The organism is Mesorhizobium sp. (assembly GCF_041661565.1).
Lineage (GTDB): Bacteria > Pseudomonadota > Alphaproteobacteria > Rhizobiales > Rhizobiaceae > Mesorhizobium.
The window spans coordinates 1-56,908 of the sequence record NZ_JBAZUD010000004.1 but is presented as its reverse complement, the minus strand read 5'-3'; the positions used below and the strand labels follow the sequence as shown (position 1 = coordinate 56,908).

Annotated in this window: 52 protein-coding genes and 1 pseudogene (1 of these 53 cut by a window edge); 25 read left to right on the top strand and 28 right to left on the bottom strand. The window is 62.4% G+C overall.

Annotated elements, in window-relative coordinates; translation table 11 throughout:
* Positions 1–255, bottom strand: partial view of a branched-chain amino acid ABC transporter permease gene (locus WC739_RS01635; RefSeq protein WP_372951261.1) — the beginning only. It extends 645 nt beyond the left edge of the window; 255 of the gene's 900 nt are visible here — the first part of the coding sequence; its start codon is at positions 253–255; the stop codon falls past the left edge of the window.
* A gap of 588 nt (positions 256–843) precedes the next feature.
* On the opposite strand from WC739_RS01635, the gene WC739_RS01630 reads away from it, so the two are divergent.
* Positions 844–2,010 carry an ABC transporter substrate-binding protein gene (locus tag WC739_RS01630; protein ID WP_372951260.1) on the top strand — a complete coding sequence of 389 codons (1,167 nt, stop codon included), beginning with the start codon at positions 844–846 and terminating at the stop codon, positions 2,008–2,010.
* A gap of 80 nt (positions 2,011–2,090) precedes the next feature.
* Here WC739_RS01630 and WC739_RS01625 read toward each other — a convergent pair whose 3' ends face one another.
* Positions 2,091–2,963: an MBL fold metallo-hydrolase gene (locus WC739_RS01625; RefSeq protein WP_372951259.1), complete on the bottom strand. Its 873-nt coding sequence runs from the start codon at positions 2,961–2,963 to the stop codon at positions 2,091–2,093.
* A 169-nt stretch (positions 2,964–3,132) separates the two neighbouring features.
* Positions 3,133–4,059 carry a LysR substrate-binding domain-containing protein gene (locus WC739_RS01620; protein WP_372951258.1) on the bottom strand — a complete coding sequence of 309 codons (927 nt, stop codon included), beginning with the start codon at positions 4,057–4,059 and terminating at the stop codon, positions 3,133–3,135.
* 149 nt (positions 4,060–4,208) lie between these two features.
* Here WC739_RS01620 and WC739_RS01615 point away from each other — a divergent pair, with 149 nt between their 5' ends.
* The 4 genes from WC739_RS01615 to WC739_RS01600 all read left to right on the top strand — a co-directional run bounded on the left by WC739_RS01615 (position 4,209) and on the right by WC739_RS01600 (position 7,870).
* Positions 4,209–5,168, top strand: a complete 960-nt coding sequence (locus tag WC739_RS01615; RefSeq protein ID WP_372951257.1) for an NAD(P)-dependent oxidoreductase — start codon at positions 4,209–4,211, stop codon at positions 5,166–5,168.
* 24 nt (positions 5,169–5,192) lie between these two features.
* Entirely contained in the window at positions 5,193–6,614 is a 1,422-nt protein-coding gene (locus WC739_RS01610; RefSeq protein WP_372951256.1) for an MmgE/PrpD family protein, read from the top strand.
* Between the two features lie 25 nt (positions 6,615–6,639).
* Complete coding sequence (locus tag WC739_RS01605; protein ID WP_224661569.1) at positions 6,640–7,026, top strand: carboxymuconolactone decarboxylase family protein; 387 nt, start codon at positions 6,640–6,642, stop codon at positions 7,024–7,026.
* A 106-nt stretch (positions 7,027–7,132) separates the two neighbouring features.
* The gene (locus WC739_RS01600) at positions 7,133–7,870 is read left to right on the top strand and encodes an SDR family oxidoreductase (RefSeq protein ID WP_372951255.1); all 738 of its coding nucleotides are present in this window, start codon (positions 7,133–7,135) and stop codon (positions 7,868–7,870) included.
* Between the two features lie 60 nt (positions 7,871–7,930).
* Here WC739_RS01600 and WC739_RS01595 read toward each other — a convergent pair whose 3' ends face one another.
* The 6 genes from WC739_RS01595 to WC739_RS01570 form a co-directional block, all read right to left on the bottom strand.
* Positions 7,931–9,424, bottom strand: coding sequence for a sugar ABC transporter ATP-binding protein (locus WC739_RS01595; RefSeq protein WP_372951254.1), 1,494 nt, complete (start codon positions 9,422–9,424; stop codon positions 7,931–7,933).
* On the bottom strand, positions 9,421–10,533 hold the full coding sequence (locus WC739_RS01590; RefSeq protein ID WP_372951253.1) for a strictosidine synthase: 1,113 nt from the start codon (positions 10,531–10,533) through the stop codon (positions 9,421–9,423). The genes WC739_RS01595 and WC739_RS01590 overlap by 4 nt, the downstream gene beginning before the upstream one ends.
* Positions 10,530–12,650 (bottom strand): ABC transporter permease, encoded by a 2,121-nt coding sequence (locus WC739_RS01585; protein WP_372951252.1) that lies wholly within the window; start codon positions 12,648–12,650, stop codon positions 10,530–10,532. Before WC739_RS01585 ends, WC739_RS01590 begins: the two co-directional genes overlap by 4 nt.
* A 27-nt stretch (positions 12,651–12,677) precedes the next feature.
* Entirely contained in the window at positions 12,678–13,682 is a 1,005-nt protein-coding gene (locus WC739_RS01580; protein ID WP_372951251.1) for a sugar ABC transporter substrate-binding protein, read from the bottom strand.
* 33 nt (positions 13,683–13,715) lie between these two features.
* Positions 13,716–14,693: an ABC transporter permease gene (locus WC739_RS01575; protein ID WP_372951250.1), complete on the bottom strand. Its 978-nt coding sequence runs from the start codon at positions 14,691–14,693 to the stop codon at positions 13,716–13,718.
* Between the two features lie 817 nt (positions 14,694–15,510).
* Positions 15,511–16,302, bottom strand: coding sequence for a LuxR C-terminal-related transcriptional regulator (locus WC739_RS01570; RefSeq protein ID WP_372951249.1), 792 nt, complete (start codon positions 16,300–16,302; stop codon positions 15,511–15,513).
* Positions 16,303–16,914: 612 nt separating this feature from the next.
* Here WC739_RS01570 and WC739_RS01565 point away from each other — a divergent pair.
* Together WC739_RS01565 and WC739_RS01560 are read left to right on the top strand one after the other, a co-directional pair.
* Positions 16,915–18,228, top strand: coding sequence for a polysaccharide biosynthesis/export family protein (locus WC739_RS01565; RefSeq protein WP_372951248.1), 1,314 nt, complete (start codon positions 16,915–16,917; stop codon positions 18,226–18,228).
* A 186-nt stretch (positions 18,229–18,414) separates the two neighbouring features.
* Positions 18,415–19,941: an O-antigen translocase gene (locus WC739_RS01560; RefSeq protein WP_372951247.1), complete on the top strand. Its 1,527-nt coding sequence runs from the start codon at positions 18,415–18,417 to the stop codon at positions 19,939–19,941.
* Here the strand turns inward: WC739_RS01560 and WC739_RS01555 are convergent.
* From WC739_RS01555 to WC739_RS01525, 7 genes are all read right to left on the bottom strand, one after another.
* Positions 19,910–21,124: a DegT/DnrJ/EryC1/StrS family aminotransferase gene (locus WC739_RS01555; protein ID WP_372951246.1), complete on the bottom strand. Its 1,215-nt coding sequence runs from the start codon at positions 21,122–21,124 to the stop codon at positions 19,910–19,912. The genes WC739_RS01560 and WC739_RS01555 overlap by 32 nt on opposite strands.
* On the bottom strand, positions 21,121–22,095 hold the full coding sequence (locus tag WC739_RS01550) for an NAD-dependent epimerase/dehydratase family protein (protein WP_372951245.1): 975 nt from the start codon (positions 22,093–22,095) through the stop codon (positions 21,121–21,123). The genes WC739_RS01555 and WC739_RS01550 overlap by 4 nt, the downstream gene beginning before the upstream one ends.
* Entirely contained in the window at positions 22,092–22,808 is a 717-nt protein-coding gene (locus tag WC739_RS01545) for a DapH/DapD/GlmU-related protein (protein WP_372951244.1), read from the bottom strand. The genes WC739_RS01550 and WC739_RS01545 overlap by 4 nt, the downstream gene beginning before the upstream one ends.
* The gene (locus tag WC739_RS01540) at positions 22,798–23,931 is read right to left on the bottom strand and encodes a DegT/DnrJ/EryC1/StrS family aminotransferase (RefSeq protein ID WP_372951243.1); all 1,134 of its coding nucleotides are present in this window, start codon (positions 23,929–23,931) and stop codon (positions 22,798–22,800) included. The genes WC739_RS01545 and WC739_RS01540 overlap by 11 nt, the downstream gene beginning before the upstream one ends.
* On the bottom strand, positions 23,928–24,965 hold the full coding sequence (locus WC739_RS01535) for a Gfo/Idh/MocA family protein (RefSeq protein WP_372951242.1): 1,038 nt from the start codon (positions 24,963–24,965) through the stop codon (positions 23,928–23,930). Before WC739_RS01535 ends, WC739_RS01540 begins: the two co-directional genes overlap by 4 nt.
* Positions 24,962–25,468, bottom strand: a complete 507-nt coding sequence (locus tag WC739_RS01530; RefSeq protein ID WP_372951241.1) for an acyltransferase — start codon at positions 25,466–25,468, stop codon at positions 24,962–24,964. The genes WC739_RS01535 and WC739_RS01530 overlap by 4 nt, the downstream gene beginning before the upstream one ends.
* Positions 25,469–25,720: 252 nt before the next feature.
* A complete protein-coding gene (locus tag WC739_RS01525; RefSeq protein WP_372951240.1) occupies positions 25,721–26,728 on the bottom strand; it encodes a glycosyltransferase in 1,008 nt (335 codons plus the stop codon).
* A 166-nt stretch (positions 26,729–26,894) separates the two neighbouring features.
* Here WC739_RS01525 and WC739_RS01520 point away from each other — a divergent pair, with 166 nt between their 5' ends.
* Positions 26,895–27,692 carry a glycosyltransferase family A protein gene (locus WC739_RS01520; RefSeq protein ID WP_372951239.1) on the top strand — a complete coding sequence of 266 codons (798 nt, stop codon included), beginning with the start codon at positions 26,895–26,897 and terminating at the stop codon, positions 27,690–27,692.
* Here the strand turns inward: WC739_RS01520 and WC739_RS01515 are convergent.
* Complete coding sequence (locus tag WC739_RS01515) at positions 27,643–28,752, bottom strand: glycosyltransferase (protein WP_372951238.1); 1,110 nt, start codon at positions 28,750–28,752, stop codon at positions 27,643–27,645. The genes WC739_RS01520 and WC739_RS01515 overlap by 50 nt on opposite strands.
* A 175-nt stretch (positions 28,753–28,927) precedes the next feature.
* Between WC739_RS01515 and WC739_RS01510 the strand changes: the two genes are divergently transcribed.
* The 3 genes from WC739_RS01510 (at position 28,928) to WC739_RS01500 (ending at position 33,001) form a co-directional block, all read left to right on the top strand.
* A complete protein-coding gene (locus tag WC739_RS01510; RefSeq protein WP_372951237.1) occupies positions 28,928–30,442 on the top strand; it encodes an O-antigen ligase family protein in 1,515 nt (504 codons plus the stop codon).
* Between the two features lie 110 nt (positions 30,443–30,552).
* Positions 30,553–31,761, top strand: a complete 1,209-nt coding sequence (locus WC739_RS01505) for a GNAT family N-acetyltransferase (protein WP_372951236.1) — start codon at positions 30,553–30,555, stop codon at positions 31,759–31,761.
* Position 31,762: 1 nt separating this feature from the next.
* Entirely contained in the window at positions 31,763–33,001 is a 1,239-nt protein-coding gene (locus WC739_RS01500) for a glycosyltransferase family 4 protein (RefSeq protein ID WP_372951235.1), read from the top strand.
* Here the strand turns inward: WC739_RS01500 and WC739_RS01495 are convergent.
* Positions 32,979–33,893 carry a glycosyltransferase gene (locus WC739_RS01495; RefSeq protein ID WP_372951234.1) on the bottom strand — a complete coding sequence of 305 codons (915 nt, stop codon included), beginning with the start codon at positions 33,891–33,893 and terminating at the stop codon, positions 32,979–32,981. The genes WC739_RS01500 and WC739_RS01495 overlap by 23 nt on opposite strands.
* Before the next feature lie 443 nt (positions 33,894–34,336).
* On the opposite strand from WC739_RS01495, the gene WC739_RS01490 reads away from it, so the two are divergent.
* The 3 genes from WC739_RS01490 to wecC all read left to right on the top strand — a co-directional run bounded on the left by WC739_RS01490 (position 34,337) and on the right by wecC (position 37,619).
* Positions 34,337–35,434: a hypothetical protein gene (locus WC739_RS01490; protein ID WP_372951233.1), complete on the top strand. Its 1,098-nt coding sequence runs from the start codon at positions 34,337–34,339 to the stop codon at positions 35,432–35,434.
* Positions 35,431–36,234 (top strand): WecB/TagA/CpsF family glycosyltransferase, encoded by an 804-nt coding sequence (locus WC739_RS01485; RefSeq protein WP_372951232.1) that lies wholly within the window; start codon positions 35,431–35,433, stop codon positions 36,232–36,234. The genes WC739_RS01490 and WC739_RS01485 overlap by 4 nt, the downstream gene beginning before the upstream one ends.
* A gap of 128 nt (positions 36,235–36,362) precedes the next feature.
* Positions 36,363–37,619 carry a UDP-N-acetyl-D-mannosamine dehydrogenase gene (gene wecC, locus WC739_RS01480; RefSeq protein WP_372951231.1) on the top strand — a complete coding sequence of 419 codons (1,257 nt, stop codon included), beginning with the start codon at positions 36,363–36,365 and terminating at the stop codon, positions 37,617–37,619.
* On the opposite strand, the gene wecB is transcribed toward wecC, so the two are convergent.
* The 7 genes and pseudogenes from wecB to WC739_RS01445 form a co-directional block, all read right to left on the bottom strand.
* Positions 37,575–38,777, bottom strand: coding sequence for a non-hydrolyzing UDP-N-acetylglucosamine 2-epimerase (gene wecB, locus WC739_RS01475; RefSeq protein WP_372951230.1), 1,203 nt, complete (start codon positions 38,775–38,777; stop codon positions 37,575–37,577). The genes wecC and wecB overlap by 45 nt on opposite strands.
* Positions 38,778–38,829: 52 nt before the next feature.
* Entirely contained in the window at positions 38,830–39,681 is an 852-nt protein-coding gene (locus WC739_RS01470) for an ExeA family protein (RefSeq protein WP_372951229.1), read from the bottom strand.
* A 101-nt stretch (positions 39,682–39,782) separates the two neighbouring features.
* Complete coding sequence (locus WC739_RS01465; protein WP_372951228.1) at positions 39,783–40,646, bottom strand: CpsD/CapB family tyrosine-protein kinase; 864 nt, start codon at positions 40,644–40,646, stop codon at positions 39,783–39,785.
* Between the two features lies 1 nt (position 40,647).
* A complete protein-coding gene (locus tag WC739_RS01460; RefSeq protein ID WP_372951227.1) occupies positions 40,648–42,129 on the bottom strand; it encodes a GumC family protein in 1,482 nt (493 codons plus the stop codon).
* Positions 42,130–42,267: 138 nt separating this feature from the next.
* The gene (locus WC739_RS01455; RefSeq protein WP_372951226.1) at positions 42,268–42,669 is read right to left on the bottom strand and encodes a hypothetical protein; all 402 of its coding nucleotides are present in this window, start codon (positions 42,667–42,669) and stop codon (positions 42,268–42,270) included.
* Positions 42,670–42,728: 59 nt separating this feature from the next.
* Positions 42,729–44,189: a GMC oxidoreductase gene (locus tag WC739_RS01450; RefSeq protein WP_372951281.1), complete on the bottom strand. Its 1,461-nt coding sequence runs from the start codon at positions 44,187–44,189 to the stop codon at positions 42,729–42,731.
* Between the two features lie 33 nt (positions 44,190–44,222).
* A pseudogene (locus tag WC739_RS01445) lies at positions 44,223–44,366 on the bottom strand (NAD(P)-binding protein); the annotation flags it as partial.
* A 124-nt stretch (positions 44,367–44,490) separates the two neighbouring features.
* On the opposite strand from WC739_RS01445, the gene WC739_RS01440 reads away from it, so the two are divergent.
* Positions 44,491–45,426, top strand: a complete 936-nt coding sequence (locus tag WC739_RS01440; protein WP_372951225.1) for a glycosyltransferase family 2 protein — start codon at positions 44,491–44,493, stop codon at positions 45,424–45,426.
* 434 nt (positions 45,427–45,860) lie between these two features.
* Positions 45,861–46,544, top strand: coding sequence for a sugar transferase (locus tag WC739_RS01435; RefSeq protein ID WP_372951224.1), 684 nt, complete (start codon positions 45,861–45,863; stop codon positions 46,542–46,544).
* Positions 46,545–46,809: 265 nt separating this feature from the next.
* Here the strand turns inward: WC739_RS01435 and WC739_RS01430 are convergent, their stop codons facing one another.
* On the bottom strand, positions 46,810–47,586 hold the full coding sequence (locus WC739_RS01430; RefSeq protein ID WP_372951223.1) for a LuxR C-terminal-related transcriptional regulator: 777 nt from the start codon (positions 47,584–47,586) through the stop codon (positions 46,810–46,812).
* An 865-nt stretch (positions 47,587–48,451) separates the two neighbouring features.
* On the opposite strand from WC739_RS01430, the gene WC739_RS01425 reads away from it, so the two are divergent.
* The 6 genes from WC739_RS01425 to WC739_RS01400 all read left to right on the top strand — a co-directional run bounded on the left by WC739_RS01425 (position 48,452) and on the right by WC739_RS01400 (position 52,816).
* Positions 48,452–49,201 (top strand): Crp/Fnr family transcriptional regulator, encoded by a 750-nt coding sequence (locus tag WC739_RS01425; protein ID WP_372951222.1) that lies wholly within the window; start codon positions 48,452–48,454, stop codon positions 49,199–49,201.
* 213 nt (positions 49,202–49,414) lie between these two features.
* On the top strand, positions 49,415–49,705 hold the full coding sequence (locus WC739_RS01420; protein ID WP_372951221.1) for a DUF982 domain-containing protein: 291 nt from the start codon (positions 49,415–49,417) through the stop codon (positions 49,703–49,705).
* A gap of 285 nt (positions 49,706–49,990) precedes the next feature.
* Positions 49,991–50,518 (top strand): DUF982 domain-containing protein, encoded by a 528-nt coding sequence (locus WC739_RS01415; protein WP_372951220.1) that lies wholly within the window; start codon positions 49,991–49,993, stop codon positions 50,516–50,518.
* Between the two features lie 10 nt (positions 50,519–50,528).
* Positions 50,529–51,599 carry a YihY/virulence factor BrkB family protein gene (locus WC739_RS01410; protein WP_372951219.1) on the top strand — a complete coding sequence of 357 codons (1,071 nt, stop codon included), beginning with the start codon at positions 50,529–50,531 and terminating at the stop codon, positions 51,597–51,599.
* Between the two features lie 92 nt (positions 51,600–51,691).
* On the top strand, positions 51,692–52,528 hold the full coding sequence (locus WC739_RS01405) for a Ku protein (RefSeq protein WP_372951218.1): 837 nt from the start codon (positions 51,692–51,694) through the stop codon (positions 52,526–52,528).
* 51 nt (positions 52,529–52,579) lie between these two features.
* Positions 52,580–52,816 (top strand): multiprotein-bridging factor 1 family protein, encoded by a 237-nt coding sequence (locus tag WC739_RS01400; RefSeq protein WP_372951217.1) that lies wholly within the window; start codon positions 52,580–52,582, stop codon positions 52,814–52,816.
* A gap of 27 nt (positions 52,817–52,843) precedes the next feature.
* Here the strand turns inward: WC739_RS01400 and WC739_RS01395 are convergent, their stop codons facing one another.
* On the bottom strand, positions 52,844–53,152 hold the full coding sequence (locus tag WC739_RS01395; RefSeq protein WP_372951216.1) for a hypothetical protein: 309 nt from the start codon (positions 53,150–53,152) through the stop codon (positions 52,844–52,846).
* 244 nt (positions 53,153–53,396) lie between these two features.
* Here WC739_RS01395 and WC739_RS01390 point away from each other — a divergent pair, with 244 nt between their 5' ends.
* Positions 53,397–53,735: a hypothetical protein gene (locus tag WC739_RS01390; RefSeq protein ID WP_372951215.1), complete on the top strand. Its 339-nt coding sequence runs from the start codon at positions 53,397–53,399 to the stop codon at positions 53,733–53,735.
* A 321-nt stretch (positions 53,736–54,056) separates the two neighbouring features.
* Here WC739_RS01390 and WC739_RS01385 read toward each other — a convergent pair whose 3' ends face one another.
* Entirely contained in the window at positions 54,057–54,647 is a 591-nt protein-coding gene (locus WC739_RS01385) for a hypothetical protein (RefSeq protein WP_372951214.1), read from the bottom strand.
* Positions 54,648–54,700: 53 nt separating this feature from the next.
* On the opposite strand from WC739_RS01385, the gene WC739_RS01380 reads away from it, so the two are divergent.
* The gene (locus WC739_RS01380) at positions 54,701–54,979 is read left to right on the top strand and encodes a CGNR zinc finger domain-containing protein (RefSeq protein ID WP_372951213.1); all 279 of its coding nucleotides are present in this window, start codon (positions 54,701–54,703) and stop codon (positions 54,977–54,979) included.
* A 291-nt stretch (positions 54,980–55,270) separates the two neighbouring features.
* A partial coding sequence (locus tag WC739_RS01375) for a beta strand repeat-containing protein (RefSeq protein ID WP_372951212.1) occupies positions 55,271–56,908 on the top strand: 1,638 nt, incomplete at its 3' end.

The window sequence follows — 56,908 nt, the reverse complement described above, 5'->3', positions numbered from 1 at the left end:
CAACAGGATCGGCCGCACGGCGATCAGATAGGACAGAACGCCGATGATGCAGGACGAGGCCAGGCCAGCGGCTGCCGCCAGCCAGACCGGATAGCCGGATGACGCCAGTTCGGCGGTGATCATCACCGTCACCATCATCAGTTGGCCCTGCGCGAAATTTATGATGCGGGTGACATAGAACGAAATCGCCAACGCCATGCCGATGAGGCCGTAGATCGATCCTATGGCAACGCCGCTCAGCAAGAACTGCAGCACTGGTGGCTCCCCCATCCTCCGGCCGTCGCCGCTTTTTCCGCCGGCTTGAAATGACCGGCGGAACTCGCATCCGCCCTATCGATCCTAGCACGTTTCACAACACCAGTCGGACCAGGCATTCCTGTCGCGACATCGAGATCGGGCACGTCCCGGCGATACTGAAGCCGTAGTCGAAAATGCGCGCGCTGAAATAGCTTATGCGGGCGACATAACAGCTATGAAGAACGCGATGGGCGATGGCCCGGGGCGATCCGAAACGGAGGCATAGCGAACCGACGTGAGCCAAGTGCCCGGATGTCACGCAGAACCGAATGGCGATATAAAATGGTTCTATAACAAGGGATTATCGCCGACATCCGGTCGTTTTGGCGTAGACTTCGCTCGTCACAATCGGGCCCTCGATTGCAATCCGCGGCCTCATTCCAAAGACCTTCCGTCCTGATCCGGGCGGCTGGCCTCGCGTTGACAAGATGGGGGTCATGGGTGGCAAAATTCCGGGCGAAGACACGCGCGTCCCGATGGGGCGCAGGGCCAGAAAAGCGATCGGATTGTCGGAGGCAGGCCCCCGATCGCAGGGAGGGAAGCAATATGAGAAAGCTCGCAACGACGTCCACCTTGCTGCTGGCCGCGACGGCCTTGTGCGGCGCGACCATCCAGACGAATGCGGCGGACGACTACCTTGTCGGCCTGATCGCCGGTACCACCGGTGCCTATGGTTCGACAGGCGTCGCCACCGTCAACGGCTCGCAGATGGCGGTTGACGAGGTCAACGCCGCCGGCGGCGTCGATGGCCACATGTTCAAGCTCGACCCGCATAACGACAATGCGTCGGCGACGCTTTCCGGTCAGCTCTACCAAAAGCTGATGTCGGCCGGCGCCATCGTCATCGCGGGTTCGCCCGACACCGGTCCGGTGACCGCCCAGCTTGCGGAGCGTCACAAATTCCCGACCATCGGCGTCGTCGACGATGGCGGGCTCACGGTCAACCCGAACGGCCCGACCAGCCCGCCCAATCCGTGGGTGTTCGATTTCGGTCTCAACACCTTCGCCTGGGGCGAGAAGATCGGCGAGCATGCCCTGAAGCATTGTCCCGATGGGCTGGCCGTGCTGCACGACCCCTCGACCTACGGACAGGGCGGACTCTTCGGCATCCAGCTGGCCTATGACAAGGCCGGCAAGAAGATCGCGATGGATCACGCCATCACGGAAAACTGGTCGACAGGCGCCACCGCCGGCCTGATGCCGGAAGTGAACGCCATCAAGGCGGCAGGCATCAAATGCGTTGATGTGTGGCTCACGCCGCAGGACCAGGCCGCCTTCATGCAGGACCTTCACTCGATAGGCTATGAAGCGATCGTGTACGGAAATGACGAGACGAATGCCGACGACACGTTTGCGAAGCTTGCAGGCGACCTGTCCGACGGCATGATCACGGCCATGCTGACCACGGAACTTCATCCGAGCCCGGAACTCCTGGCATTCCGCGACGCCTACAAGAAGAAATTCGGGGTGGATGCCACGCCGTTCTCGGCGGGCGCCTATGACAGCATCAAGATGCTGGCGCAGGTGATCAAGGACGTGAAGTCGACGAAGCCGGAAGACCTGCAGAAAGGCTTCAACGCCGTCAAGGACTTCAAGGGCATGACGGGCAACATCGGCTTCTCGGAGTCGAGCCACATCACCATTACGGCGGCGCAGGTCACGCTCGTCAAGCACGACGCCAAGAGCAAGAGCTGGGTCGAAGTCACCGACTGATCGTCTGTCGCACCTCCCAAGCGCGCACAGAAAAGGGCCGGCCCCCTGGGGCCGGCCCATGGAGCCAAACAGCCGGCCTGTTAGAGTTCGACCCGCCAGGCCTCCGGCACGAGCCGGAAGCCTTCGCCCTCCTTCACCAGATGGGCAAAACCCGGCAGGTGCAGGTGGCCGCCGGTGACGAGCAGGCGTTCGCTGGCGACATGGTTGAAGATCTTGCGGCGGTTTTCAGCCGCCAGGTTCTCATCGACGTCGAACTCGCTGGTGATCCCGGGCACAGGAATCTGCAGTTCCGGCACGTGCACCGTGTCGCCCCACATCACCAATGTCTGGCCGGCGGAATCGAGCTGATAACCGCTATGGCCCGGCGTGTGGCCCGGAAGCGGCAGTTGGGTGATGCCCGGCGCTACCTCGCCTCCCTCCACGACACGAAAGCGGCCGCGATGGCTCGACAGCAAGGCATCGGCGGATCCCGTGTAGGGAACCGCGGCCGCCGAGCGCCCGCGCCGCTCTTCATCGGACCAGAAGTCGAAATCGTCCTTGTGGATGATGATCTCGGCACGCGGGAAGAGCGGCTGGCCGGATTCGTCCATCAATCCGCTCGAGTGGTCAGGGTGGATGTGGGTCAGGAGAACAGTGTCGAAGTCCGAAGGATCGAAGCCCGCGGCGGACAGGTTGGCCGGCAGTCGCCCCATCGAATACACCGTCGTCGACCCGCCGCCGGCGTCGACGAGTATCTTGTTGGTCTCGGTCTCAATGACGAATGCATTGACGGTGAGGCGAGGCCCGCCTTCATGGAAATGCTCCCGCATCAACGCCTCCATGTCGCCATGCGTGGTTCCACGCAGAATGGCCATCGGAATGTCGAGAAAGCCATCATTGATCACAGTGACCATGGCGTCGCCGACCTTGCGTCTGTAGACTCCAGGCGTCTGCTTTCGCGACTCTGTGGTCATGTAGTCTCCTCCACCAAACGACGTTCGAACGCGGGTTCCTCCCACGCGTTTGGTCACAATGTGACGTTCGGTGGCGGCCAAGTGAAGCGAACTCGATGCTCAGTTTTGAGATAACAGATATATCGCTTCCGGCATGGGGCGCCCGATGGCCCGGGAAATCTCCGTCCGTCTAGGTCTTCGGCTCCCAGATCCCCATCTTGCGCAGCGCCCGGACCTCGTCGCGGATCATGCCTGTCAGCGCCCGGATAACGGTCGTCGTCGGCCGCTGGCTCGACGTCGCCAGCAGCAATTCCCTTTCGATCGACGGATTCTGGATGCGCCAGTAGCTGATCCTGCCTTGCGCGACGAGGTCGTGGCAGCTGGAATAGGACAGGATCGTGTAGCCCATTCCCGCCTCCACGAGGCGAAGCGTCGAAGGCATCGCCTCGACCTCGACCTCGATCCTGGGCTCGATGCCGACCGAGCCGAAGATCTGGTCCAGCAACACCCGCAGACCGTGCGGCCGGGCCGGCAGGATCATGGGGATCTTCGAGACGACCGCGGCGTCGACCGGCGAGGATCCCAGCTTGGAGGGATCGTTCTTGGCGCCAAGCAGGAACAATTCGTCACGCAGGATCGGTTCCGCCAGGAGGTTGTTCATGCGCGGCGCGTTGTAGAGCACCGCCACGTCGATCTTTCCCATGACGAGCCATTCGAGAAGGTGGCCGCTGAAGCCCTCGACCACCCGCATGCTGACCTGCGGAAACTGTTCGCGAAAGTGCTGCACAAGCGGAGCGGTCAGCACCACTCCAACGGATGGAGGCATTCCCAGCACGATCGCCCCGCGCGGGTTCGATCGCAGCGCGCCGAGTTCGGTCGCGGCGCGCGACGCCTGCTCGAGGATGGCTGATGCATAGTTCTGCAGAAGCTTGCCCGCCTCGGTCAGGACAATGCCACGACCATTGCGGTAAAGCAGCGCGATCCCGACACTCTCCTCCAGAGACTTGATCTGCCGGCTGAGAACCGGCTGGCTGACCGACAACGCAACGGCGGCCCGGGAGAAGCTCCCGAACTCCGCCACCGCCGTGAACAGTTGGAGCTGTCTTAGGTCGAACATGGGCTTTGCCTCGTCGCAGAACGCGGAAGTGAGAATTTCCGTTGGCATGCAACGAATTCGGGAGTTTGGGACACATCGACGTCGTTGACAAGCGATTGGCCGGCCCATGGCAAAGCTGTTATGCGCCCGGCGAGCATTACCGCACCGGCATGAATTGGCCTAATCTGACGCAATTCGAAGCTGGTAAATCCATCATAGAGTCGAGAGGAAAAGTCGTGCAGCGTCAAACGCTTGGGTTCATCGGCCTCGGCCGCATGGGTGCGCCGATGGTGCGCCGACTGACCGAGGCTGGCCACCATGTGTTCGTCCACGACACGCGACCGGACGCTGCGAAGGACCTGCCCGCCGAACAGACGACATTCGCCGCATCGCCCAAGGCGGTCGGGGATGCAGCCGACATCGTGTTTTGCAGCCTGCCGACCCCCCCCATCGTCCGCGAGGTGGTGTTGGGAGCGGACGGTATCGCCGCCGGTTCGAAGGTCAAGACGGTGATCGACGTGTCCACCACCGGACCGAGCATGGCAAAGATCATCTCGGCGGGCCTGGCGAGCAAGAACATCGCATGGGTGGACGCACCGATATCGGGAGGGATCGCGGGCGCGCGCAACGGCACGCTCGCCGTCATGATCTCCTGCCCCAAGCAGACCTATGAGGAAATCGAACCAGTCCTGGCCAATTTCGGCCGCCGGTTCTATTGCGGAGAGACGCCCGGAAGCGCCCAGGTCGCCAAGCTTGGCAACAACATGATCGCCGCCGGCGTCATCCTTCTGTCGGCGGAGGCTCTCGCGATGGGCGTCAAGGCGGGTCTGGATCCCACCGTGATGTGCGACATCATCAATGCCTCGAGCGGGCGAAACAGCGCGACGCAGGACAAGTTTCCGCGCGCCGTCCTGCCGGGAACCTTCGATTTCGGTTTCTCGACCGCGCTGTCCTACAAGGACGTGCGCATGTGCGTCGATGAGAGCGAGAATCTGGGTGTTCCCATGGTGGGCGGATCCCTGGTGCGCCAGATGCTCGCCGCCACCAACGCCCGCTTCGGGCCGGACTCGGATTTCACGTCGATGGTGCGCATCATTGAGGAATGGGCCGGCGTGGAGATTCGCGCCTAGGACCAGCGTTGTGGAGAGCGGCACATGACTACGCGCGCGATGGAACTGGCAGCCGCATTGGCCAACCTTGCCGCGCCGGTTTTCAGTCCGGCAACCTTCGGCAAAGCCAAGCTATGCCTGCTCGATTTTCTCGGCTGCGCGTTCGAGGCTTCGGAGCTGGAGCCCAGCCAACAGGCGGTCGCCGCGGTGTCGGCGGCGCCTGGCGGCCACATGATCGGCGAAAGCGCGACGGCGACACCGGCCGACGCGGCTTTCGTGAACGCCGTCAAGGGCCACGGCCTTGTCAGGGAAGACATGCACGCCGCGTCGGTTTGTCACCATGGCGTGGTCGTCTGGCCACTGCTGCTGGCCTTGGCGGAGACCAACACTGTTCACGGCATGGATTTGATCAAGTCGGCGGTGGTCGCCTACGAGGTCGGCGGACGTCTCGGACGGATGCTGATCGATCCCACGGTGTCGGCACTTTTCCGCCCGACGGGATTGGTCGCCCCCATCGGGTCGGCGTGCGGCGGCGCCTGGATGCTGAAACTCGACCAACAGCAGATGGCCGCGACGATTGCCCTGGCCGCGAACACCGCGTCCGGACTGAATCAATGGCCGCAAAGCGGCGGCTCGGACATGTTCTTCCATCCCGGCTTTGCCGCCCGCAACGCCTGGATGGCCGTTCGGCTGGCACAGTCCGGAGCCTTTGGAAGCCCCGACATACTGGAAGGCCGGTCGGGGTATTTTGCCGCGCTTGCGCGTCGGCCGATGCCTGGCCGGGTCGAACTCTTCCCCAATGGAGAGGCCGATATCCTGAACGTCTACCACAAGGCCGCGCCGGCCTGTAATTTCGCCCAGACCGCCTGCCAGACGGCCTTGAAGGTTGTGGAGATGATCGGCTCCGATGCCGCGCCGGTAGAGCGCATCCGCATCAGCGTGCCGGCTGCCGCGGCATCCTATCCGGGGTGCGACCGGACAGGACCTTTCGACCGGACGCTCCAGGCAAAGATGAGTATCCCTTTCGGCGTGGCGGCCGTGTTCGCGCATGGTCGGCTGTCCGAAGATATCTATAGGAATCTGGCCGATCCCGAGACGCAGCGCCTGATCGGTGTCAGCGAGCTTGTTGCCAGCCCGGATCTGACGGCACTGTTCCCTGGCCAGCAAGGCGCGGCGATCGATGTGGTTCTTGGCGACGGTCGCCAGCTCTCGATGGGCTTGCCCGACGTCGTGCCCGCTACGGAGGCGCAGGTGCGCGAACGCTTCCGCAGCGCCGCCGCCGCCATCGTCGGCGTCGCCGGGGCGGAGGCCATCGAAGAGTTCGTCGACAGGCTGGAAACCAGGAAGGATGCCGGCCGCCTGCTGTCGCTTTGCGCAGCCGGAGGGCCGGCCAAAAGGCAGCCAACGCGACCGGCCGCCCAAGGCGCCGGCAAAAGCGCGCGTGCGCCGTCCACACAGGCTTTATAGCAATCTCAAACCAGGAGCAGATTATATGTCCAAAGAAGTTCTCGAGCGTGGCTTGGCGATCCGCAAGGATGTGTTGGGCAAGGAGTTCGTGGAAAAGTCGTTTGCCGCTGCGGATGACTTCAACCGCCCGATGCAGGAACTCGTGACCGAGTATTGCTGGGGCGCGGTCTGGGGTCGCGAAGAGCTGCCCCGCAAGACACGCTCTATGCTGAACCTCGCCATGCTGACTTGCCTCAACAGGCCCCACGAACTCAAGATGCACGTCAAGGGCGCCCTGCGGAACGGCGTCACGCGCGAGGAAATCCGCGAAGTCTTCCTGCAGGCGGCGATCTATGCCGGTGTGCCCGCCGGGGTGGATTCGTTCCGCATCGGGCGCGAGGCCTTCGCCGAATTCGACGCCGAAAAGGCCTGATCAACGTCGTCTTGGCCGTCGAAGCGCAAATGGGATTGAGATGAGAAATACCAGATGCTGATCGGCGGCCAATGGGGCGTGAACAAGCTGTGGCGAGGCGAGTGACATGAACAGTGTGCAAAGGATCGCTTTCGTCACCGGTGCCGCGAGCGGCATCGGACGCGCCATCTGCACGAGCCTTCATGAAAAGGGTTGCCGTGTCGTGCTGGCGGATCGGCAGGAAGCCCAACTCGCCGCCCTGGCCGCCGAGCTCGGCGGCAATGTCTTTCCGCTCCACCTCGACATCGCCGACGGCGCCGCCGTCGCCGACTGCCTTGGCCGATTGCCGCCGGAATTCCGCGACATCGACATACTGGTGAACAATGCCGGCCATGACATCGGGGGGCGTAAGCGTTTCGATATCGGATCGGCCGACGACTGGGCGGCGATCATCGAGACCAATCTGATCGGCCTGATGCGCGTCACGCGGGCAATCCTGCCAGGCATGATCGAACGCGGCCGCGGCGACATCGTCAATATGAGCTCCATCAGCGCCATCCGGCTGGTGCCGGACCAGGCGCCCTACTCCGCCAGCAAGGCCGGCGTGCATATGCTGAGCGACATCATTCGCGGCGAACTGGCGGAAACCCCGATCCGCGTGACCGAGATATTGCCGGGACTTACCCGCACCAACATCGTCACGGCCCGCCACCGCGGCGACGAGGAAGCCGCCCGGGAATATTTCGAGCGGTTCGGCATGGCGCTTGACCCGGAAGACATCGCCCGCTGTGTCTTATTCGCGCTGGACCAGCCGCCGCACGTCCAGATCGCGCAGATGTTCGTGGTTCCCACCAACAGGTGGTAGGACCGGCGCGGTCGTTTCCTTCCTGTGCGTTGACGCTAAGTCCGGCTCTTCGTCGCTTCGTCAGTGGACGGCGGCGTACATGATCCGGCTTTCGGTCGCCTCGGCGACATCCATCTCCTCGACGATCCTTCCCTGCCGTGCCACCAGGATACGGTCCGACAGCGCCATGATCTCGGGCAGGTAGGATGAGATAACCACCACGGCCATGCCGCTGTCGGCAAGATCGTTGATGAAATTGTGAATCTCCACGATCGTGCCGACGTCGACGCCGCGCGTCGGTTCGTCGAGGATGACCAGCTTGGGCTTCTGGACAAGCGCCTTGGCCAGAACCACCTTCTGCTGATTGCCGCCGGAAAGTTCGATGACCCGGGCATCGGCGTCGATCGCCCGGACGCCCAGCCGTTTCGTCCATTCGACGGCCAGCTCCCGGCCCTGCCGCGGCGTTGTCGGCGTCAGAAGATTGTCGCCCTTGGCGAGGTCGCCGAGCTGGATATTGCCGGCGATGGTCATGGTTTCGAAGAAGCCCTCGATCTTGCGGTCCTCGGTGACGTAGACGATTCCGTCTCGCACCGCCGGTCGCGGCGTCCGGTAGCGGACCGGCCGGTCCTCGAAGCGCACCGTGCCGCCATGGAAGTAGTCACGCTTCAGCACGCCGGCGACAATCTTCATCGTCTCCGTGCGGCCGGCGCCGACAAGGCCGAACAGACCCGTAACCTGCCCTGCGAACACGGAAAACGATGTGTTGCGGACCGTATTGCCCATCGACAGGTTCTCGACGCTGAGGATCTTCCTGCCCATCGGGCGCGGCAGCCGGGCCTGGTCGGAATAGAGTTCGCCGGACAGGCTGCGTCCGACCATCGCCTGCACGATGCGTTCGCGATCGAACTTGCTCGTTTCATCGGTCACCACCACCTTGGCGTCGCGCATCACCGTAATGCGATCGGCCAGGTGCAAGGCCTCCTCGAGCGCGTGGCTGATGAAGATGATCGCCATGCCCTCTTCCTTCAGGCGGCGGGCAAGATTGAAGAAGTGGAACTTCTCTTCCGGCGTCAGCGTGGCGGTCGGTTCGTCGAAGATGATGAGCCGCGCGTTGTGGTGAACCGCGCGCGCGATCTCGACCAATTGCTTCTTGCCGGCCCCCAGGAAGGACACCTGAACGGTGGGATCGACGTAGAAATTGAGCGACAGAAGGTAACGTTGCGCCTGGATGTTCAATCCGCGCAACCGGTTGAACAGTTTCTCGTCGCCGAGGTAGATATTCTGGGCCACCGACATGGACGGCACCAGGTTGGTTTCCTGAAAGACCATCGCTATGCCGTGGCTGAGCGCGTCGGACGGGGACTTCAAGGTGGCTGGCTGGCCGTCCAGCAGCATCTCGCCGGAACTCGGCTGGTAGACACCGGCCAGCACCTTCATCAACGTCGATTTTCCAGCGCCGTTCTCGCCGAGGATGGCGTGTATCTCGCCCGGACGGATTTCAAAATCCACGTCGGAGATCGCCATCACGCCGCGGAAGTCTTTCGAGACGCCTCGCAATTGAACAAGCGGTGTCATGCCATGTGCCCCGCCAGTTCATGGATCGCCACGATCTTTCCCGATCCCTTGGCGCCAACAAGAAGCCGGCCTTCGACTTCGCAGAGCGAGGTCACGCCGTGCACAGCGCCATCGGCGCGGCTTTGATAGTTTCGCACCATGGCCATATCCTTGTCGCAGCGCACGACCAGACCCGTCGACCAGGCCGGCGACCAGGGCTTCAGCATGTTGAGCTTCTTGCGCGCGCCGCCCTGGATGGGTTCGAGGAAGCTTCTTCCGGTCGCATGGGAGGGCGCGATCCAATAGTCGGGTTCAATGGTTTCGATCATGCGCCGGCGATACGCGTCCTCCTTCAGCACGAACTCGACAAGGGGATTGCGCGGCGCGAACATGGCCAGCCAGAAGCCGCCCTGCGACGCCTGCGCGATGCGTCCGGGATAGGCGGGGAGCGAGCCGAGGGCGATGCGTTGGCCTGACCCGTCAATGCCCATCGAAAGGACACGATGGCGCCAGGCCTCCGAGACGAAGACACGGCCGTTCGAGACGATGATGCCGGATGGAAAGGCGAGCCCCGAGGCAATCGAGACGGCGCTGCGCGTACCGATGTCGACGCGCCAGACCGACCCGGCCGCGGTCTTGGTCATCAGGTCGCGCTTCCACTCGTGCGCTGGGTTACGTTCGGATCCCACCGCGACGAGCAAGGTGGAGCGATCGGCGAAAGCCATCGCCGTGACGCAGCGCGCATCGAGCTGGCCTGGATTGATCAATTCGGAGGATGCGCCGTCCGGACCCTCGACGCGGATGCCCTCGCCTTCGACGGCGACAGCCAGCAGGTCGCCGAAGGCAGCCATGCTGGTCACGGGTTTGCCCATGGCTCTCGACCGGCCGATGGAGAGCCCCTCGCCGTCATCCCCGGTCATTGCCGCCAGAGTGTGGATATCACTACCGACCGAACAGAGGACCTGTTGGCCGCAGGATACGAGGTTGTCGACGTCGGCGAGTTCCAGCAGCACCGGAGCCGCGTCGAGCTTCGCGTTCGGCCGCAGCGGACCGTCCATAGGCGGGACTGTGCTGCCGGTCAGGTCGAAGCCGCGGAAATTCGCCCAACCGCGCTTGATGGCACCGATCATGGGCGCGGCCCCCAATAGGCATCCTGCGCGCACCAGTTGGGGTCGGCATCTGGCAATTTGTAGCGGCCTATCCGGTTGTTCGAAACGCCGCCCAGATACAGCCATCCCTTGTGCTCTCGCATCGAGGTGATCATCGGGTGGTTGCGGCCACCGAGATCCCACAGATTGTCGAGGATCTCGCCCTTCTCATTGAATTTCACCACGCAGCCGGTGTTGATGTTCGGATAGAGCCACTGATCGGGCGCGACGCGGCGGGCCATGCGCTTGCGGAAACCGGGCATGCGCATGGCAAGATCAAGCGCCGGCCCGCGCATGCCGAGCAGCGCCAGCCAGTAATTGCCGTCGGACGACCGGTTGATGTTGTCGGGGTAGCCGGGCAGGCTGGAGATGACGCTCTCGGTCTTGCCCTTCTTGGGGCCGTCGAACCAGTATCTGCTGATGGAGCAGGTCCAGCTCTCAGCGAACATGAAGGATTGGCCGTCTGGGCACATGGTGACGCCGTTGGCGAAGACCAGCTTCGGAATTTCTGTGTGCGTCTTGCCGGTCCTTGGATCGTAACAGATCATGCGCCCGCTCGGCCGGCTTTCGAGGGCGTCGGTCGCCCAGTCCTCCTGCTCGTAGCGGATCGTCGCCTCGCTGAAGTAGATGCGCCCGTCGGGCGCGACATCGACGTCGTCGGCAAGGCGAAGCCGCGAATCGTCCACGATCGACGTCCAGCTCCTGTTCGTCTCGTCGGTGAGCTTGGTCACCGTTCTATCGGGCGCGACCTGGAACAGACCCATGCCGCCGATGCAGACGAGCAGGTTTCCGACGCGGTCGAACGCCATGCCCAGCGGATGGCCGCCAATATGAGCGAACACCTCGGATTTTTGGTGGTCGGGACCGAAGAACCGGACGATATCGCCGTGCCTCGTGCCGCAATAGAGATTGTCGTCGCGGTCGAGGATAACGTCTTCGGGACCCTCGATCTGTCCGAGCCCGATGATCTCCACGGAACGCAGGCGGTCGTTCAGCACATAGGGCGATCCGGGCGCGTCGACCTTCGGAGCCGGCGGCAGGGAGAGATAGGCGGGCGAGACGTAGACCTTGGCCAGAATGCGGTGGCGGTGCTTCTGCCAGCGCATGTCGACGAAAACGGCGGTGAGCAGGATCACCCCCAGGATGGTGGAGTTGATCGGACCGCTGATGCCGAGGTTGATCAGCCCGTTGGTGAGTATCAGCACCAGCAGGCTGCCAATGACCGCCTTCGCGACCGAACCGCGGCCGCCGCCGATCGCCGTTCCACCAAGGACGGCTGCGGTGAGGGCCTGCACTTCGAGCCCGACGCCGGTGTCGGAACCCGTGCTGCCGAGGCGCGCCGCGAAAAGGAAGCCGGCCAGCGCGCACATCGTGCTGGACGCGACATAGGTAAGGAACACCATGAACCGGACGTCGATGCCGGCGTTGAACGCCGAGCGCCGGGCGCCGCCGACGGCCGTGAGGCGCCAGCCGGGACGCATCCGCGACAGGACCAGGTGCCAGGCAAGAGCGATAATAAGCGTGATCACCAGCGAGGTGGGAACGCCAAGGATGGTGCCTTCGCCGATGAACAGCCAGAGATCGGACATCGAGAAGCCCGACATCATGGACGTGGACATCTTCACGAACACGATCTCATAGATCGAGCGAAAAATGATCAGGCTGACCAAGGTGGTCAGGAAGGCGCGCAGGCGCAGATAGCCCACAAGCACGCCATTGATGGCGCCGCAAAACACGCCCATCACGAGGATGCCGACCAGGACGACCGGTATCGGCAAGGCGTAGACATTCACCCCGATCAGCGAGAACAGGACAGCCAGCGAGAAGACGGAAGCGACCGAAAGGTCGATGCCGCCCGAGATCATCACGACTGTCAGGGCCAGCACGACAAGTCCGAATTCCGCGAACTGGCGGGCAAGGTCCGAAAGGCTCGACAGGGACAGGAAGTCGGGGATGATCGACCCCATCACCACGATCGTAATCACGAGCGCGGAAAAAGGAATCGCATTGTCGATCCAGCGCTTCGACAGTATCTCCCCGATCAGATGATCGGGGAGATAACGCGAGCGCAGGTAGGCGAATGTGTCGCTGCTGGCCATGATGATCTTGATATTCTCTTGTTCGGCCTACTTCAGCTGGTCGAGCTGCCAGCAGGTGCGCGGACCGATATTGTCCTTGGTCAGCAGCGTGAGCGGCGTGTAGTACGAGGTCTTGCTCTCTCCGGCCTTGGCCGGCGACAGCAGCGACTGCACGATCTGCTGGTTGATCGCGTTGCCCTGGAGGGGAACGTCGTAGCTGATGATCATGTCGAGCAGGCCCTTGCTGATGTTGTCGCAACCGATCTGGTTGCCGCCGCCCGAGGTCACGACATAGACGTCGTCGGCCTTTCCGGCAGCCTGGATCGCAGCGCCGGCGCCGACGTCCTGGTTGTCCCAGTTTCCGACGACGCCGCAGAGGTCGGGATGCTGCTGCAACACGGTCTCCATGATCGCACGGGCTTTGGCCGGGTCGTACTGGGCGGCCTGTTCCGACACGATCTTGATCGACGGATCCTTGGCGAAGGTCTGCTTGTAGGCGTACAGTTCATAAAGGTCGGACGCCGCCGTGGGCTGGCCGCGGATGATGGCGATCTTGCCGGATTTGCCCGAGCCGGCGCCGCACTGCTTGACCAGCGCATCGGCTTCGATATAGCCGACCCGCGACCAGTCGGCGCCGACATAGGCGTCGGTCGGAACGACGGATTCGAGATTGAGCTGGACGACCTTGATGCCGGCGTCCATGGCACGCTTCAGCAAGCGGGCGTAGGACTGCACATCTGGATTGTGCGCGATGATGAGGTCGGGCTTTTCGGCGATCAGGGCGGTCAGGGCCCGAGTGCCGGCATCCGTGCTCCAGTTCGGATCGCGGATTTCAAGCGTATAGCCAAGATCGGCCGCCTGCTTGCGCATGATGGCTGCCCACCCCTCCGTGAGGTCGAAACCCATCGCCAGTGGGATGAAGACGACGCGCTTTCCCTTCAGCCCGTCATAGAATGGATTGCGCGACGGATTATCCAGCCCGTCATCGGCATGTGTGGCGCTCACCAGCCCGAGGGCCATCAGGCCAGCGGCCAGGATAGTGCGAAATTTCATGGTTTCCTCCCGTTGAATCAAACACGTTCTAGTTCAGATGTCCCCTTGGCTTTGTTGCGAGGTCTGCTCGTCCCTGGGGTTGATGAAGCTGTCGACCATGATCGCGAGCAATAGGATCAGGCTCTTGATCAGGTTTTGCGTGGTATAGGTGATGTCGAGGATGGTCATGCCGTTGAGCAGGACGCCGACCAGCAGCGTCCCCACCAGCACGTTGCGCACGCCGCCGCGTCCGCCGCTCAGGCTTATTCCGCCCAGCACCACGACGAGCAGGACGTCGTAGATCATGGTGGAGTTGTAGACGCGCGTGCTCATGCCGGAGACCGCCGCCGCCATGACGATGCCGGCCAGGAAGGCGATCAGCGAACTCACGACATATTGCAGCACGATCAGCGGCCGCAGCGGCACACCGGTGATGCGGGCCGCCAGCGGATTGTCTCCGGCCGCGTAAACGAACCGGCCGAAACGAGTACGCATGAGCAGCAGCGCGATCAGCGCGGCGAGCACCGCGAAGGCGGCTATCGGCATCGGCAGGCCAAACAACAGACCGCGGCCCAGGAAGTCGAACCAGGCGACACCGGACGGCGTATTCTGCACGTCGATCTGAAACAGGAAGGCGCGGCCGGATCCGTAGATCACCAGCCCCATGGCCAGGGTCGTGAAGATCGCGGGAATGTCCGCATAGGCGATCAGTATGCCACTCGCCAGGCCGATGGCGACGGCAAGCAGAAAGCCATAGGCCAGGGCGGTGTCGAATGGCGTGCCCGCCTGCGCCATGGACAAGACCCAGGACAGGGAGACCACCATGGTGGCGATCATTGCGAGGTCGATTCCCCTGCCGATCACCACCAGCCCCATGCCAAGGCCAAGGATGCCAAGAATCGAGACGCTGCGCACGAGCGCGATAAGGTTGCCCGCGGTCAGGAAATTGTTGAGCAGCACCGCGAAGACAGCGAACAGCGCAACGGCCAGCGCGAACACCACGCCCTCCTGCGACAATCGCACCTTCCCCATTTCGGACCTCCCAGACCGGCCGATGTCGATCCGTGAAGCGAACCTGCGCGATCGGCGTCGAGCTGGAACCAACATCCCTTTTTTGGAGAGGGCTAGACAGACCCGCGCATGGAATATCAGTTATGTTGGCTGGCGGCTTTACGGCCAGGGGCGGCGTCATCCCGGCAGCCGCGTAGCACCGGTTTCAGCCTCACCGCCGCCGTGGGATATTGGGAAAGCCTCGACCGCCGCGGTGATGATTGTTGCAACCAGCTCCCGCCCGCCCATTCCCATGGGCACGTTGCAGCAAAGTCGCCCCTGCGCCGCGCCCGAGGCCCCGAAAGCCGACCCGTTGCGATCTTGGCCTGCTAACGGCCAGGACCGAACATGGCGTCAACCTCGTCGGCGGTGAACTCGAGTGTGTAGAGGTAGGTCGACTTGTCCCGATAGATGCTGTTAGCAGCCACGGAGACGATGATCCGATCGCCATATCTGCTGATGGCAGACGTGGTGAGAGGCTCGTCGAATATGGTTTTGGCGTCGCCTCCCCGCTTAGCGGGTCGCACTTGCAGTTGCATATTAGACCCCCGTCCAATGCGTTCGCCGAGCCAATCTACCACAATGCAGAACTTTGACACCCTCATTTGAGTGTTTATTCACGCCTGAGTTGCGTTACTCATAGGAATGCCTGTTTACGAATTCACATCCCCAAGGCTTGACGGCGATCAACTCGGCCTGGCCGTGAGCACGTCGGACCTTTGCGTGACCCGAGATGACTTGGTTTGACGCTGAATTGATCCTGTCGTCGCCAGCAATCCCGCCCATTGACCAGATGCGTTCAGGGTTCGTCCGCGCGGGGTGCTGGCGAGCTTTCGCGCCGCGCTTCAAAGTCGCGGAAGCGCGCTGCGGCTTCGGTTCTGTTGTGGGTTCCAAGCTTGCTGATGATGTGGTGGATGTGAATCTTGACCGTATTCTCCGAAAGACGAAATTGCACCGCGATCTGCTTGTTCTGCAGCCCCCGTGAGACCATGCTCAATATCTGCATCTCACGGGGAGTAAGGTCGGTGAGACGCGCGCCTCCGGCGGGAGGTTCCGCCGTTGCTGGAATAGCCGACGTCACCGCGGTTACTCCGGCGTCAATCTCCTTGGCGTAGGTGTGCAGCATGGCGGCTGGAAAATATTCGCCCCCGCGCAGCATGAGCCTCACGATGGAAAGCCATACGTCAAGCGCAAGGTTCATCGGCAGCACGCCCCTGACCAATGGCGAATTCTGTATTTCAGGAAAGCTGCAAGCTGGATTGTGAGCGTCTGGTTCGATCATCGCCACCAGAGCCCGAGGATGGCGGTTCAGAATTTGCGCCGATAGCTCCTCGGCGCTCTTGAGGCGCTGGCAATCCAGGAGAATCAAGGCGACGGGATGGCTGAAGTCTCGACAGATCGACTCGACGCTATCTACACGTTCGATAACCAGCCACGGAAATTCGCGCTCAAGCGCAAAAATCAGATTGTTTGAAACGGCGCCATCGTCCGTCACGAGCAGGATCACCTGCTTCGCCTCCATCAACCTGGCCGCGGTGTTCGCGCCTTGAGGCGGCGCCTGGTCTTGTGATTCCACCACCAAACTCGACATTTGTTACGGATTTTCCCCACGCAACCGGATTCGCCGCCAAATTCGGTTAGTCCGGTTCAGCCTCCAAGGTATGGCCATCCGTTGAAAGTCGCGACGGCTCTTTAGGCTAGCAACGGCCATCCGTTTTGGCATGGGTCGGCGCGGAAGAGACCCAATCGGATTAGCATCGTAAATCCGGTGGCGCATCATATCGCCGGTGAAAACGGCGGCCGCATCCAACGAGCAGCGCCGTGCAGGAGCACGGGCCATAGCCATGTCCGTCGTGGCCCACGGGCCTGGCGGCCGCACGAAACGAGAGTGGCTTAATTGGTTTCCCCCGACGAGTCGCCTTCGCAATTCAGGCAAGCGCCGCCACGTAGCCGACCCGGAAAGCTTCACGCGATTGGAGAATGTGCGTTGTTTGCCTACCCATAAGGATGAGCCGACCTCTCCCGATAAGCGCCTAGCAACGTCGGATCATCTGCATCATTGCTAGGGCATTGTCGTGCCTTTCCGTCACCATTTCCAGTTCCGATAAGCTCGGCAACCAGCAAGTGGTGTAGGCGGCAAGACCTATTTCTGGCCCGTGTTGGACCAGGTATGAACCGCCGGCGACGGGCTCCGGAGCAATCGATGAACGTTTCTCGCCGGATCCTGGCCAGCCATTTCCGCATGATGACGGTGGTCCTCCTGCTCGCCTGCGCGATTGCGTGGGAGCCCGGTCAAGCCGTGGCGGACGGGATCCGCCTCCCCCAGCAGACAAAGCTGCGCGTGACCGTATTGCAGTGGATGCCGATGAAAGGCGTATATGAGGAGTGGACGGCGCTTGGCGGTGAATTCGTCGTGTCGAATGCCGGAACCATCGTGCTGCCCGTGGTCGGAACGGTGTCCGTGGGCACCATGGACACCGCCGGGCTGGCCGAGGAGATCTCCACCCGCATCCAGGCCAAGACGGAGTTGGTCAGCAAGCCGGACACGACCGTGCAGGTGCTTGAATACCCGCCGATCTATGTGGTCGGCGATGTGACCAAGCCGGGTGAATACCAATACCGACCCGGACTAACCGTCCTGCAGGCGATCGCCTTGAGCGGCGGCGAGTTGCAGCCGAGCGAGAGCCAGGCGACGGATGAGATCCGATTGGTCGGCGAACTGCAGGGATATGAGGCCGGGATATTGCGGGCGGAGGCTCGCATAGCAAGATTGCAGGCGGAAATGACGGGTTCGCCCGAGATCAGCTTTCCTGCGCTGCATGCCGGCGAGGACAGTGCGCTGGCGGCCGAGGTCTTTGGCCAGGAACGCATCATATTCGCCGCGCGCGCCAACGAGATCGATCGCCAGTCCAAATCACTTTCCGAATTGCGCGACCTTTTCTCGGCCGAGATCGACGTTCTCGAAGAAAAGATCAAATCCGCCGATATGGGCATCAAATCCGCCGAACAGGAGCTGAACGCCGTCAAAACCCTTGTCGACAAAGGATTGGCCATCGCGTCGCGGCAATCGGATCTGGAGCGGGCCCTGGCGAATTACCGGGCCGACCGGCTCGACCAGGTAACCGCGATCATGCGGGCACGGCAAAACATAACGGAATCGACACGAAACCTCGAGGGCCTGCATGACAAGCAGCAGACCGAGGTTGCGGCCCAGATGCAGAACGAACAGGCCAATCTGGACCAGTTGAAATTGACGCGCGACATTTCGCAAAAGCTCCTTCTCGACCTGCTGGCCAAAAAGAACCGGCTGGCCCTATCCGGCACGCCGGGCGGGGCGGAGATGACCATAAAGAGGCACGATGGCGGCGTGGAAACCGTCACCGCAGCTTCAGAATCCACATTGCTCGGGCCGGGCGACGTGGTCGAGGTCAAACTGGCGAAGGGGCGGGCCGGTTTGCCCGATATGACGAACGAGGCCTCGCTCGGAAAGGCCCCGTCCGATGGCGCCAGCCAATAATGGGATCGAAATGCTTGCGAACGCGAAGCCTCGCCATCCGCGACCGAGGGTCGCCCCCCAATCCGCCGGTCAGGCCATGACGGGCCGGCTCCGCTTCTATCCGTGCGTCACTGCATCAGGTCCCGGTGTTGCGCGACACCCGTCCTCCAGTGCCCGCTGCCTGGCGGCGAAGGGCTGAAGGCCGACATGGTGACCGACAACCCGACATTCACGGTCTCGCGCGCCCCGCGAGGGCATACCTACACGCAGATCCTGAAATCCACGGCCATCATCGGCGGGTCCTCCCTCGTCAACATCGGCTTTGCGATTATCCGCAACAAGGCCATGGCGCTGTTGCTCGGGCCTGGCGGCGTCGGCCTGATGGGCCTCTACACATCAATCGCCGATCTCGCCCAGACGCTGGCTGGCCTGGGCATCCAGGTGAGCGGCGTACGCCAGATCGCCGAGGCGGCCGGCGTCGACGACACGTCGCGCATCACCCACATAGCGACGGCCCTGCGCCGCATTTCCATCGTCCTGGGCGTCGCCGGCGGCTTGCTGCTCGCCGCCCTCGCCCTTCCTGTCGCGGAGTTCACCTTCGGGGACCGAAGCCACTACGCCGGCGTGATCCTGCTGGCGGCGGCCGTGTTCTTCCGCCTGGTCTCGGCGGGTCAGATCGCACTCGTGCAAGGCATGCGGCGCATCTCCGACCTCGCCCGCATCAACATGCTGGCGGCTTTCTTCAGCACGGCGATCAGCATCCCGATGATCTACATGTTCGGGCAAGACGGCGTTGTTCCCGCACTGGTCGCCATGGCCGCTGTATCGATCCTGACCTCATGGTGGTTCGCCAGGAAAGTCGAGGTCGAGCCTGTCACCATATCCACAAGGCAGATCGGCAACGAAGCCGCCGCGCTGCTCAGGCTGGGCCTTGTGTTCATGGCAAGCGGATTGCTGACGGCGGGCGCTGCCTATGCCATCCGGATCATCGTGCTGCGCCATGAGGGCGTCGAGGCCGCCGGCCTTTACCAGGCCGCCTGGGCGCTCGGCGGTCTCTACGCCGGCTTTATCCTGCAGGCGATGGGCACCGACTTCTATCCTCGGCTGACAGCGGTCGCGAATGACAATGAGGAATGCAACCGCCTGGTGAACGAGCAGGCGCAGGTCAGCATCCTGCTGGCCGGGCCCGGATTGATCGGCACGCTGACGATCGCGCCGGTGGTGATGACCTTGTTCTATTCGCCGGCCTTCCACCCGGCGGTCGAACTGCTGCGCTGGATATGCCTTGGCATGATGCTGCGCATCGTGTCCTGGCCGATGGGCTTCATCGTGCTGGCGAAAGGCAATCGGCGGATCTTCTTCTGGACAGAGGTCGCGGCCACAGTGGTGCATGTCGGCCTGGCGTTTCTGCTGGTCACGCATGTCGGCCTGGTCGGCGCGGGCGCGGCTTTCTTCGGCCTCTATATCTGGCACAGTGTGCTGGTCTACTTCCTGGTGAACAGGCTCAGCGGGTTTCGCTGGTCAGCCACCAACCTTCGGCTCGGCCTGGTCTTCCTGCCGGCGGCGGCGATCGTGTTCGCCGTGTTCTTCCTGCTGCCGTTCTGGCCGTCGACGGCGGTCGGCGGCGTCTTCACCGTGCTTACCGGTCTCTATTCGCTGAGGATGCTCGTCAGGCTGCTGCCGCGAGAGGCTTTCCCGGCGGTCATCCGGCGCTGGCTGCCAGATCCATCCTGACAGACCGCTTGCGGCGGGGCACGATATTTCCGAGGACCGCGTCGAGCGCCTCGGCTACCCGGCTTATGTCGTCGTCGGACATCTGGGTGAAAACAGGAAGGATGATCGATCCTGCCTGCGCCTTCTCGCTCTGCTCGAGTGAGGAAGCACGGCGGCTGGAAGCAGGGTCGCGATAGGCGGGTTCGAGATGGATGTTCATCACGCCGCGGCGCGTCGAGATGCCCTGGTCGAGCAGCGTCTGCATCACCGACCGCTGATCGGCGCCGGCGGGCAGCGAGACGCAATAGCTCTGCCAATTGCTGCGACACCAGTATGGCTCCGCCGGCGTTCCCAGACCGGGCACCTGCCCCAGGAGTTCGCCGTAATGCGCCGCGATCCGGCGGCGGGTTGCAACGATCTCCGGGAGCTTGCGCAATTGCTCGCGCCCGATAGCGGCCTGGACGTCCGTCATGCGATAATTGTAGCCGAGCTCGGGATAGCTTTCGTAGATGACGGCATTCGAACTGTGCCGCACGGTGTCGGCGACGCTCATCGCATGTTGGCGCCAAAGTCTGAACTTCGCGTCATAGTCCGGGTTGGCCGTGGTCAGCATACCACCGTCGCCCGTAGTCATCACCTTGCGGGGATGAAACGAGAAGCAGGCAATATCGCCATGCGGCTTTCCGATCCGTTCCCACCTTCCGTTCCAGAGGATCTCGCTGCCGACGGCGCATGCCGCGTCCTCGATAAGCGGAATAGAGTGCCGCGACGCGAGGTCGACCAACCGCGCCAGATCGCATGGCATGCCCAGTTGATGAACGCACAGGATAGCCTTGGTGCGCGGCGTGATGGCGGAACCGACCAGCTCCGGATCGATGTTGTAGCCGTCGGCGGCAATGTCGACGAAGACCGGGCGGGCTCCGCAATAGCGGATGGCGTTGGCCGTCGCGATGAAGGAGTGGCTGACGGTGATGACTTCATCGCCGGGGCCGACCCCGACGGCCTTCAGGGCCAGATGAAGGGCAGTGGTGCAGTTGGAGACGGCGCAGGCATGAGGCGCGTCGACGAAGGCGGCGAATTCGGCTTCGAACGCCGCGACCTCCGGACCTTGGGTGACCCAGCCCGAGAGGATGACTCGGCGCGCGGCATCGGCCTCATGCTCGTCGAGAACCGGCTTGGCGACGGGAATCTGCGGGAGGCTCATTCCGCGGCCACCTGTGCAATCGCCTGTTCCTGCCGCCACCAGGCGACAAGATCGCGCAACCCGTTCTCGAGCCGGATGCTCGCCTCGAAACCAAGCAGGGCCTTGGCCTTTCTCAGATCGGCAAGCCTGCGCGTCACGCCGTTGACCGCCCGCGCCGGCACGTGCACGGGCTGCAGCTTGGAGTCCATCACCTTGCCAAGCATCTGCGCCAGCTGGAGAAGACTGACCTCCATGCCGCTCGCCACATTGAAGACTTCGTCCGTGACATCGGTTTTCGCTGCCAGGACATTGGCGCGGGCGATGTCGTGGACATGGACGAAATCCATCGTCTGAGAACCGTCGCCATGGATGACCGGCGGTTGGCCGGCGGCGATGCGTTCCATCCACCGGATGAGAACTTCGGTGTAGGCACCGTGGACATCCATGCGCGGCCCATAGACGTTGAAGTAGCGCAGCGCGACGTAACGCAGCCCGTACATCTCTGCGAAGGACCGCAGAAGCCCTTCGTTGAAGGCCTTCGCGGCGCCGTAGATCGTCCGATTGTTATAGGGGTGGTGATCCTCGGTGGTTGGAAAGCTGTCGGCGAGACCGAGAACCGAAGCGGAAGACGCCGCGACGACTTTCGATACGCGCGCGGCCACGGCGGCCTCAAGGACGTTCAGCGTGCCGCCGGCCAGCACGTTGAAGGCAAGTCGGGGCTCCTCGGCACATTGGGTGATGCGGATCGCCGCCTGGTGGAACACGACATCCACGCCGGCGAACAGCCTTTCCAGCAAGTCGCGATCCTGGATGTCCCCCTCGACGATGTTGAGCCGGCCCGTCGACATCGCCTGGGCCAGGTTTTCGCGCCGCCCGCGCACGAAATTGTCCAGGATGATAATCTCGCGGGGCGCTTCCCTTGCGACGAGGTCGGCTATGTGAGAGCCGATCAGGCCCGCCCCGCCGGTGATCAGAATGCGTTTGTCCTTCATGAAGTTCCCCCTGATTTGCCCCGCATCAGCTCCGTTTCGTCGCGCCAACGCAGGAATTTCGCCGGCACGCCCGCCACCACGGCGAATGGCGGCACGTCCGCCACGACGACCGCGCCGGCGCCGATAATCGCCCCCTTCCCGATGGTGACGCCCGGAAGGATGGTGGCGCCTGTGCCGATATCGGCCCAGTCGCCGACACGCACGGGGCGGATGTCGAGATCGGTCTGGATGATCGGCTTGTCGGCGGGCAAGCCCGTGTGCTCGGATCCGAGGATCTTCGAGCCCGGCCCGAAACCGACGCAGTCCCCGATATCCAGATGTCTGGCGTCGAGAAATACCTGCGGGCCGATCCATGTGTTGTCGCCGATGACGCACAGGCCGTCATACCGGCCCTGGACAATGGCCTGGGCGCCGATGAAGACACCGGCGCCGATGCGGAACGTCTCTGCATGCTTGAACGCGGCGCCCGATCCCACCTGCAATCCTGGGCCGCAGCTTGTGGCCAGGGCGCGCCAGATGACGCGTCGCATGGTTGCATCGATGAAGCCGTCGCCGGCGGCAAATCGCCCGTAGAGATCCACGAGCCCCTGGTTGCCGTAGGCGTCGCGCAACGCATTGGCGAAATCAGGCGCGAAATGCGGATCGGCCGCCGCCGTCCGTCGGCCGTGCACGGCCGGCACGATCCTGCTCAGCGATCCGGCGTTAGCGGGCATGGGCGGCACGCAGCTTGAGCGTGGGCATGGTCGCTTGCCTGATGATCTGGACGACGGACGCCACCTGGTCGGCCGTCAGGTCGGGATGAAGCGGCAGGGACAGAACCTGGCGCGCCGCCTTTTCGGAAACGGGAAAATCACCGGCCCGGTGTCCGAGCTCGGCATGCGCCGGCTGCATGTGGACGGGGATCGGATAGTGCAGGCCGGTCTGGATGCCGGCGGCATCGAGGCTCTGGCGCAAGCCGTCGCGATCCGCGGAGCGGATGGCAAAGATATGATAGACGTGCCGTCCGTCCAGGGGTTCGGACGGAACGTCGACCGTCCCAAGCTCGTCAAGCAATGCGGTGTAGAGACGCGCGTATGCCCGGCGCGCCGCCGTCCATTGATCGAGATGGCGAAGCTTCACCCGCAAGATTGCACCCTGAATGGCATCCATGCGGAAGTTGAAGCCCTTCAGCCTATGATGATAGCGCTGCTCCTGTCCCCAGTCGCGCAGCGTCGCGACCGTCTGGGCGATGTGCGGATCGCTGGTGACGACGATGCCCCCCTCACCACACGCGCCGAGATTTTTTCCGGGATAGAAGCTGAAGCAGCCCGACTGGCCGATGCTTCCCGCCCGTTGCCCGCGATAGTCGGCGCCATGCGCCTGGCACGCGTCCTCGACGACCTTCAGATCATGCTCGAGCGCGATATCCATGATCGGCGCCATATCGGCCATGCGGCCGTATAGATGGACTGGCAGAATAGCCTTGGTGCGCGGCGTGATCGCGGCCCTGATCCGTTTGGGATCCATTGTCAGGCTGTGCGGATCGACATCGACGAAGACCGGACGCGCGCCGACATAGCAAATCGCAGCCACACTGGCGACGAAGGTGAAGGGAACGGTTATGACCTCGTCGCCCGGGCCCACCCCGGCCGCAAGCAGCGCCAGATGCAACGCGCTGGTTCCGGTGTTCACCGCGATAGCGTGCTTCGTTCCGCAATAGGCCGCGAACTCGCGTTCGAAATTCGCCACCTCCTCGCCCAACACATAATGTCCGGACGCGAGCACGCCGAGCACGGCGTCGTCTATTTCGGTCTTGATCGAAGCGTACTGCGCCTTGAGATCGAGGAAAGGAATCATGCCACCCGCCTGACAGGCTCGAGTTCAACGACGCGGCCGCGCTGGGCAAGCGACAAGGTCGCGGCTTCCAGGATGCGGACAACCCTTAAGCCGGCATGCCCATCCGCCAACGGCGTTTCGGCGTGCTCGACGCAGCGGATGAATTCCTTCAATTCGGTACCGAGCGCTTCGCTCATGTCGAGATGGGGGGCCCACATGTCGCCGCTGCGGTATCCCACCAGCGCCTGGCGCACCGCTTCGCCATTGGCCTGCGAACCGCCATTCAGCGTGATGCCCTTGTCGTAGATCTTTATCTTCTCGCTGGGCTCCAGATCGTCATAGACGATCATCTTGCGGCTGCCGCCGATGAGTGTCCTGCGGACCTTGACCGGGGCCAGCCAGTTGACATGGACGTGGGCGATCAGATTGCTGTCGAAAAGCAGGTTGAGATAGGCGATGTTCTCCGGCTCGCCGGCGATATGGCTCATCCCGGTCGCCGAAACGGCCACCGGGCGCGACGGCAGGACATAGTCCATGATCGAAAGGTCGTGGACGGCAAGGTCCCAGACCACGCTCACATCGTGCTGGAAAAGCCCCAGATTCACGCGGACGGAATCGTAGTAGTAGATCTCGCCGAGACCGCCGTCGACGAGTTCACGCATCTTCCGCACCGCGCCCGTGTGGACGAAGGTGTGGTCGACGGCCAGCACCAGCCGGCGGCGTGCGGCCTCATCGACCATCTTCTGGGCCTCTTCCGAGGAGGCCGCGATCGGCTTCTCGACAAAGACATGCTTGCCCGCCATCAGCGCGCTCATCGCCAGCCTGAAGTGGGTCGTGACCGGGGTCGCGATGGCGACCGCATTTATGCGAGGATCGCGCAGGATCGACTCGTAGTCGTCGGTGATCGACACGCCGGGATAGCGGCCCTGGACGGCGGCAAGCCGATCCTTGTTGACATCGCATACCGCCAACAGCTCGGCGCCGGCGGCCTCTGAGAAATTGCGCACGAGGTTCGGGCCCCAATAGCCGTAGCCTACTACTGCCACGCCGATCATGGCGCTTCTCCCACAACCCGGATGCGCTGTGGCGCGTCCCTCGATCTGCCCACGACGACCGCCGGGACGCCGGCAACTACTGCGAAGGCCGGCACGTCGCGGGTGACCACGGCGCCGGCGCCCACCAAGGCGCCCTCGCCTATGGTCACGCCGGCCAGGATGGTGGCGTTGCTGCCGATCGAGGCGTGCCGCTCCACGACGGTGGGAATGACGGACCAGTCATCGTCGGTCTGAAGTTCGCCTTCATCGGTGACCGCCCGGGGATAGGGATCGTTGGTGAACATGACGCCATGCCCGATGAAGACGCCGTCCTTGAGCGTAACGCCCTCGCAAATGAAGGCATGGCTGGAGATCTTGCAGTTGCCGCCGATGACGGCGTTGCGCTGAATTTCAACGAAGGTGCCGATGCGCGTCCCCTGGCCGATGCTGCAGCCATAGAGATTGACCAGATCCGGATGGTGGATGACCACGTCTTCGGACAGGATGACGGTTGGGGAAATCATCTTGCCTGGGCTCTCCTGTTGCCTCTGGTCCGATCGCGGAACCGGTCGATGCCAATGGAGACACCAGCCCTCCCGCTTCACGTTTTCAGCGGGGTCCCGACCGAAACTCCGTGCCAACGAAATGACCTTTCAGCTGTCGAGTAAATTGAAGAAAACGCGGTATCTCGATCTCCCAAAGGGGTAGCGACCCTGTCGGGATCCGCATGAGCAGCCGCTTTTAGGATGACCTCTCCGACGAGCCCCGGCGCAAGATCAACGCGAGGGCTGGACCCCCCGCAGCAGGGTGGCTTTTGCTGAGCTCAACGCACGCCAGCCAGCGTGTCCAACGGCGCGCTTGCAGGCCAGCTTGGCCCAGGGCCACGTCCTGCCGACATCAGGCGAGACCTCCAGCGCGAACGCGGCGATCGCGTCGGCGGCCTCGAGACTGCCCGCGTTGAATGCCATGCTGGCCCTGCCAACGGCTTGGCGGGCAAGCGAACGCAGCAGCATGCGCCTGAGGCCGGGATCGCCGGCGAGCGGCCGGCCACCCGTGGCGAAGAAGGCCGCGAGGGCCTTCCTGCGTTCCCGAAGGTCCGACAGCATGTTGTCGGCCGCGTAGGCGAGCGACATATTCGCGTCATGCCGGCGATAGACGGCTTGATCGCCGTTGATGAAGCCGACCGCGCCATGGGAAGCCAGCCTGAGCCACATCTCCATATCACCGCTATGGGGAAGCTCCGGCCGATAGCCGCCGACACGTTTCTGTAGCGTCGTTCTCACCACCGCCGTGGGCGTCGGTACGATGTTGCCGGCGCCGCTCCTGCCGGCAAAGTCGGCGCCCGACATGACGATGGTCGGTTCGTCGCGGCTTCCGAGGGGAAAGATCGCTTCGGTCCGATCGCCGGGGTGCAGGATAACGGCGTTGCCGAAGGTGAATCCGATGTCGGGCCTGTCGTCCATGAGCTTGCAGGCGCGACCAAGCGCATGCGGAAGAAGGTAATCATCAGCCGAAAGGAGAAGCAGGTAGTCCGCCGACGCCCACTCGATACCCTCATTGTAGGTGGCTATGTGCCCCCGGTTGACCGCATGCCTCCGAAAAGTGACTCTGCCGTCCCCTCGGGCAAGCGCCTTGCCTACCTCTTCAGTATTGTCCGGCGAAGCATCATCTATAATAAGGATGCGAACATCGGTATTATCTTGCGATAATATGCTTTCAACACACTCGACCAGGAAGTGAGCGTATCTGTAACAAGGCACGATAATATCGACGGAGTGCGCCAACTAACCCTCCCGTGATTGAAAATCGACTGACAAATCGTCGACTACCATTCTTTCGCGATATGTATTACCTGTTCTTTCGACTCTGGCGTTGTCGTCCGACATCACGATCTCATAGATTCGGTACGCCGCCAGGGCACTGTGGCAAGACGCAAGCTCGGAGTGGCTGGTGGACCCCGCGCGATATTCCGTCCTGATCCGTACGTTCAATTCGCACGCGACACTGCCGGCGACGATCGCGTCGCTGACAGCGCAGAGCTGGCCGCCTGGCGGCTATCTGTTCGTGGATTCGGGATCGACCGACGGCACGCTGGACGTCGTGCCGCCAGGATCGACAATCCATCATTATATCGGCCGGGCATTCAGCTATGCGGCTTCCCTGAACCAGGGCATTGCCTATCTCGAAACCGAGTTTGCCCTGATCATCAGTTCGCACACCGTCCTGGAAAACACCGAAGCGATCGCTTACGCGCTGAACCTGCTCACGGAGGATGAAGCGGTCGGCGCGGCTTATTTCTGCTTGGAGGACGAGGGCTGCCTCTCCCACCTGCTTATCGACCGCAAGAACTTCACCGGCTTCAACGGAGTGTGGAACACATGCGCCGTGGTCCGGACGGCATTGCTGAAGAAGCGCGCTTTCCGGCCGGAAGTGTTCTCGGCGGAGGACCAGGAATGGTCGGCGTGGCTCTTCGACGTCGAAGGCAAATCCGTGGCGCGCATTTCCGGCGGCGGCATGGGGTACATGAACCCACGCAAGCACCCGCTGCGGAAGCGTTTGAACGAGAACATCGCCGTCGCGCTGTACGTCAAGCCGGAAATGCTCGGCTTCGCCTATCTCGCACGTGTCGGCTATCGGGTCATCAGGCCTGTTTCGGGACTGAAGGAACGCGTTTTCAACGCGCGCCTGCTCTTCAGCCTCATTTCGTACCGGTTCTTCGAGCCGCGGCTGACGTCTCGCTACTACTAGCGCCCAGCAACTCAGAATAGAGCGCCACGACCTCGGCGCGCTCTCGCTCGACGCGATATTCGGCCCGAATGAAGCGCGATGCCTCCATCCCGCGGTCGCGACACCAATTGCCATCGACACGGTCATTGGCGATGGCGTCCTCGACGGCCCTGACGAACCCGATGATGTCGCCGTTGTCGACCGCCGTGCTGAATTGGGGGAGAAAGAACTCTCGGCCCCCGAAGCCGTGATTGCCGATGACGTAATTGCCGCACGCCATGGCCTCGGCCGCGGGGAGACCGAACCCCTCCTGGTGCGTGAAGGCGAGGAAGATGCGCGTCGTGCGCAGCCGTTCGGCCACCTCCGTGTGGTGGAGGCCATCCAGCGCGATTATCGTCCAGTCATCGAGGATGCCGCGCTGCCGCAACATCTCGATGACTTGCCGCGCATCTTCGCCGCCCCTGCGCGGCATGTAGCCGATTTGACGTGCACGCGCGTGCGCCCCGGGATGAAACAGCTCGCCGTCGATGCCAAGGTGGACGCGCCGCACTTGCCCGGAACCAAACGCCAGCTGCAGCATCTCCTGATTGTGCCGCGAAACACTCACAACACCGGCAAGCCCGGAACCAGCCGCGTAATGCCGCGAGGCGCTTAGCCCGGCGCGTTTCCAGGTGAGGTGGCTGTTCTGGTTGAAGATGACGTATCTCGTCGACTGCGGCACCCGCTCAAGCAGGTCGACATCCACTTCCGAAACGACCAGCAGGTCGCCCTGCCTGATCCGGGCCTGGCGGCAGTTGGTGATCCGCGTCTCGTGCTCGAACCAGTCACATCGAAAGCCTTGTCGCCGGTGAAGGACATAGGCGTCCATGCCTGCAGCGTTGAGGATGTCGACATGACGGTAGATCACGCGGATGCCTCCCGAAGGCGCCGGATGATCAGGAGTGAGGAAGTAAATGGTCGGCCGCTCGCTGTGTTCTTCGGCGACCGGAATGGCCATCCGCCCACGGCTGTAGCGATCGCCGAGCCCGGCCAGGCTTCGGTAAAGCGTCCGTGCCATGCCCTCCGCCGCCATCGAGATCATCCTAGCGTCAGTCTCCGCTTGTCCCGTCGCTTCGAGTGGTCGAACGATATCCGTATTTTCGCCGGGCCGACAACGCCGCCGCCATACACCAAAGTGATTAGTCGCCCGGCTGTCTCGATTGCGGTAGCCCTGAGACCGGAACGTGCAAATCTCCGGACGGGATCGGGCGGCGGGCATGCGGGTGAACAATGCACGAGCGATGAGGATCGACGGGTTCGCCCTGAAAAGCAGCGCGGCGGCTGCTGCCGCCATCGGGGCGAACAGGAGACCGGCGCGTGCTCGGGGCCGTTCGGGCAGCGAAGAGGTCAAAACGGAAAGCTCCGGGGCCAAGCGGCTTCGGCTGCCGGTGACCCTCTTCCTCGTCTCGCTGCTCATTCCGTGGATCATTACCGTCGGGCCGATGCGGATGTCGGCCTATCGCTTCGTCCTGCTCATCTGGCTGTTTCCGTGCCTGGCCATGTGGCTGAGCGGAAAGGCCGGAAGGATACGGCTGTCGGACATCTCGCTGCTGCTGTACTGCTCGTGGTGCTTCCTCGCCATCTCGATGATCCATGGCTTTGGTTACGCGGTGCAGCCATCGGGCATGATTTTTATCGAGACGATGGGCGCCTACCTGTTCGCCCGCTGCTACATCCGCGACGCGGAAGACTTCCACGCGATGGTGCTCCTGGTCTTCAAGCTGGTGGCGTTCATGCTGCCCTTCGCCGTGGTGGAAGCGGTGACCGGGCGTAATTGGCTGCTGCTCGCCTTCTCGTCGATCAACCCTACCTTTCCCGACAATTACCTGGAGCCGCGCTGGGGCCTGCGCCGTGTCCAGAGTGTGTTCGAACACCCCATTCTGTTCGGCGTCGTCTGCGCCAGTGCGCTGGCGCCTGTCCATCTGGTGCTCGGATACGGGGCGACATTCGCGGAACGCTGGCCGCGAACCATCGTGATCGCCGCGACCGCCATGCTGTCGCTGTCGGCGGGACCGATGACCGCGCTCAGCTGCCAAGCCATGCTGCTTGGCTGGAACTGGCTGCTGCGAAGCGTGCCCAGCCGTTGGGGCATACTGTGCGGCCTTATCACCCTGCAGGCGTTGACGATCGAGTTGCTCTCCAACCGGGCGGTCCCCGTCGTCTTCATGTCGTACTTCTCGTTCGACGAGTCTTCGGCCTATATGCGCGTCCTGATCTGGCGCTACGGTTCTGCCTCGGTCCTCAACCATCCCCTCTTCGGCATTGGATTCAACCCGTGGAACCGGCCTGACTGGATGACCACCAGCATCGACATGTACTGGATCGTCGATTCGATACGGCACGGCCTGCCGGCGGGCCTCCTGCTGCTGGTCACGTTCTTCTCCATCTATCTGCCAGTGGCGTTCAGATCGGGGCTGGGCGAAAAAAGCTCGGTCTACAAGACGGCTTACCTCATCACGATGACTGGCTTTTTCCTGGTTGGCTGGACCGTCTATTTCTGGAACGCGACCTATGTCGTCTTCATCTTCCTGCTCGGCAGTGGCGTCTGGCTGCTTGATGTCGAGCGCGAGACCGGCAGGTCCGGCCGTGTGACGGCAAAGGCGTCTGAGCCCGCGCGAGACGACGTGAAGACGGTGCCGGAGGATGATCTTGTGGGCATCGCGCGGCGCGCCGGCCGCCGAACCGCACGCAAGGGGAAAGATTTGGATACGTCCAATTACCGAACGCCCTAAATCTTTTAGCCTCCCGTCAGTGGATGGCCCGCACCGGCGTGCTCGGATAGCCTTCCCTCCATTCGCAACAGCGGACGTGTTCCCTGCGGTGCGATCGAGGGGTTCCATCCATGACTGCGATTTCGTTGTCCCGCCCATTTGTCGACGACGTCGCCGCCGCCAGCAATGTGACGGTGACGGTCGCCAGAACCCTCGACCAGGTCGAGGCCCTGCGTGCGGCATGGACCAGTTTGCCGATCACCGACATCGATTCGGACATCGACTACTTCATGACCGTGGTGCGACACGCGACGCAGGTCGTCAGCCCTTATGTGGTGCACATTCGCCGCGACGACGGGGCCGATCTGATGGCGGTAGCCCGGCTCGAAAACCTGCCGGTGCCGTTTCGTTTCGGCTACCATGTTTTCGGGAGCGCCACCCTGCGCGCGATCGTGGTGACATTCGGTGGCGTCCTCGGCGCGAAATCGCCGAATGACGAGGCCCTCGTTTTGAAGTGCCTGATGTCGGCGCTGGACAGCGGCGAAGCAAGCCTGTTGCTCATGCGCAACGTCGATGCCCGGAGCACGCTGCACGCTGCAACGGTCGCCGCCGTCGGATGGGCTCGACGCACGCACGCGCAGCCATCGTCCCCACGCTGGATTTCATCAATACCCGACTCGCTTGAACGCTTCCTCGAAACCCGGTCGGCCAAGACCCGCCAGACCTTGCGTCGCCAAGATCGGCAGTTGGCGGCAAAGTACGGAGACAGGTTGCGGCTGCATCTATGGGATCGCCCCGAGGATATCAGCGACATCTGCCGCAACATCGAAAACGTCGCCGCCAAGACCTATCAGCGGGGACTAGGCGTCGGCTTCACAGGCGATCCGATGCAGGTGGCGCTGATCGAAATGGGCCTGAAGCAGGGATGGCATCGCACGTGGATGCTGTTCCTTGACGAGCGCCCCATCGCGTTCTGGAACGGTTTTGCCTATGCCGGAACATTCGCCATCGGCACACCGGGCTTCGATCCCGAATATACAGGCGACTCGGTAGGCCGGTTCACGATGATGCGCATGGTGGAGGATCTGTGCGCCGATCCCGAGATCACCCAGCTCGACTTCGGCCATGGCGATGCCGAGTACAAATCGGCCTTCGGCCGGCAAGCGATGATCGAAACGGACGAACTGCTGGCCGCGCGTCGCCCTTGGCCGATGCTGGTGGTGTTCGCGGTCTCGGCGTTGTCGTTCGCCAACGGCCAGGCCCGGCGCTTCGTCGAGAATTCGAAATGGGGCCGCCGGCTGAAAGCCGCCTGGCGGCAGCGGCTGGCCAAGGCCGACTGACATGCTGAAAATTCTGCTCATCGCGCCGACCTGCAATGGCGAAGATGTCGGCGAGGCGTGGGTGGCCCATCAATGGGCTCGCCGGCTAGGAGAGCGGCACCAGGTCACCCTTCTCACCTACCACAAGAGAGGCGCGCGTCCCGCCGCGGAACAATTGAGGGGATTGCGCGTAGTCGAATGGAAGGAGCCGCCATTGCTTGGCCGCGCCGAGCGACTGAACAGCATGCTCAAGCCGGGCTACATTCCATTCTATGTTCATGCCCGACGCTGGATACGCAAGGCGTTGGCGGAGGGTGAACGCTTCGATATCGCGCATCAGCCGGCGCCGGTTGCCATGCGCTACCCATCGCCTGTGGCGGGCCTGGGTATTCCCTTCGTGATCGGTCCCGTCGGCGGCGGACTGGCCACGCCGGCGGGTCTTCACGCCGATGAAGGACGCCAGCCCTGGTTCATGGCGTTGCGCGGATTGGACCGCTATCGCCGGATGTGGGATCCGATGCTGCGCCAGACCTACCTTGGCGCCGCCTGCGTGCTCGGCATCGCGGATTATGTCAGGGAGCAGCTTGCCGAGATCCCGCTGCGCCGTTTCGAGGTCATGAGCGAGACAGGATTGGACGCGGTCCCCTCACCCATCGACCGCTCCGGCAGGTTGGCGCCGCTCCGCCTGCTCTACGTTGGACGGCTTGTCCGCACGAAGGGTGCGCGCGACATCCTGCGCGCCTTGGCGCTGCTGCCTGAACTGGCCGTGACGCTCGACATTGTCGGCGAAGGTCCGGATCGAGCTGAGTGCGAGGCATTGATCGCGGCCCATGGCCTTGCTGACCGGGCGATCCTGCATGGTTGGCGCTCGAAGGCCGAGGTCGCCGAATTCTACCGACGCGCCGATGTCTTCGTCTTCCCGAGCTACCGGGAACCCGGCGGAAACGTCGCGCTGGAGGCAATGGGCTTCTCGCTGCCGCTCATCGTGGTCGACCGGGGCGGGCCCGGCAGCGCCACGTCGGCGGCTTGCGCGATCAAGCTTTCCATCAGCACGCCCGAGGCGCTGGCCTCTGACCTGGCCACGGCCATTCGCAGGCTTGCCGGCGATCCACGCCTTCGCCAGGAGATGGGCGCCGCCGCGCACGACCATGTCACCAAGACCGCCCTATGGTCGGCGAAGCTGGACCGCATGGACGCGATCTACGGGCAAATCGTGAGGGAAACCGCCGAATCCGGGGTCAAGGTCCACGAAGCGGCGTGAATGCGGCGCGCAACGCAGCCCGGTGTCCGGGCCCAAGCGGAGCCCTCATCATTTCGCCGACGATGATGCTCAGCCGGAACAGGGCGGTGGAAACGAAGCCGTGATGCCTGCGAAAATAGCGGATCCTGTTGGTCGTCATCAGGGCCGAAAGATAGGGATTGTCGTGATACTCCCCGCCGATATGCACGGCGCGGGCGCCGGGGACATAAGTTACTTTCAGGCCGCCGCGGCGAACGCGCTCGAGATAGTCGGTCTCTTCGCTGTAGAGGAAAAAGGATTCGTCCCACTCTCCCACTGAAAGGCGCGCGCGGGCCGATATCGCAAGGATCGCGCCCGTCGCCCACTCGGCCGTACCGCCGCGGGCGTAGAGCTGCGGATCGTCGACGATCTCCCCCGCCCCCAGCCTGGCTGCCAGACTCGTTCCAAGCAGGGCATCCGACCAGGCGGTCTTCATCGAAGGCTCGCGGCGCAGCGAGCGGGCTACGTCGCCGGACTCGGCAATGATCTGCGGCACGGCGACGCCGACCGACGGGTCGGCGAGCCTTAGGCTCAGGGCGCGCGCGGCGCCGGGCTGAAGCCGTATATCGGGATTGAGGATCAGCAGATTCGACCGCGGCCCAACGCATCTCGCTGCCGCATTGATGGCGGCGGCGTATCCCGCATTGCGGCCCATGCTGATGACTTTTGGCTTGACGGGATGCGCCAGCGCGAGGTCCACGGACTGATCGTGCGAGTCGTTGTCGACCACGAAGACTTCGACGGTGTCGATGCCGGCGCACCCGTCCGGCAGTGAATCCAGCAGGCCCGGCAGCACGCCGGCGCTGTTGTAGGTGACGATGATCAGCGCCAGCGGCGCGCAGACGCCCAATGCCATCAGGTCCGGAGAATTCATGCCGTCTGATCCCCAATGTCCTCGGTGCAGGGAAGGCTCCGAAATTCCCCCGCCCGACCAAGTGGCGAAAGACTGTCTTTCGTTTGCGGGTTAGTCCTATCGGCGTAGCCCGCACCCATGCCGGAAGCCTCACTACCGGTCGGGTAAGCCTTTCAGGTCAATGGAATATCGCCGGGGATTCCCCGTATCGTTTGGGCTGGCCGGATGCACATCCAGTCGTTCGAAACGGCCGCTTGCGGTCTTCCCGTGTCCACGGGTCTTGTCCGGGTGCGGTTAGCAGGAGAGAGCTTTTGACAGCTGGCGCCTATTCACGGGCCGAACGCCCACACCATACGTATCACCAGATACCGCTCAACCGACTGGACGCGCTTGGCGCCGTTTCGCCGGCGGCGCGAGCGCGTACGGAGCAGTTCATCGGGCTGGCCAAGAAGGGCCTGCCGCAAATGTACAGGAACGGCGTGTTTGTCCACACCGTTCGCGGTGCAAGGACGCCGCAGGGCATCATCATCCGGCCGGAAGGCAACAGCCTACGCTATGCGATCAACGTCGCCATGGGGCTTTCTTTGATCGGCCTGGATGAACAGCGGGCAATCCTCGGCGGCGCAACGGCCGCCGATCTTGTGCGGATCACCGCGACCCGCGCGGAGTTTTCCGATGATCCGGGGGCCGTCGCGCTGGCGGCCTGGACAGCCGCCGAATCCGCGGGCATCTACACAGCCTCGCTCTTCAACAAAATGACCGCGTTGCTGGCCTCGGGTCAGTCCGTCGCCACCGTGGATTGTTCCTGGATGCTGCTAGCTGGGCTGGCGGCGCGGCGGCTGGGCGACACGGCGGAATTTATCGCCATGGCGCGCCGCAAGCTGATCGAGGGGCAAGGTGAATCGGGCCTGTTTCCTCACAGATTGCCGGCGTCTTCGAACGGACGACTGCGGGCCCATATCGGCTGCTTCGCCGACCAGGTCTATTCGACCCAGGGGCTGGCGCGCCTCTCCGTCGCGCAGGACGACCCCGCCGCGCTGGCGGCCGCCGAAGCCTGCGCCGCGCGCATTTGCGCGCTGCAGGGCCCGGCCGGGCAATGGTGGTGGCACTACGACGTCCGCAATGGCAGCGTCGTCGAAGGCTATCCGGTCTACAGCGTTCACCAGCACGCCATGGCACCCATGGCCCTGCTCGACCTCCGGGAGGCCGGCGGCACGGACCACATGGACGCGCTTGTCAGCGGTCTGAGCTGGCTCGACCTTCATCCCGAGGTGACGACGCCCCTCGTCTGCGACGAGCACGGCGTCATCTGGCGCAAGGTCGCCCGCCGTGAATCCATGAAGGCGGTCCGTGCGATCTCGGCGGTCACAACAGCCCTGAAACCGGGAATGCGGCTGCCTGGCCTGGACATGGTCTTTCCAACCAGCGAGGTGGATTTCGAGTGTCGGCCCTACGAGTTGGGCTGGTTGCTCTACGCCTGGCTCTCGGGGGGCACAGTCGAGCGTCACCGCGGCCCGCTTCCGGCGGGCGGAGTCACGCCAGCGCGAGGAGTGTCAGCATGAGTGCGAGCCGGCAATTGCTCTTCGGCGTCTACCTCGACGCCATGACGATGGAGGACGTCGTCGCCCGCTGCCGCGCGGCACTTGCGAGCCGCAGCCGAATCCTGCTGGGCGTGCTCAACGCCGCCAAGGTCGTCAAGATGCGCAAGGACCCCTTGCTGCGCAACTCATTGATGGAGTGTGACCTGCTGCTGGCCGACGGACAGTCGGTGGTTTGGGCGAGCCGGTTGCTTCGGCGGCCCCTGCCGGAGCGGATCGCCGGGATCGATGTGTTCGACCGCCTTCTGGCGCTCGCCCATCGCGAGGGCCGCTCCATCTACCTGCTCGGTGCCCACGCCACAGTGCTCAAGAGGCTTGAAGAGCGTCTGCGGCGGCGGTTTCCAGGACTGCGCATCGCCGGCAGCCATCACGGCTATTTCGAGACGTCCGAAAGCGCCCGGATCGCCGCGGAAATCCGTCAATCCGGGGCCGACATGCTGTTTCTCGGCATCACGTCGCCAAAAAAGGAAATATTCCTCGGCACATTTGGCCGATCCCTCGACGTGCCCATCCTGCACGGGGTGGGCGGTTCCTTCGACATCATGGCCGGCCTTACAAAACGGGCCCCACCGCGCTGGCAGCAATGGGGAATGGAATGGGCCTACAGGCTGTTGCAGGAGCCGCGCCGCCTGTTGTGGCGCTACGCGGCCACCAACACCGCCTTCATCCTGCTGACGGCGCGCGAGCTCATTGCGCCGGCGCGCGCCTTCGAGCCGCCCAGGGGGCTCCACACCGGCAGTCCGCTCGGGAGCGTCCGGCGCTAGAGACAAGCGGGCGGCGGCGCGGAAACTCCGACGCCGCCGGCACCGCTGTTCAATCGTATCACTGGAGTACCGGGCCGGCGGGAGGTCCCACCACTCCGGCACATCGGCAAAATGGGGCTTGGGCATTCATGAACGGACCATTCAGCGGTAAACTCGCCATACTCGGCATGGGCTATATAGGCCTGCCGACCGCGGTCGCCCTGGCGACGCGCGGGGTCGAGGTCATCGGTGTCGACATCAACCGCGACGTGGTCGCCGCGATATCGCGCGGCGAAGTGCCGTTCGTCGAACCGGACCTCGCAATCAGCGTCAGCGGCGCGGTGGCGATGGGGCGGCTGACGGCGACGACCGAGACACCGGAGGCCGATGCCTACATCATCGCCGTTCCAACGCCTTTCAACGACGATCGCACCGCCGATCTTTCGTTCGTGCAGGCCGCGGCCGAGCAGATCGCACCGAAGTTGCGGTCCGGCAACATCGTGGTGCTTGAATCGACCTCGCCGCCGGGCACCACGGAGAAGGTCGCGCAATGGATCGGCGCGATCAGGTCGGACCTGCGGATGCCGCGCGACGTGGAACCAAACCCGGACATATTCGTCGCGCACTGCCCGGAACGGGTGCTGCCCGGCCGTATCATGATCGAGATGATCACCAATGACCGCGTCGTCGGCGGACTGACTCCGCGCTGCGCCGAGCACGCGGCTTCGATCTATCGTGTCTTCGCGCAGGGCGAGATTCTGCTGACGGACGCGGCTAGCGCTGAAATGGCGAAGCTCGTGGAAAACGCCTATCGCGACGTGAACATCGCTTTCGCCAATGAGCTGTCGCTCATCTGCGAGTCGCTTCATATCGATGTCTGGGAAGTGATCCGGCTGGCCAACCGCCATCCGCGCGTGAACATCCTCAGCCCCGGTCCCGGCGTCGGCGGACACTGCATTCCGGTGGACCCGTGGTTCATCGTCTCGGCCGCGCCGCTGCTGTCGCCCCTTATCCGCACGGCGCGCGAAGTGAATGACCGCAGGCCCCATCATGTCGCGGAGCAGGTGGTGTCCAAGGCCCAGCGTTTCCGGTCGCCGACGATCGTGTGCCTGGGGCTGACGTTCAAGGCAAATGTGGACGACATCCGGGAAAGCCCCGCCATCGAAGTCGTCGGGTTGATCGCCAAGGCCCTGCCCGACGTCGATGTCCTGGTCTGCGATCCCTATGTCGACCGCGTGCCGCCTCTGCTGTCAGGCTACGCCAATATCCGGCTGGCCAATGCGCATGAGGCCGTCGAGGGCGCCGACATCGTGGTGCTGCTCGTCGAGCACGAGCCGTACAAATCGATGCGCCACACTCGCCTAGGCGGCAAAGTCTCTTATGACACGCGCGGCGTCTGGCGCTGAAATCTTGGCGCGGCCGGCCTGGCCGCCATCGAACTCCGCCGCCAGCTTGCCGACCCCGAAGAAGTGCTCGATGGCTTTCACCGAGCGCCAGGCCGCACGGCCATCGCCATAGGGATTTACCGCACAGGCCATGGCGTCATACGCCACTTGATCCGAGAGCAGGGTCGTCACCTCCTTGACGATCCTGTCCTCGTCCGTTCCCACCAGCCTGACGGTGCCGGCGGCCACCGCTTCGGGCCGCTCCGTCGTGTCGCGAAGAACCAGGACCGGCTTGCCGAAGGTCGGCGCCTCCTCCTGCACGCCACCGCTGTCGGTCAGCACGATCGTGCAGTCATGCATCGAACGGACAAAATCGCTGTAGTCGAGCGGCGCGGTGACAAGGACATTGTCATGGCCGGCGAGCGGCGGCAGCAGAACGTCGCGTACGGCCGGATTGAGGTGCGCCGGCAGCAGGAACACGATGTGCGGGAATGCCTGGGCGAGACGGGCGATGGCGCGCCCCGTGCGGGCCATCGGCTCGCCCCAGGATTCGCGACGATGCGCGGTGATCAGCACGCTCGGCCGGCCGCGGATCTTTCCGATGTCGGGATTGTTTGGCGCAATGTCGCGGGCGACAACCTCAAGCAAGGCGTCGATGACGGAGTTCCCGGTAACGGCGATCGACTGTTCGGAAACGCCGTCGAGGAGCAGGTTTGCCTTCGACCCGGCCGTTGGTGCCAGATGGATGGAGGCCAGCTTCGTCGTCAATCTCCGGTTGGCCTCCTCCGGGAACGGATTGTAGGGGTCGCCGGTCCTCAATCCCGCCTCCAGATGAACCACGGGGATCTTGCGGTAGAAGGCGGCGAGCGCCGCGGCAAAACAGGTCGTCGTATCCCCTTGGACGAGCACCGCGTCCGGCTCCTCCAGGCCGATGACGTTGCAAACGCCGGCGAGGACCCGGGTGGTGATATCCTCGAGGCGCTGGCGCTCGGTTATGATGTCGAGATCGTGCGATGGCTTTATTCCAAACAGGGAATTGACCTGGTCGAGCATGGCGCGGTGCTGTCCGGTGACCGCGACCACGGGGCGCAGGTGGGCCGATCGGCCGATTTCGGCAACGAGCGGCGCCATCTTGATGGCTTCGGGCCGGGTGCCGTACACAACCAGTATCTTGCGCATGTCGATATCCCTTCAGAAGGTCGCCGGAACCCGGCGTGCCTTGCCTCAAAGACTATTCGTCGGGTTCCGCCGACGCGGTGGGCGAGGATAGTTTGCGGTCCGCGATGACTTGGCGGATGAGGTCCGCGTCGACGGCGGTGCGATCGTCCGCAAAGGCATAGACCAGTGCATAATCGCAGATCTGGTTGATGAGGCGGGGCAAGCCTCGGCTGGCTGACGACACCAGCTCGCAGGCGGCCGGAGAGAATATCTCCTGCTCCGCACCAACGATCTTCAGACGATGCGCGATGTATTTTCCGACCGCTTCCATGGGCATTCCGGTGAGGTGGAAGCGGGCCGAAATCCGCTGGGCGAACTGCTGCATCGCCGGGCGGTCCACCAGACGGTTGAGTTCGGGCTGCCCGGTCAGGACGATCTGCAGAAGCTCGTCGTTCTCGCTGTTCAGATTGGACAGGCAGCGCAATTCCTCAAGCATGCTGACAGACAGGTTCTGCGCCTCGTCGAAGATGAGGACGGTGTGGCGCCCTCTTGCCTTTTCGGCACGCAGGAGCGCCTCGAACTGCGCAAAGCAGTTCACGTAGGGCATCCTGCCTTCGATGGGCTGGCGCAGGGACAACAGGGCCCAGTGCAGCAGGCTGCCCCGTCCGGCCTGGGCGTTCGATACCAGGCCGATACGAAGGTCCGAGGCGGCGGTATGCAGAAGATGGCGAACGAGGGTCGTTTTTCCGGCGCCAACTTCGCCCGTGATCAGAATGATCGGCGCAAAGGTCGCCAATCCATATTCGAGCATCGCGTAGGCCCTTGCATGGATAGCGGACCAGAACACGAAGTTTGGATCCGGGAGCAGGCTGAAAGGTCGCCCGTGCAGGCCGAAATGCCTGGAATAGATCAGCAGCTTGCTCATTCCGAGCGGTCCACCGTTCTCGTCCACAAAGCCGGCGCCGGCTGCCGCGGGCTTCTCCGGGCCGACTATTTGCTGATCGTGCACAGTGGGTGCTCCCGCATTCAGTAGCCGTACTTCTCGGGCGCGTATCGGCATTTGTTCAAGACGACGCCGAGCACGTTTGTCCTCTGGGACAGCTCGCGTTCGCACAAATCGGCCTCGGCCCGCGTCGTCTGTTCGGCGGCGACGACGAGGATCGCGCAGTCGACATTCGGCAGGAAGGCCGTGACATTGTCGTTGACGAGCATTGGCGGCATGTCGAAGATGACGACATCCGGCATGAGCTTCTGCTTGAGGCTTCTCAAGGCGTTCCCCGCGACCGGACTCTGGAGCAGCTCGGCAGCGTGGCTGACGGGCCGTCCATTGGCGGCGATGGCGATGTTTTCGCCGTAGCGCCGAAAGGCGTCCTCGATGCCGATGCGTTCGTTCAGGAAGTCTTCCAACGCGGCCGGATTGCGGGCACCGAGGAGCCTGCCGATCTGGGGCCGCTGCAGGTCCATGTCGACAAGGACGGTTCGGCAGTCTTTCTGGTTGGCGAGGCTGAACGCCAAATTGAGGCTGACTAGGGTCTTGCCGCACTGTGGCGTCGGTGAGGTGACGACAATCGACGTCCATTTGTTTTGGCGCAGGAGTTGGAGAACCCTCGTGCGCAACATGTCGAAGGCAATATGCGAAGGATCCGTCCGGTTGACGGTCACGACGCGACTTCTGTCCAGCATGTCGGGGTCGGGCGTGCATTTCGGCAATGCCGCCCAACGTGCGCCCCTGGGCGCGGGTGGGGGAAGCGCCGTGGCCTGATCTTCGGCGATGGATTGCGGGCCGAATTCCTCACGAGCCTTGCGGAGCGCCGTCTGAATCCGGCCGATGCCGCTGTCCGGCTTCATTGCGTCGGAAATGCCGGCAAATGGTTCCTTTTCGAAGATCATTTCAGGCCGCCCTCTGACTGACCGGGGCCGCACCCGTGAGATTTCCGCGTGAACGTTGCTCGGCCTCGTTCCAGCCTTGAGTGTGGATGGGGATGTAGGCGATGGTGGCGAGCGGTTCAGTGTTCAACAAGGCAGCAAGCTCGGACGGACGCCGTATCGTCTTGTTCAACAGTTCAAGCAGCAGCACAAAGCCGAAGCTCGCGCCGATGCCCGCCGCGAGACCCGCGCCGGCGATGCGACGGCGATTGGGACTGTAGGGTTTCTCCGGCGCGACCGCCGGCTCGACCACCGAAAGCCGTCCCCCCTTGGAACGCAGTTCGATCTGCTCCCCGGTCGACGCCTGGGCCAGCATGGCGGTGGCGTTATTATATTGGGCCTGGATGTTGGCGCGGTTGCGCTCGAGCGAGTTCAGAATGGTCTCGTTGCTCGGCGTCGCGGCAATGGTCTTTGCCAGATCCTGCAGGGTCCTGGTGATCGACGCTTTCTCCTGGGTTATAAAACGCAGCCTTTCGTCGATATCCGACAGCTGAAAGTCGAGTTCCGTCGGGCCAGCCTTGCCAGTGGAGGAAGCGGCCGCATGGGAGGCGTTCAAGCCCTTGCGCAACGTCTCGATACGGGCGCGCAACATCACGATGTTCGGGCTCGTCTCCTGGAAAACGGTGAGCTGATCCGCAAGTGCCCTGTTCATATCCTGGAGCATCTGCTGCTCCGGGCTCACGGGACCGGCCGTGACGATGTTGCCCGTATTCTTGAACATCTCCACCAGGTTGGAGCGCCGGCTCCGCAAGGCCGCTTCTTCGCGCTCCAGTTGGGACAGCCTCTCCTGCTGGCTGCTTTGCTGGGCGCGCCGGAAGTCGAGGCTGTCGGGGAGGGCTTCCTTGTTGGCGGTCTTGAACTTGAGGATGTCAGCCTCGAGGGCCGTCAGTTCCGTGCCCAGTCGCTTGGTCTCCTGATCGAAAAACTGCATGGTATCGCCGGCCTTGCCCGTGCGCAGGCTGATGTTCTTGCTCAGGATCGAATCGACGAGGTCATTGACGACCCTGGCCGCCAGTTCCGCGTTCCTCGCTTCGAAGGAGACGTTGAAGATGGTGGCCCCTCCGCCATCGCGTGGGGAATTGAGTTCGACCTGCTCGAAGCTGACGCGGGATCGCATGTCGTCGGCGATATCGGCGACGGACAGGTTGTCGCCGGCTCCCTCATAGACGTGCTGGCGGTCCGCCAAGGCGGCCAGGCTGTCCGTCGTCACGATTTCATGTTCGATGATCTCGAACTGCTGGACGGCACTGATCGGCACGGTGGACCGAGCCATCTCGGCGGGAATTTGCGGGGCCTCGACCAGTATCTTGGCGGTGGCCCGGTAAAGAGGCGGCAGGATGAACGCGACAGCAATGCCGCCGGCTGTAAATACAAAGATGATCGCCACAATCCATGGCAGCCTCCTCAGAAGCAGGGAGAGGTAGAAACGAATATCCAGATCGCCCATTGATGCCCCTTTGCTCGATGCATTCGCGCATTTTCGAATACCGGCCCCGGCGGCGATAGACAGTCTATGGAGGTTGTTCCGGCTGCCCCGTCGCCAATGGCGTTCATCCATATGGGGGCGCGGCATCAGCCCTAGGCATTAAGGCTTCCCCTGGATGCGGTCGTTTGCGCCGACAGCCGGCGCGAGACGGGCGGGACTCTCGATGCCATGCTCGGTCGCGAACCGGGCGATGGCGCTATGAAGGGTATCGAGCAGGGTCGCTTCAGCTTGCAGGAACTCGATGCGACGCAGCGACCTTTCCATCGCTTCCGTCAGGCTCTCGACCTGGCTGGAGGCGGCTTCTCCGCCGCCATTTTCGAGCGCTTCCATCGAGAAGGCGGCGCTGTCAGATGCCGCACGGTAGCGGCCCTGCAGCCCAGTGCATTCCCTGCCGATCTGCGCGCTCAGATCCGACAATGTTTCTGAAAGCCGCCGCAGGCGCGCGGTGTCGGTTTCCCGGTCGCGGGCAGCGCCACGAAGCCTGAAGCCGAGAAATGCCATGTTGTAACCTCCGCCGGCCAAGCACGGTCGATTCAAGATCCAACCCTTCCCGGCCGAGATCAGACGGCGACCGCCCTCGGTGACGGAACCGCGCGGGCCGTCCCTGCCCCCGGAGCCTTGCCAAGCATGGAATCGCCCAGCCAGAGCGCCAGTTTCATAAGCGTGAAGGTCGGGTTGGCGCTGCCAGCCGTTGGAAAGACCGACGCGCTGAGCGCGAGGAGATTGGGAACCTCGTGGCAGCGAAGGTCCGGACCAACGACGGAGTCCTCGGCACTCGTGCCCATCCGGGTCGATCCCGACGGATGAGCACAGGCTTCGGCCCGGTCGATGACCCGCGATGCCGCAGCGTTTCCTGCTCCTGTCCACGCCAGAGGGCAGATCCGGTCGAAGCCGGCGCGCGTCCAATAGGCACGGATACGAGCGATGGCCGACTGAAAGGCCCTCTCCTCGGCTTCGGTCGGGCCCCACTCGAACAGCGCCTTGGGCATTCCGAACCTGTCGCGCGTCTCGCTCAACCGGATCCTGTTTTGCCAGTGCGGCAACTGCTCGACGCACACCAGGAGCTTCAGTTCCACCGTCGAGGGAATGTAAAGCTGTGCGCCCACGAGGCGCCACCAGGCCGCCCGTGTCACCAGGCCAAGGTTTCTCGACACCCGCCAGACGTCGCCGGCACTGACCTGGCCGCGCTGCAGGCCTTGGGCAATGCGCTTGACGTCGGCGAGCGGACTTTCGGCGATGTCCATCGCGATATAGCCAAAGGCGCTTGCAACGGCATCCTCGCGTTGCGCCGCTTTCGACAGTTCCAGGTGCAGATCGCGGCGAACGGAGTTCACGAACCTGTAACCGAAGAGCCTGTTCGTGGCGCTTGGTTCGCCGCGGCCTATCGTTGCGATCTCGGCCTTGAGATGGTCCTGAAAGTAACGGCCGAGAACCCTGCAGCGGCGGAATGCCTGTTGGCCGGACATGGAATCCAGCAGCAACAACAGGCGGGTCGTCTCGATTGTGCCGGCGGCGATGACGAAATCATCAGCCCGAACGGTCAGGGTCTTGCCGTTCAGGCTTAGGGCCCGCAAGGCAAGCAGGCGTCCGGCCGACCTGTCCAGCTCGAAATCGCAAACCGTAGCGCCCAGCCAGATCTCCAGGCCCGGCAGGTTCTTCAACTCATCGGCCAGGACGGTCGCGACATTGCATTGCTTGAAGGTCGGACACTTGGCCCACCGGGGAGTCAAGGTGGCGTCGTCCCTCGGGAAGGCGGCGCCGGTGGCACTCTGTCGGCCCGGAAGATGCTCATATGAATCATGCCCCGTGTTGAAGATGGTCTCGATCTCACTCTCATAGGCATCGAGCTTCGCCGTCTGGAATGGCCAGGCTGGCTGCGAAATATATGACCGGGCTCCGGATTCGTGCGCGCTGACCGGAATCATCCTGCCTCCCCAGCGGGTCGAGGACCCACCGAGGCCGCGATAGCGGCCCGTCAGCGCCCTGGAGTACCGGGCCGACGGATCGTCGATTTCGTTCAATCGGTGGATCTCTTCGTCGAAGACCTCATTTCCGCTTTCGATGACGACAACCTTGCGCCCGCCTCGAGCGATCCGGCGAGCAAGGAGAAGCCCACAGATTCCCGCACCAACAACGCATATCGCAGATTCGATCTGATGATCGTCTGTTTCAATATTATTCAGATTTCGCAGCGTCATTTTGAATCCCCTCAATTCATGCGAAGTCATTTGTTACTTGCATTTTCAAATTAACTGTTTACTATATACTTGTTTATGCGATATTGAAACTCGCTCTAATTGGACGATATCCATCAACTAATCGATGAGGGTTAGCATGTCTCCGCATCCTCGCCTGAGCATCATCATTCCCCACCTGAACGAGCCCGACATGCTGGCTCGATGCCTGCGCTCGCTGAACGCCCAGCGATCGTCGGGAATCCCGTTCGAAATCATCGTTGTCGACAATGGCTCGAACGAAATGCCGCATTCCGTGTGTCAGGTGATTCCGGACGTGACGTTGGACAGGGAGGTTGTCCCGGGGCCGGGGCCGGCCAGAAATCGCGGCGCCGCGATCGCGAAGGCCGACCTGCTTGCCTTCATCGACGCGGACTGCGTGGCTGCGCCCGGATGGGTAAGTGCCATTACGAGCTTCCTGGACAGCCATCCTGACGTGGCATTTCTGGGCGGCGACATCGGAATCCTGCCTGCCGATCCGGCAAGGCTCACCGCCATCGAGGCGTATGAATGCATCTTCAGTTATCGCAACAGGCTTTATGTCGAACAGCACGGGTTCGCCGCGACCGGAAACATGGCGGTTCGGGCCGATGTCTTCCGTGCCGTGGGGCCGTTCGGCGGCATCTCGACCATGGAGGACACTGAATGGGGCCAGCGGGCCACCAGCCAGGGTTACCAGGTCGCCTTTGCCGACGAGGCAAAGGTGCTGACCCCTTCCTGCAAGTCGTTCCCGGAACTGAAGCGGCGCTGGGACAGGCACATTTCCCATGAATTCAGAAAGGTTGGTCGTCATCCCGCCGGCATCCTTTCGTGGCTCCTGGGAACTGCCATGGTGGCAGCTTCCCCGCCGATCTCGGCATTTGCGATCTTTCGATCGAGACGTCTCGTGGGCTTCCGGTCCCACTGCCTGGCATGCATCTGCCTGACCCGGGTCCGCCTCTACCGCGCCCAGCGCATGCTCAGCCTGGCCTTCCATGACAATACCGCGGCGGTGGTTGGGTCATGGAATAGGGAAAAGTCCTGACCCGACATCGCCCATCCGAGGTAGGCGAGCGACATCAAGGGCGTAGCTGCCGCCGCCGGGCGCGACATCACCGGTCTTGCGAGCACTCAAGCGCAAGCTGGCGTAGGCCGACATCGACGGCGGCATCGATATTCTTGGCATCGGCAGCGCCATTCGGATAGCGAGACTACGACCCTGGACGTAGGTGTCATCGCCATTCTCCCGAATATTCTGCAATAATATTGATACAGTACGATGTAGTGCGTGGATAATACTGCGTTAAACTAACCTACCACTAGCTGTCTAGATCAAATTGTTTATGTATTAATTATCGAAATTACCGCATAGATTCACTTCTAAAAGAATAGACGGAAAAAACGACCTTAAAAATCTAGATTTATGCTTCTGACTGTCTGTCGGAACAGGTCGCGCTCGTCGAGAATCAGGGGGAATTTATGCTGGATGATTTTCCCAGAACGTATCCGCTTGCCCTCCCCATCGAACTATCGCCGTCCGATCACAAGCCATGGTCCAGGCAGATTTACTTCCAGGCAAAACGCGCCATCGATTGGACAGCTGTCCTGGCTGCGGCCCCGCTGGTCTTGCCAGTGGTTGGGATCCTTGCGGTTCTCGTGCGGCGTGACGGGGGGAAGGCCTTTTACCGGCAGGAACGCGTCGGCAGGAACGGCAAGATCTTCAGCCTGTGGAAATTGCGCTCGATGGTGCCCGATGCGGACAAGCTGCTCGAGCAGCACCTCAGGGAAAACCCGGCCGCGCGGCAGGAATGGAACGCCAATCAGAAACTCCGGAACGACCCGCGCATCACCAAATTGGGCTGGTATCTGCGCAAGTATTCGATCGACGAGCTGCCGCAGCTGTTCAACGTGCTGCGCGGCGACATGAGCCTTGTCGGGCCGCGGCCCATGTGCCCGGACCAGCAGCCCTATTATCCTGGCACGGCCTATTTCAAATTGCGGCCCGGCCTGACAGGTCTCTGGCAGATCAGCGATCGGAATGGCTGCACATTCGCGGAACGGGCCATGCACGACACGCGCTATGCCCGCATGATCTCTTTCGCGACGGACATGCAGATCCTTGTGCGCACGGCCAGCGTGGTCGTCCGTGGAACTGGCCTCTAAGCAAGTCCAGGAAAGCGTGTGCGGTTTTCCCGGGAAAAGCCTCTACGGCTCTCTTGGGAAAAGCGCATCGCGCTTTCCCTTGGGAACTGCGTCAACGAAAGAGTTGGAACAGGTCGCCGTTTTCCGTGAAACGCGAGCTAGTTTAAGGGCGCGCACAAGACGTCAGCGGAAACCCGACGCGATCATTGAAACGGTCTCGCCATAATCCTAAGCTGCACGGCGCCGCGCACGGATGCGGGGCGCCGTGGAGGGCATTGGCCGCGCGCTACCCGTTCAGGGGCGCACCGAAACGCCCCTTGCCGTCGAAGCTCTCGGGAAACATGTCGTTGATCTTGAAGGCCACCTCGGTCCTGTTTGTGGCTTTCAATTTCTTCATGATGTTGCGGATGTGCACCTTGACCGTGCTTTCCCGAAGATGGAGTTCATAGGCGATGATCTTGTTGGCCTTTCCCCGTCTCAGGGCCTGGACGACTTCGGCCTGGCGCAATGTGAACATTCCCGCCATGGGCTGTGACGCCTCGCCGCCGGATTCGAGAAACTTGCGCATCGCCAGCACGCTGCTCGCCGGCACGAAAACGCCGCCGGCAAGCGCGAGGCCGATGGCCTCGACGCAGACGCCGACATTGACCGATGAGGGTATGTAGCCCCGCGCTCCGCATTCGAGCGCGGTCAGTATCTGTGGCAACTCGTCGGAATCGGCAAGCACGATGACCGGCGTACCCTGGAACTCCGCCGTGATCGAGCGCAGTTCCTGCGCCACGGCGGAGTCGGCCAATTTCCCGCCGCCGATGTTAAAGAGAATGGCCGATGTCGATGGATTAGGGCCGCGCTTTGATTTCCAATCCTGTATCGACCCGAAGGCCTGTACTTCGAGCGCGGCGTCCTGAGCGGTGATGCTTCTGACAAAGCATTCCCGACTAAGCGCTCGCGGGTCGATCATCACGACGGTGCGAATGGTCACATCAGACAGCGCGTCGATGCTTGCAGTGTTTGGAGGAAAGATTGGCTCTAGGCTTCGATCGTGTCCGTTTATCACACTCATGGAACCACCCCTTGCAGATCTGGGCGTTTAGCGCCCTTCATGCGCTCGTCCCCATTTCAGGGGGCCCCCCACAACGTTCGGGCCAGCAGAGCGTGGTTGAAATATGCGCACGGGATTCAATCGGTGTAACTAATTTAGGTTAACCATCTATAAGCAGGCAATCATAAACATTAAGCCAATGTATTTACACCTCCACCGGTCTCTCGCGCGTGATGTCGCCTTGAATAGGATCGTGAGATTCGCGCCCAACGCTCACCTTGAACGACCCATTTCAGGTTCCGCCATTTACCTGCAATGAAGGGTCTCGGCTAAGCATATGAGCCTTTCGGATAATACTCATCATTACAATGGCGAGCCGCTTCTGTCCGGGATCTCGAGGGCTCTACCAATGCGACCTCGCACCGCCCTGCGATCGGCTCCGGCCGAGCCACCCCAAGGGACAGTTTGGCCGGCCGTGAAGCCTCGAGGAAGCTTCGTGATCGCTTGGTGTGCCTCGCCAATCAGGGCTAATCCGCCGCCCTCGTGGGGCCTGAGGTTGGCATTCGCCGCTCTCTTGGCGGCGATCGACTGGCAGCGGACCAAATTCTGCAATTTCGTGAGTGGACTTCAAGGCAGCCTGGTGCTGCTGGATTTCTTCCGGCCAAAACCTGGACGAGCGTTTCGCGCACGGTAAAAGCAGAGATTGCTATGACCCGGCCCCCGATCATGCGTGTCTAGCTACAAGCCAGGCGCGTCCACCGGCAGTCAAGGTTCCGAACACAAATATACCTCTTTTGCACTATGAACTATTGACTGATATGAATTTGCCAGACTCAGTTTAAGATAAATAGAGATCGAGGGTCGAAGCAATCACGGAAAGCGTGTATTGAAAGCAGAAAAAAATCCATCCTTCCAAGCAGATGCCCTTTCCCACAAGCTTGGCGCCTTTCTTGATGTAGGGTCTCAAGAAAAGACCATGCTCGAGTTGCTGCAGGGCCCTCAAAGCTTCATCGGTGCAGGCAAGGAAGTCGTCTACGAAGGTCAGAACAATCACGCGGCCTACGTCCTGCGCAAAGGATGGGTCTGTTCGTACAAGCGACTGCGCGATGGCGGGCGGCAGATCGTCGACATCCAGATTCCGGGTGATTTCCTGGGGCTCAGCAGCTTGCTTTTGCGCACCTCGGATCAGGGATTCATATCTCTTACCGAGATCGAACTCGCCAAGATCAATACGAACAGACTGCAGGAGGTTCTCCAGACCACGCCACGACTGGCTGCAGCCCTGTTGTGGGCGGTCTCGCGAGACCAGGCCATCGTCGTGGAGCATCTGGTAAACATCGGCAGGCGCGATACCATGGCCCGCACCGCCCACTTCCTCCTGGAACTTCACGCGCGCTTGAGCCTCGTAGGCCTGGGGACTGTCGATGGGTATCATTGCCCTTTGCCGCAGAGCGTCCTGGCCGACGCGCTCGGTGTTACGGCCATTCACCTCAACCGCGTCCTTCGCCAGCTCCGGGAGGACAATCTCGTGATTTTCAGGGACAGCGCGATAACATTCCTGGACAGGGAACGGCTCGCCAGGTTTGCGGGTTTCGATCTTACCTATCTCGATCACAAGGCATCATTGACCGATTGATCGAACCTACATGGCACCTTCCGGATTTTCTAAGGTCGCGGTCCAATTGAATGTATCGACCCGTGCGGATTGCTAGCCGGTTGGGCAGTATTCGGCATCGCCGGCAGTATAGCCTCCCCTTTAGGATGAAGTGTGACACCGGAGTGCCAAGTCGGGCGTCTTCAACCTGCGGTCTACATTTCGGTACCGCTTACCGTTCTCCGGGGGTTTGTCATGAACGTCAGCCGATTCACACAACCGGTGTCGATCTTCGTTGGACTTGGCTTTGCACGAGAGGTCGAAACCGTCGGGCAAGCTTTCGAGATGTTGAACGAATGGACCGGTTCCAGGGGACCGGCCTATGCCACCGCGCTCGGTGTGTGTCGCAAAGTCCTTGAGGATGGGGGCGACATAGAAACCGCCCGCCTTGCCTTCGAGACGTTCGCGACTTCCCGCGGCATCCTGGCGCCCGACGCGCTTGTTCTTGCCGCGCGACAGGCAGCCGATGAGTGGCTGACCGGTTAGAGAGGGACACGTTTCATCAATCCGTCCTTGGCGACCCAACGCGGCCTTGCCAGCGATCAAGCCGCCACGCGGTGAAGTTTGCCCACCGTCCACCATCGCCATGGGCTTTTGCCGATGGCGGCGGGTATGCTCTTCGTGTGATCTCGGAAAAGGATGCACTGGATCTCGGAGGCATTCTTGTCGTCGCCACGTTGCCCGATGCTCGGCGCCGCTGGAACGGGTTTCCCGCCCCTGCGTTGTCGGGTCATGCCAGGACTATCGTTCCGAGGCAGGCGGAGGCGGGCAATGACAGATGTGGCGTTCGAGACCCCGGCCAGAGTGCGGCTGCGTGAAGGCGGCAAGATCCAACAGGTCGCTTCGGCGCAGGACGCATCGATCCTGCTCCACAGCGCGGACTGGCCAGTTGATCGAATACAGCTACACAATGCTGCCAGCGAAGCCGCGGACGAAGCGCTGGGCGGCCGTGGGGCGGCGAAGGATGCTTTCAATGCGTTCGTAATCGCGGCCACGGAGGTGGACATTCTCGTGGAGGCTTCATCCGGAGAGAACCGCAAGACCAGCCGGGTCTTTTTCGAGAGCAGCGTCCGCACTAAGCCTCATGGCGGCAGTTCGGTGCGGGACGTCGACACGGTCGACGGCGCCTGCGAAATCCTGATCGACTGGCCACACGCCAAACGCGGCCCCTATTATCAATCCGCCCGTGAAGTGGTCCAGGCGGCGCTAGGCGGCACCGCCACTCCGCATCAAGCCAGGGAGGCTTTTGTCGCCCTGGCGGACCATACGGGCGTCATGATCGATCGCGGCGCTGAATAGGTCTCGCCAGATGGCTTCGATTGCGGAACGGGGCCAACAGCCGACCGGAGAACATCCGTCCCTGATCGACGGCGAGGCGGCCCAGCGCAAGGCGTCCACCACGGAAGACAGCGGGGCCATACTCAGGTCGGAGCAGGGAGAGCGAGGCCGCGATGCGGCCTGGCCCTCACAAATACCCGCGCTCGGCTGGAAGGACATCTTCTGGCGGCTATGGGAGGAGTTCAACAAGGACCGGGTTCTGCTGGTGGCGGCCGGGGCTACATTCTACCTGCTGCTTGCCCTGTTTCCTGCTCTGGCGGCGTTCATCTCGATTTATGGTTTTGTCGCGGATCCCATCACTGTTGCGGACCATGTCGCTTCTCTCAGCGGATTGCTCCCATCGGGCGGGTTGGATCTCATTCGCGACCAGTTGCTGGCGCTGGCCAGACAGAAATCCGGCGCTCTCGGGACCGGCTTCTTCATCGGGCTTGGCATCGCGCTGTGGAGCGCCAACAGCGGAATGAAGGCGCTTTTCGATGCTATGAACATCGCCTACGAGGAGAGTGAAAAGCGCAGCTTCATCACTCTCAACCTGATGTCGATCCTGTTCACCGTCGGCGCCTTGCTGATCGGGATGGTCCTGTTGCTGACGGTGGGCGTCGTGCCTGCGCTGCTGCGCTATTTCTATCTCGACGCGTGGACGGAAACGCTGGTCGCCGTGTCTCGATGGCCCATCCTCGTGGGCGCGATGCTGACGGGCATTTCGCTGCTCTACCGGTTCGGGCCGAGCCGGGAGCGGGCCAAGTGGCGGTGGCTGAGCTGGGGAACGCTCATCGCGACGGGCGCGTGGATCACAGCTTCGTGGCTGTTCTCGTTCTACCTGCAGCACTTCGCCAACTACAACGTCACCTATGGATCGCTTGGCGCCGTAGTCGGTTTGATGATGTGGACATGGATTTCCGTCATCATCCTGATCGCCGGGGCCGCAATCAATGCCGAAATGGAACATCAAACCGCCGTCGACTCGACCACCGGTCCGGCGAAGCCCATGGGCAAACGCGGCGCTGTCGTGGCCGACACGCTTGGCAAGACGGCGGACTGACTATCCCGCAGAAAAACTGACTGGCGCCGCTGCTTGTGATCAAGCAGAGGAACAATTCAAACGCAGTGTCGTTTGCCCTGACCGGAAACAGGATGAACATGATGGTCGCGCCGCGTGCTGCCTGGAAGGGCTTCTTGAAGGTTGGTTCCGTGACCTGCGGCGTGAAGGTGATAGGCGCCACCAGCGAAGCCTCCAAGATCCATTTCAAGATCTTGAATCGCAAGGACGGTCTTCCCGTCAAAAGTGTCTATGCCGACGAAGAGACGGGAGAGCCGGTCGACGCGGAAGACCAGGTAAAGGGTTTCGAAGTCGAGAAGGACGAATTCCTGCAGATCGATCCCGATGACATCAAGGCGCTGAAGCTCACCTCGGATCATACGCTGGAAGTCGGTGAGTTCGTCGACATCGACCAGATCGACACCCGCTATCTGGAAAAGCCCTACTATCTGATCCCGGCCGATGGCGCCGCGAGCGAGGCTTACGGAGTGATCCGTGACGCGATGAAGAACAAGGGCGTCGCCGCGAGGTCGTGCATCGTGCTTTATCAGCGTGGCCGGGAAGTCCTGATCCAGCCCTATGGCAAGGGCATGGTGATGACGGAGCTGCGAACCCACAATGAAATGGTCCCCGAGAATAGCGTGTTCGACGGCTTGAAGAAGCAGGACTATGACCCCGAACTGCTGGAAATCGCGGGTATGCTGATCGACAAGAAGGTGACGACTTTCGATCCCTCCAAGTTCGAGGATACCTATGAAGACGCGCTGATTGCGATGATCGATGCAAAGCGCAAAGGCAAGAAACCGCCAAAGCAGGCGCCGAAGCCAAAGGAGAACGTCATCGACCTGGCCGAGGTGCTGAAGAAGAGCCTCAAGCAGGAAGGTCTGGGGACTCCCAAGAAGGCTGAGCCGTCAAAGCGCAAGACGGCTTAAGTCCGCATCCCGCACCGATGGAGAATTCTTGAATCGCCTCACTCCGCAGCAATGCCGCGCGGCAAGGGCCTGCTGGATTGGTCACAGGCCAGGCTGGCGGCCAGAGCAGGCTTGAGCGAGGGGGCGGTACGCTATTTCGAGAAGGGAAAGCGTATTCCGGTGGACGATAAGCTTGTCGCGATGCGATCGGCTCTTGACCTGGCTGGTATCGGCTTTCTCGGCGATGGCGAGACCGACCATAGCGGGCTGGATAGCGAAGCCGGAATTATTCAGAACAACGACATGTAGGCCGTCGCGACATCAACCTTTCGCGGCTTACTGCTGGTCATTGTAGGGTTCTTTGGTTTTTCCAACCATCTTCGCCAATTCCGTGAATGGCGGGATGTCCGTTTCCCCCTGCGCATTGTTTGCAATCCGGAGAAGCCGGATCGGGAAGCAGATGGCGTCACGATTGGCCGGCGACATGTCTTCGAAGGTCCGCTCGTCGCCCGTTACGGAGGCTTCCACCCTTCGCAGAGCCGTATCGATGTCGTCGATCGAAAGCAGCCCTCGATGGACAAGCAAATTGTTGATGGATGCAACCGCCATCATGAGGCCCTCGAGCTGAAGATTGGCGACGTTCATGGCCGGCCGCCTTTCTTTTCGCCGCCAGGCTTCGACTGGCCTGCCGGGTTCTGCCCATCCGCCTGATGCGTCTTGTCGTCCACCTCATCCGTCGGGCGCGTCAGTCCGATCCCACCCTTTGGCTTTTTGTTGCCAGCCGCGTCCTGGGAAAAGGCGTCGGACGGGTCGGTCCCAGTCCTGGCCGGGTACTTTGTTGCGCCGGTTTCACGATGGTTTTCGTCGCCAGGCATTTTGTGTTTCTCCAATGATGACCGATAACATGTCCAACAGCCGCGAGTTCCGCATCACATGGAACATTCCTGATGGCGCTTCGTTGGCCACCAGACCAAAGGAGACCACTACAATGGCTACGATCAAAAACCCCGATGACGGAATCGCAAGAGAGCCGGAGGCGGCCGGCGCCAAAATCGAGCGCAAGGAATCTGGCTCGATCGATGACGCCCCGGGGCCGGCCAGCCCCAAGACGGCGGGCGCCGCGCCAGAAGACAAACGTCCTCTCTCGGACCCTTTCACGGCGAGGCAAAGCGATGCGCGGCCGATGGCCGGCAAGACGCCTCGCCCGACCGACGAATCCGGAGAATGATCATGCCTCCCAAACCAGAGCCCACCGAAGACCCACCGGCGGATGCGCCAACCTGGACACCGGATGTGCGCGAGCCCGACCCCGATCTTCTGCCAGACGAACTGCCTAACCCCAATCCCGACGAGAACCGTGATCCAGTAAAACACGGTGCGCTATCATAGCAGGAGCCGTGAAGCAGACAGCGGGGTCCTTATCACGCGCGTTAGAGAGGCGCGAGGTAGACGCCCCGTCCTTGCCGCTGCCCATTTTCGCGTGGCCAGATGGACAACAATCCGCCGCACCGACCGGTGCGGCGGATTGCATCGGACATCACGATGTCGATTAGCGACGGGAAATGAGCAGGCACAGCTGCCGCAGATCGCTGTCGTAGCTGCCCGAGTTGCTGAGCACGTCGACGCAGCGCTTCTTCATCCGCGCGACCTGGCTGTCCGACATCTCGGCAACGACACCGGGCACGCTCGGCTGGGCCGGATTGCTCGGATTGCTGGGATTCGCGGGATTGCTTGGATTGGTTCCAACACCAACGCCAACCCCGACGCCGGCGGTGCCGCCGACAGTGGCTCCAACCCCGGCGTTCACGCCATTGGTGCCGCCGACATTCGCGCCCACGCCAGCGTTGACGCCGTTGGCGCCTCCGACCGAGGCTCCGACACCGGCGCTGGCGCCATTAGTACCACCGACATTGGCACCCGCGCCCGCATTGACGCCACCACCCCCGCCAATCGAAGCGCCGGCTCCCGCATTAACGCCACCGCCGCCGCCAACCGAGGCGCCCGCGCCAGCGCTCACACCGCCGCCACCGCCAACCGAGGCGCCAGCGCCCACTCCGGCCGCGCCGACCGGAGCCGCCAAGGCTGTTACGAACACACCGCAGGCCAAGGCCTTGGCAAAGTTCTTGAAGAAGGAATTCATGATACTCTCCTGTAGGTTGCCTTAACAGTCGTCCGTGACTGTGGAGGTCCAACGTGCGATTCTCGCCGAGGCACCATCGCCGGCAATTTTCATTGGGAAGTTGGCTTTCGCCCCCTCAACAAAACAGAGTCAATTTGAGCGAATTCGCCTCGGCGCAAGGGCGTCACCGCCAACGGTTGCGCACCTGTTCGGGCACTGCCTGCAACCGCCTGTTCTTTGACACCACCCGCAATGGCAAGCGGCTATATTGCGACAGCAGGACCTGCGGCAATCGCATCCATGCCGCGCGCTACCGCGTCCGGAGTGCAGAGCGGCTACAATTGGAAAGCTGAACTCCGCCCGAACTTCAGCGACAATCGCCGATGCAAAGCACTCCCGCCTCAAGTCACAGCCGGTCTGCCGCGGCAAGTGATCACAATCATTTCGCGGCCGGCAAGGTGGCGATCACTGAAAAGGTGACCCGGCACGACTAAAGCCTTTGCGTATAGACAGGCACACGTCACCCGATTCATTATTGCTGCGAAGATGATTCGTTTCCGCCGCGTCTGTCAGACAGAATGATTGGAGTTTCGTCTATGGCGAGACCTAGATCAGTTCCTGTTTGGTCCCGAGACCGGTTGGCGATGGCGGCATTCCTGGGTTGCCTGGAATTTGCTCCCCTGCACGCATGGGCGCAGGACGCCGGTCCCCATCCGTTTCGGATGATCGCCTCGGATGTCGATGACCATTCGTCATCAGGCACTTCACCATTTGTGATCACCTCCGAGGACGTTGCGCCCAATCTCGCCGTTGCAGGCCGGGTGACGACCTATGAAGGAACCGACTCCGCCGGCGAAGCCGCGATCACCAACAATCAGGACGAGTCGGTAGAATTTCTCGACCAGAGCACCGCCGCGCAAGCCACGATCATCAACAATTCGGGCGGCAGCGCGCTTTTTTCCGACCAGTCCACGGCCGGAAGTGCGTTCATGACCAACAATGCCGGGAGTTCCATCCGGTTCACGGGACAAGCGACCGCCGACGGCTCCAACATCACCAACAACGAGAACGGCACGATTTCCTTCGACGACCACGCCGTCGGCGGCAACGCCGCGATCGCCAACAACGGCACCATCCTGTTTCAGGACGACGCCAACGCAGAGCAGGCAAACATCGTCAGCAATGGCGGCGCCTCGATTGCGTTTTCGGGCAACGCCTCGGCCGGTACGGCGCAGATCGCCAATAACGGCTCGCTCGATTTCACGGGACAATCGAGCGCCGGCCAGAGCCTGATCACCAACAATGAGAGCGGGGCGACCACATTCGCCGGCAACAGCACCGCCGCCATCGCCGCCATCACCAACAATGGCGCGCTCACCTTCACGGATGAAGCCACGGGCGGTTCATCAAGCATCATCAACAATCAATCCGGCCTGGTTCTCTTCTCCGGCAACGCCGATGCCGGCTCGGCCTTCATCGCCAACAGCGGCGAACTCGATTTCGCCGGTACCGCCTCCGCCGGAGCGGCGGAAATCGCCAACAACGCCAGCGGTGTCCTGACGCTCTCCGGTTCCGCCACGCTCGGAGACGCATCGCTCAACAATGCAGGGCTGGCCGAGTTTTCCGACAACGCATCGGCCGGTGCCGGCACGATCGTCACCGGGCCAACCGGACGAACGATCTTTCGCGACAAGAGTTCGGGCGGCACGGCGGCGCTTGAGACAAACCTCGGAGGGGTTGTCGATTTCTCCGGCGTGACCGATGGACAGATCGAAATCGGCTCGATCCAGGGTCCAGGAACCTACTATCTCGGCGGCGTTGCCGTCGCCGTCGGAGGAAACAACCGTTCGACGACCGTCGACGGCGCGCTTGTCGACGGCGGATCATCCGGCGGTTCGGGCGGTTCGCTGATCAAGACCGGCACCGGTACGCTGACGCTTTCGGGCGCGAACACATATACCGGGGCAACCGATATTCGTGGCGGCGCGCTGCAGGCGGGGGCCGCGGGATCCTTTTCGGCGCGATCCGCCTTCACCATCGCGGACGGCGCCCTGCTCGACATGGCCGGCTTCAACCAGACGATCGGCTCGCTGGCGGGAACCGGCTCCGTCGATCTGGCCACCGCGACGCTGACGACCGGGGGAAATGGGGGCGATACCGTCTTCGCCGGCAAGATCGGTGGCACCGGAGGCCTTGTCAAAACCGGTTCGGGCTCAATGGAACTAGCCGGCGTCAACAGCTATTCCGGCCTGACGGAAATCATGCAGGTATCGCTGATCGTT

Coding starts and splice junctions, on each gene's coding strand:
- WC739_RS01630 (WP_372951260.1), top strand. CDS start 844: ATGAGAAAGCTCGCAACGACGTCCACCTTGCTGCTGGCCGCGACGGCC.
- WC739_RS01625 (WP_372951259.1), bottom strand. CDS start 2,963: ATGACCACAGAGTCGCGAAAGCAGACGCCTGGAGTCTACAGACGCAAG.
- WC739_RS01620 (WP_372951258.1), bottom strand. CDS start 4,059: ATGTTCGACCTAAGACAGCTCCAACTGTTCACGGCGGTGGCGGAGTTC.
- WC739_RS01615 (WP_372951257.1), top strand. CDS start 4,209: ATGAATTGGCCTAATCTGACGCAATTCGAAGCTGGTAAATCCATCATA.
- WC739_RS01610 (WP_372951256.1), top strand. CDS start 5,193: ATGACTACGCGCGCGATGGAACTGGCAGCCGCATTGGCCAACCTTGCC.
- WC739_RS01605 (WP_224661569.1), top strand. CDS start 6,640: ATGTCCAAAGAAGTTCTCGAGCGTGGCTTGGCGATCCGCAAGGATGTG.
- WC739_RS01600 (WP_372951255.1), top strand. CDS start 7,133: ATGAACAGTGTGCAAAGGATCGCTTTCGTCACCGGTGCCGCGAGCGGC.
- WC739_RS01595 (WP_372951254.1), bottom strand. CDS start 9,424: ATGACACCGCTTGTTCAATTGCGAGGCGTCTCGAAAGACTTCCGCGGC.
- WC739_RS01590 (WP_372951253.1), bottom strand. CDS start 10,533: ATGATCGGTGCCATCAAGCGCGGTTGGGCGAATTTCCGCGGCTTCGAC.
- WC739_RS01585 (WP_372951252.1), bottom strand. CDS start 12,650: ATGGCCAGCAGCGACACATTCGCCTACCTGCGCTCGCGTTATCTCCCC.
- WC739_RS01580 (WP_372951251.1), bottom strand. CDS start 13,682: ATGAAATTTCGCACTATCCTGGCCGCTGGCCTGATGGCCCTCGGGCTG.
- WC739_RS01575 (WP_372951250.1), bottom strand. CDS start 14,693: ATGGGGAAGGTGCGATTGTCGCAGGAGGGCGTGGTGTTCGCGCTGGCC.
- WC739_RS01570 (WP_372951249.1), bottom strand. CDS start 16,302: ATGTCGAGTTTGGTGGTGGAATCACAAGACCAGGCGCCGCCTCAAGGC.
- WC739_RS01565 (WP_372951248.1), top strand. CDS start 16,915: ATGAACGTTTCTCGCCGGATCCTGGCCAGCCATTTCCGCATGATGACG.
- WC739_RS01560 (WP_372951247.1), top strand. CDS start 18,415: ATGGTGACCGACAACCCGACATTCACGGTCTCGCGCGCCCCGCGAGGG.
- WC739_RS01555 (WP_372951246.1), bottom strand. CDS start 21,124: ATGAGCCTCCCGCAGATTCCCGTCGCCAAGCCGGTTCTCGACGAGCAT.
- WC739_RS01550 (WP_372951245.1), bottom strand. CDS start 22,095: ATGAAGGACAAACGCATTCTGATCACCGGCGGGGCGGGCCTGATCGGC.
- WC739_RS01545 (WP_372951244.1), bottom strand. CDS start 22,808: ATGCCCGCTAACGCCGGATCGCTGAGCAGGATCGTGCCGGCCGTGCAC.
- WC739_RS01540 (WP_372951243.1), bottom strand. CDS start 23,931: ATGATTCCTTTCCTCGATCTCAAGGCGCAGTACGCTTCGATCAAGACC.
- WC739_RS01535 (WP_372951242.1), bottom strand. CDS start 24,965: ATGATCGGCGTGGCAGTAGTAGGCTACGGCTATTGGGGCCCGAACCTC.
- WC739_RS01530 (WP_372951241.1), bottom strand. CDS start 25,468: ATGATTTCCCCAACCGTCATCCTGTCCGAAGACGTGGTCATCCACCAT.
- WC739_RS01515 (WP_372951238.1), bottom strand. CDS start 28,752: ATGATCTCGATGGCGGCGGAGGGCATGGCACGGACGCTTTACCGAAGC.
- WC739_RS01510 (WP_372951237.1), top strand. CDS start 28,928: ATGCGGGTGAACAATGCACGAGCGATGAGGATCGACGGGTTCGCCCTG.
- WC739_RS01505 (WP_372951236.1), top strand. CDS start 30,553: ATGACTGCGATTTCGTTGTCCCGCCCATTTGTCGACGACGTCGCCGCC.
- WC739_RS01500 (WP_372951235.1), top strand. CDS start 31,763: ATGCTGAAAATTCTGCTCATCGCGCCGACCTGCAATGGCGAAGATGTC.
- WC739_RS01495 (WP_372951234.1), bottom strand. CDS start 33,893: ATGAATTCTCCGGACCTGATGGCATTGGGCGTCTGCGCGCCGCTGGCG.
- WC739_RS01490 (WP_372951233.1), top strand. CDS start 34,337: ATGTACAGGAACGGCGTGTTTGTCCACACCGTTCGCGGTGCAAGGACG.
- WC739_RS01485 (WP_372951232.1), top strand. CDS start 35,431: ATGAGTGCGAGCCGGCAATTGCTCTTCGGCGTCTACCTCGACGCCATG.
- wecC (WP_372951231.1), top strand. CDS start 36,363: ATGAACGGACCATTCAGCGGTAAACTCGCCATACTCGGCATGGGCTAT.
- wecB (WP_372951230.1), bottom strand. CDS start 38,777: ATGCGCAAGATACTGGTTGTGTACGGCACCCGGCCCGAAGCCATCAAG.
- WC739_RS01470 (WP_372951229.1), bottom strand. CDS start 39,681: ATGAGCAAGCTGCTGATCTATTCCAGGCATTTCGGCCTGCACGGGCGA.
- WC739_RS01465 (WP_372951228.1), bottom strand. CDS start 40,646: ATGATCTTCGAAAAGGAACCATTTGCCGGCATTTCCGACGCAATGAAG.
- WC739_RS01460 (WP_372951227.1), bottom strand. CDS start 42,129: ATGGGCGATCTGGATATTCGTTTCTACCTCTCCCTGCTTCTGAGGAGG.
- WC739_RS01455 (WP_372951226.1), bottom strand. CDS start 42,669: ATGGCATTTCTCGGCTTCAGGCTTCGTGGCGCTGCCCGCGACCGGGAA.
- WC739_RS01440 (WP_372951225.1), top strand. CDS start 44,491: ATGAGGGTTAGCATGTCTCCGCATCCTCGCCTGAGCATCATCATTCCC.
- WC739_RS01435 (WP_372951224.1), top strand. CDS start 45,861: ATGCTGGATGATTTTCCCAGAACGTATCCGCTTGCCCTCCCCATCGAA.
- WC739_RS01430 (WP_372951223.1), bottom strand. CDS start 47,586: ATGAGTGTGATAAACGGACACGATCGAAGCCTAGAGCCAATCTTTCCT.
- WC739_RS01420 (WP_372951221.1), top strand. CDS start 49,415: ATGAACGTCAGCCGATTCACACAACCGGTGTCGATCTTCGTTGGACTT.
- WC739_RS01415 (WP_372951220.1), top strand. CDS start 49,991: ATGACAGATGTGGCGTTCGAGACCCCGGCCAGAGTGCGGCTGCGTGAA.
- WC739_RS01410 (WP_372951219.1), top strand. CDS start 50,529: ATGGCTTCGATTGCGGAACGGGGCCAACAGCCGACCGGAGAACATCCG.
- WC739_RS01405 (WP_372951218.1), top strand. CDS start 51,692: ATGAACATGATGGTCGCGCCGCGTGCTGCCTGGAAGGGCTTCTTGAAG.
- WC739_RS01400 (WP_372951217.1), top strand. CDS start 52,580: ATGCCGCGCGGCAAGGGCCTGCTGGATTGGTCACAGGCCAGGCTGGCG.
- WC739_RS01395 (WP_372951216.1), bottom strand. CDS start 53,152: ATGAACGTCGCCAATCTTCAGCTCGAGGGCCTCATGATGGCGGTTGCA.
- WC739_RS01390 (WP_372951215.1), top strand. CDS start 53,397: ATGATGACCGATAACATGTCCAACAGCCGCGAGTTCCGCATCACATGG.
- WC739_RS01385 (WP_372951214.1), bottom strand. CDS start 54,647: ATGAATTCCTTCTTCAAGAACTTTGCCAAGGCCTTGGCCTGCGGTGTG.